The organism is Halorubrum trapanicum, from assembly GCF_017873555.1.
GTDB classification, from domain to species: domain Archaea; phylum Halobacteriota; class Halobacteria; order Halobacteriales; family Haloferacaceae; genus Halorubrum; species Halorubrum trapanicum.
In genome coordinates this window covers 169,104-217,432 of sequence record NZ_JAGGKE010000004.1, presented here as the reverse complement: position 1 = coordinate 217,432, position 48,329 = coordinate 169,104, and the positions used below count along the sequence as shown (strand labels likewise).

General features: G+C 67.1%; 47 protein-coding genes and 1 pseudogene (1 of these 48 only partly in view). 22 read left to right on the top strand and 26 right to left on the bottom strand.

Annotated features, from left to right (window positions below):
• From J2744_RS15585 to arsD, 5 genes and pseudogenes are all read right to left on the bottom strand, one after another.
• Positions 1–439: pseudogene (locus J2744_RS15585) on the bottom strand (hypothetical protein); the annotation flags it as partial.
• A 32-nt stretch (positions 440–471) separates the two neighbouring features.
• Positions 472–663: a halo-CC-star protein HcsS gene (gene hcsS, locus J2744_RS07050; RefSeq protein ID WP_209546071.1), complete on the bottom strand. Its 192-nt coding sequence runs from the start codon at positions 661–663 to the stop codon at positions 472–474.
• Positions 654–1,022: a halo-CC-star protein HcsL gene (gene hcsL, locus J2744_RS07045; protein WP_209546069.1), complete on the bottom strand. Its 369-nt coding sequence runs from the start codon at positions 1,020–1,022 to the stop codon at positions 654–656. The genes hcsS and hcsL overlap by 10 nt, the downstream gene beginning before the upstream one ends.
• Complete coding sequence (gene arsA / locus J2744_RS07040; RefSeq protein ID WP_209546067.1) at positions 1,019–2,950, bottom strand: arsenical pump-driving ATPase; 1,932 nt, start codon at positions 2,948–2,950, stop codon at positions 1,019–1,021. Before arsA ends, hcsL begins: the two co-directional genes overlap by 4 nt.
• 3 nt (positions 2,951–2,953) lie before the next feature.
• On the bottom strand, positions 2,954–3,283 hold the full coding sequence (arsD, locus tag J2744_RS07035) for an arsenite efflux transporter metallochaperone ArsD (RefSeq protein ID WP_209546056.1): 330 nt from the start codon (positions 3,281–3,283) through the stop codon (positions 2,954–2,956).
• A gap of 323 nt (positions 3,284–3,606) precedes the next feature.
• Between arsD and J2744_RS07030 the strand changes: the two genes are divergently transcribed.
• Positions 3,607–3,999: an ArsR/SmtB family transcription factor gene (locus tag J2744_RS07030; RefSeq protein ID WP_092562732.1), complete on the top strand. Its 393-nt coding sequence runs from the start codon at positions 3,607–3,609 to the stop codon at positions 3,997–3,999.
• Between the two features lie 353 nt (positions 4,000–4,352).
• Here the strand turns inward: J2744_RS07030 and J2744_RS07025 are convergent, their stop codons facing one another.
• The gene (locus J2744_RS07025; protein ID WP_209546052.1) at positions 4,353–5,522 is read right to left on the bottom strand and encodes an ISH3 family transposase; all 1,170 of its coding nucleotides are present in this window, start codon (positions 5,520–5,522) and stop codon (positions 4,353–4,355) included.
• Positions 5,523–5,580: 58 nt separating this feature from the next.
• Here J2744_RS07025 and J2744_RS07020 point away from each other — a divergent pair, with 58 nt between their 5' ends.
• Entirely contained in the window at positions 5,581–5,979 is a 399-nt protein-coding gene (locus J2744_RS07020; RefSeq protein ID WP_321169793.1) for a low molecular weight phosphatase family protein, read from the top strand.
• A gap of 82 nt (positions 5,980–6,061) precedes the next feature.
• Here the strand turns inward: J2744_RS07020 and J2744_RS07015 are convergent, their stop codons facing one another.
• Positions 6,062–6,907 (bottom strand): arsenite methyltransferase, encoded by an 846-nt coding sequence (locus J2744_RS07015; RefSeq protein WP_209546042.1) that lies wholly within the window; start codon positions 6,905–6,907, stop codon positions 6,062–6,064.
• The gene (locus tag J2744_RS07010) at positions 6,900–7,259 is read right to left on the bottom strand and encodes an ArsR/SmtB family transcription factor (protein ID WP_245203235.1); all 360 of its coding nucleotides are present in this window, start codon (positions 7,257–7,259) and stop codon (positions 6,900–6,902) included. Before J2744_RS07010 ends, J2744_RS07015 begins: the two co-directional genes overlap by 8 nt.
• A 374-nt stretch (positions 7,260–7,633) precedes the next feature.
• On the opposite strand from J2744_RS07010, the gene J2744_RS07005 reads away from it, so the two are divergent.
• The 4 genes from J2744_RS07005 to J2744_RS06990 all read left to right on the top strand — a co-directional run bounded on the left by J2744_RS07005 (position 7,634) and on the right by J2744_RS06990 (position 12,676).
• Positions 7,634–7,963 carry a DUF5783 family protein gene (locus J2744_RS07005; protein ID WP_209546040.1) on the top strand — a complete coding sequence of 110 codons (330 nt, stop codon included), beginning with the start codon at positions 7,634–7,636 and terminating at the stop codon, positions 7,961–7,963.
• Positions 7,964–8,036: 73 nt separating this feature from the next.
• Positions 8,037–8,414 carry a NifU family protein gene (locus tag J2744_RS07000; RefSeq protein WP_209546038.1) on the top strand — a complete coding sequence of 126 codons (378 nt, stop codon included), beginning with the start codon at positions 8,037–8,039 and terminating at the stop codon, positions 8,412–8,414.
• A gap of 235 nt (positions 8,415–8,649) precedes the next feature.
• Entirely contained in the window at positions 8,650–9,069 is a 420-nt protein-coding gene (locus J2744_RS06995; RefSeq protein WP_209546036.1) for a PPC domain-containing DNA-binding protein, read from the top strand.
• Between the two features lie 40 nt (positions 9,070–9,109).
• Positions 9,110–12,676, top strand: a complete 3,567-nt coding sequence (locus J2744_RS06990) for a DNA polymerase II large subunit (RefSeq protein WP_209546034.1) — start codon at positions 9,110–9,112, stop codon at positions 12,674–12,676.
• A 343-nt stretch (positions 12,677–13,019) separates the two neighbouring features.
• Here the strand turns inward: J2744_RS06990 and J2744_RS06985 are convergent, their stop codons facing one another.
• The 3 genes from J2744_RS06985 to J2744_RS06975 form a co-directional block, all read right to left on the bottom strand.
• Entirely contained in the window at positions 13,020–13,661 is a 642-nt protein-coding gene (locus tag J2744_RS06985; protein WP_209546026.1) for a hypothetical protein, read from the bottom strand.
• Positions 13,658–14,218 carry an NUDIX hydrolase gene (locus tag J2744_RS06980; protein ID WP_209546024.1) on the bottom strand — a complete coding sequence of 187 codons (561 nt, stop codon included), beginning with the start codon at positions 14,216–14,218 and terminating at the stop codon, positions 13,658–13,660. Before J2744_RS06980 ends, J2744_RS06985 begins: the two co-directional genes overlap by 4 nt.
• Positions 14,219–14,348: 130 nt before the next feature.
• Positions 14,349–14,990 carry a bifunctional 4-hydroxy-2-oxoglutarate aldolase/2-dehydro-3-deoxy-phosphogluconate aldolase gene (locus J2744_RS06975; RefSeq protein ID WP_209546022.1) on the bottom strand — a complete coding sequence of 214 codons (642 nt, stop codon included), beginning with the start codon at positions 14,988–14,990 and terminating at the stop codon, positions 14,349–14,351.
• 218 nt (positions 14,991–15,208) lie between these two features.
• Here J2744_RS06975 and J2744_RS06970 point away from each other — a divergent pair, with 218 nt between their 5' ends.
• A complete protein-coding gene (locus J2744_RS06970; protein WP_209546019.1) occupies positions 15,209–17,398 on the top strand; it encodes an elongation factor EF-2 in 2,190 nt (729 codons plus the stop codon).
• Between the two features lie 159 nt (positions 17,399–17,557).
• On the opposite strand, the gene J2744_RS06965 is transcribed toward J2744_RS06970, so the two are convergent.
• A complete protein-coding gene (locus J2744_RS06965; RefSeq protein ID WP_209546017.1) occupies positions 17,558–18,040 on the bottom strand; it encodes a DUF3592 domain-containing protein in 483 nt (160 codons plus the stop codon).
• A 920-nt stretch (positions 18,041–18,960) separates the two neighbouring features.
• On the opposite strand from J2744_RS06965, the gene J2744_RS06960 reads away from it, so the two are divergent.
• From J2744_RS06960 to rpsJ, 4 genes are all read left to right on the top strand, one after another.
• Positions 18,961–19,569, top strand: coding sequence for an amino acid-binding protein (locus J2744_RS06960; protein WP_209546015.1), 609 nt, complete (start codon positions 18,961–18,963; stop codon positions 19,567–19,569).
• Positions 19,566–20,576: a homoserine dehydrogenase gene (locus J2744_RS06955; RefSeq protein ID WP_209546013.1), complete on the top strand. Its 1,011-nt coding sequence runs from the start codon at positions 19,566–19,568 to the stop codon at positions 20,574–20,576. The genes J2744_RS06960 and J2744_RS06955 overlap by 4 nt, the downstream gene beginning before the upstream one ends.
• Before the next feature lie 184 nt (positions 20,577–20,760).
• Positions 20,761–22,026, top strand: a complete 1,266-nt coding sequence (gene tuf / locus J2744_RS06950; protein ID WP_209546010.1) for a translation elongation factor EF-1 subunit alpha — start codon at positions 20,761–20,763, stop codon at positions 22,024–22,026.
• 3 nt (positions 22,027–22,029) lie between these two features.
• Positions 22,030–22,338, top strand: a complete 309-nt coding sequence (rpsJ, locus tag J2744_RS06945) for a 30S ribosomal protein S10 (protein WP_004048854.1) — start codon at positions 22,030–22,032, stop codon at positions 22,336–22,338.
• A 93-nt stretch (positions 22,339–22,431) separates the two neighbouring features.
• Here rpsJ and J2744_RS06940 read toward each other — a convergent pair whose 3' ends face one another.
• Together J2744_RS06940 and J2744_RS06935 are read right to left on the bottom strand one after the other, a co-directional pair.
• On the bottom strand, positions 22,432–22,992 hold the full coding sequence (locus J2744_RS06940; protein WP_209546008.1) for a rhomboid family intramembrane serine protease: 561 nt from the start codon (positions 22,990–22,992) through the stop codon (positions 22,432–22,434).
• A gap of 99 nt (positions 22,993–23,091) precedes the next feature.
• Positions 23,092–23,394: a hypothetical protein gene (locus tag J2744_RS06935; RefSeq protein WP_209546006.1), complete on the bottom strand. Its 303-nt coding sequence runs from the start codon at positions 23,392–23,394 to the stop codon at positions 23,092–23,094.
• 116 nt (positions 23,395–23,510) lie between these two features.
• On the opposite strand from J2744_RS06935, the gene J2744_RS06930 reads away from it, so the two are divergent.
• The 4 genes from J2744_RS06930 to J2744_RS06915 are packed head-to-tail and all read left to right on the top strand — an operon-like array spanning position 23,511 to position 29,328.
• Positions 23,511–24,644: a lysylphosphatidylglycerol synthase transmembrane domain-containing protein gene (locus J2744_RS06930; protein WP_209546004.1), complete on the top strand. Its 1,134-nt coding sequence runs from the start codon at positions 23,511–23,513 to the stop codon at positions 24,642–24,644.
• A gap of 30 nt (positions 24,645–24,674) precedes the next feature.
• Positions 24,675–25,856, top strand: coding sequence for an alpha-1 4-glucan-protein synthase (locus J2744_RS06925; RefSeq protein ID WP_209546002.1), 1,182 nt, complete (start codon positions 24,675–24,677; stop codon positions 25,854–25,856).
• A gap of 39 nt (positions 25,857–25,895) precedes the next feature.
• On the top strand, positions 25,896–27,023 hold the full coding sequence (locus J2744_RS06920) for a substrate-binding domain-containing protein (protein ID WP_209546000.1): 1,128 nt from the start codon (positions 25,896–25,898) through the stop codon (positions 27,021–27,023).
• Positions 27,024–27,036: 13 nt separating this feature from the next.
• Positions 27,037–29,328: a DUF7846 domain-containing protein gene (locus J2744_RS06915; RefSeq protein ID WP_209545998.1), complete on the top strand. Its 2,292-nt coding sequence runs from the start codon at positions 27,037–27,039 to the stop codon at positions 29,326–29,328.
• A 496-nt stretch (positions 29,329–29,824) separates the two neighbouring features.
• Here J2744_RS06915 and J2744_RS06910 read toward each other — a convergent pair whose 3' ends face one another.
• The 3 genes from J2744_RS06910 to J2744_RS06900 form a co-directional block, all read right to left on the bottom strand.
• Entirely contained in the window at positions 29,825–30,478 is a 654-nt protein-coding gene (locus tag J2744_RS06910) for a dolichyl-phosphate hexose transferase (protein ID WP_245203249.1), read from the bottom strand.
• 212 nt (positions 30,479–30,690) lie between these two features.
• A complete protein-coding gene (locus J2744_RS06905) occupies positions 30,691–32,334 on the bottom strand; it encodes a GMC family oxidoreductase (protein WP_209545992.1) in 1,644 nt (547 codons plus the stop codon).
• Complete coding sequence (locus tag J2744_RS06900; RefSeq protein ID WP_209545990.1) at positions 32,331–32,891, bottom strand: gluconate 2-dehydrogenase subunit 3 family protein; 561 nt, start codon at positions 32,889–32,891, stop codon at positions 32,331–32,333. The genes J2744_RS06905 and J2744_RS06900 overlap by 4 nt, the downstream gene beginning before the upstream one ends.
• Before the next feature lie 173 nt (positions 32,892–33,064).
• Here J2744_RS06900 and J2744_RS06895 point away from each other — a divergent pair, with 173 nt between their 5' ends.
• Positions 33,065–34,675 (top strand): ABC transporter permease, encoded by a 1,611-nt coding sequence (locus J2744_RS06895; protein ID WP_209545988.1) that lies wholly within the window; start codon positions 33,065–33,067, stop codon positions 34,673–34,675.
• A gap of 163 nt (positions 34,676–34,838) precedes the next feature.
• Here the strand turns inward: J2744_RS06895 and J2744_RS06890 are convergent, their stop codons facing one another.
• The 6 genes from J2744_RS06890 to J2744_RS06865 form a co-directional block, all read right to left on the bottom strand.
• Positions 34,839–35,921, bottom strand: coding sequence for a sulfite exporter TauE/SafE family protein (locus J2744_RS06890; RefSeq protein WP_209545986.1), 1,083 nt, complete (start codon positions 35,919–35,921; stop codon positions 34,839–34,841).
• The gene (locus tag J2744_RS06885) at positions 35,911–36,075 is read right to left on the bottom strand and encodes a DUF7512 family protein (RefSeq protein ID WP_209545984.1); all 165 of its coding nucleotides are present in this window, start codon (positions 36,073–36,075) and stop codon (positions 35,911–35,913) included. Before J2744_RS06885 ends, J2744_RS06890 begins: the two co-directional genes overlap by 11 nt.
• A 634-nt stretch (positions 36,076–36,709) precedes the next feature.
• Positions 36,710–37,885, bottom strand: a complete 1,176-nt coding sequence (locus J2744_RS06880; RefSeq protein ID WP_209545982.1) for an inorganic phosphate transporter — start codon at positions 37,883–37,885, stop codon at positions 36,710–36,712.
• 12 nt (positions 37,886–37,897) lie between these two features.
• Positions 37,898–38,359 carry a YeeE/YedE family protein gene (locus J2744_RS06875; RefSeq protein WP_209545980.1) on the bottom strand — a complete coding sequence of 154 codons (462 nt, stop codon included), beginning with the start codon at positions 38,357–38,359 and terminating at the stop codon, positions 37,898–37,900.
• 130 nt (positions 38,360–38,489) lie between these two features.
• Positions 38,490–39,047, bottom strand: a complete 558-nt coding sequence (locus J2744_RS06870) for a YeeE/YedE family protein (RefSeq protein ID WP_209545977.1) — start codon at positions 39,045–39,047, stop codon at positions 38,490–38,492.
• An 8-nt stretch (positions 39,048–39,055) separates the two neighbouring features.
• Positions 39,056–40,249, bottom strand: a complete 1,194-nt coding sequence (locus J2744_RS06865) for an MBL fold metallo-hydrolase (protein WP_209545975.1) — start codon at positions 40,247–40,249, stop codon at positions 39,056–39,058.
• 237 nt (positions 40,250–40,486) lie between these two features.
• On the opposite strand from J2744_RS06865, the gene J2744_RS06860 reads away from it, so the two are divergent.
• From J2744_RS06860 to prf1, 6 genes are all read left to right on the top strand, one after another.
• Positions 40,487–40,732, top strand: coding sequence for a sulfurtransferase TusA family protein (locus J2744_RS06860; RefSeq protein ID WP_209545973.1), 246 nt, complete (start codon positions 40,487–40,489; stop codon positions 40,730–40,732).
• A gap of 2 nt (positions 40,733–40,734) precedes the next feature.
• Positions 40,735–41,364 carry a DsrE/DsrF/DrsH-like family protein gene (locus J2744_RS06855; protein WP_209545971.1) on the top strand — a complete coding sequence of 210 codons (630 nt, stop codon included), beginning with the start codon at positions 40,735–40,737 and terminating at the stop codon, positions 41,362–41,364.
• 136 nt (positions 41,365–41,500) lie between these two features.
• On the top strand, positions 41,501–42,436 hold the full coding sequence (locus tag J2744_RS06850; RefSeq protein WP_209545969.1) for an NAD-dependent epimerase/dehydratase family protein: 936 nt from the start codon (positions 41,501–41,503) through the stop codon (positions 42,434–42,436).
• A gap of 433 nt (positions 42,437–42,869) precedes the next feature.
• A complete protein-coding gene (gene argS / locus J2744_RS06845; RefSeq protein ID WP_209545968.1) occupies positions 42,870–44,678 on the top strand; it encodes an arginine--tRNA ligase in 1,809 nt (602 codons plus the stop codon).
• A gap of 82 nt (positions 44,679–44,760) precedes the next feature.
• On the top strand, positions 44,761–45,021 hold the full coding sequence (locus J2744_RS06840) for a glutathione S-transferase N-terminal domain-containing protein (RefSeq protein ID WP_209545966.1): 261 nt from the start codon (positions 44,761–44,763) through the stop codon (positions 45,019–45,021).
• Positions 45,022–45,139: 118 nt separating this feature from the next.
• Positions 45,140–46,390 carry a peptide chain release factor aRF-1 gene (prf1, locus tag J2744_RS06835; RefSeq protein ID WP_209545964.1) on the top strand — a complete coding sequence of 417 codons (1,251 nt, stop codon included), beginning with the start codon at positions 45,140–45,142 and terminating at the stop codon, positions 46,388–46,390.
• A 26-nt stretch (positions 46,391–46,416) separates the two neighbouring features.
• On the opposite strand, the gene J2744_RS06830 is transcribed toward prf1, so the two are convergent.
• The 3 genes from J2744_RS06830 to sufD form a co-directional block, all read right to left on the bottom strand.
• Positions 46,417–46,860, bottom strand: a complete 444-nt coding sequence (locus J2744_RS06830; protein WP_209545961.1) for a metal-dependent transcriptional regulator — start codon at positions 46,858–46,860, stop codon at positions 46,417–46,419.
• A 43-nt stretch (positions 46,861–46,903) separates the two neighbouring features.
• Positions 46,904–47,389, bottom strand: coding sequence for a ferritin-like domain-containing protein (locus tag J2744_RS06825; protein ID WP_209545959.1), 486 nt, complete (start codon positions 47,387–47,389; stop codon positions 46,904–46,906).
• Between the two features lie 137 nt (positions 47,390–47,526).
• Positions 47,527–48,329, bottom strand: partial view of a Fe-S cluster assembly protein SufD gene (gene sufD / locus J2744_RS06820; RefSeq protein ID WP_209545957.1) — the 3' portion only. It continues 427 nt past the right edge of the window; 803 of the gene's 1,230 nt are visible here — the last part of the coding sequence; the start codon falls outside the window, past its right edge; the stop codon is at positions 47,527–47,529.

The following is a 48,329-nucleotide window of genomic DNA, read 5'->3' as shown; positions in this document are numbered from 1 at the left end:
GAGCAAGGCGACTCCCATTACCGCTTTCTCGACCTCGTTTTCCTAAACTCATTACGGCGTGATCCCGTTGCTGTCTTCCATTTTCAATAGAGCAGTTATCTAGGTACTCGTATAGTGCTGTCTCGTGCTCCAACCCGTGGAGTTCCTTCAGGACGAACACCCGAAACAGGGAGTCCATCTCGTAGCATGTCGAGCGTGTATAGCGATCGTGAGCCTCGAAGCTGAAGTAGGCCAGTGGAAGTACGAGGACGAACTGCTCAACCGAATCATGGTTGGGATGCGTAAACCAGGTTTCTGAGACAATCCGAACGTCCGAGTGTAATCCGGCAAGTGAGGTACGATCATAGATCGGTGTCGAATCATATGTTGGCCACTCAACGTGCTCTCGTTGTGCGATTTGTCGGAAGATAGCGCGCCGGGACGCAGAGGTCGAAGCCATATAGAAATACTGAGAAAACACCAGAACTGGTGTTAGCAGCAGTCGCTTCCAGCGCCGCAGACCTCACCGTACTCGAGACCAATCCCGTCGTTGATCGCTTCGTTGCACTCGATCAGCAGCGACTCGAACTCGTCAGCCGTTACCTCCGATTGTGCCACATCGAGGTCTTCACCGAGCGCTTCAGCGGCGGTCAGAACTTCATTGTCGGAGGCGCTCAACAGCACCCACCCCCAAGAGACTGCGCGAACTCCTGCCTGATTTGTTCGCTGATGACGTCGTTCGTCTCCTCAAGGAGGGCGGCGAGTTCTTCTTGTGCTGCTCGGTGCTGTTGGATGGTGTCGTTGTTCGAGACCTCGGATTGTAGCTCCTGTAATTTGCTCATAATCGACGAATCGAACTCGTCCGCCTGCAACTCCTGCTGTTTTTCTTGGTACGCTTCGAGTAGGGACTTTGCCTCCTCGTCGGCCTCGAGTTGTTCGTTCGCGTCCACGAACTGTTGATAGGTCGCTGAGTCACGGAGCGTCTCGATGAACGTCTGAAGTGACTCCTCGACGGCTGTCGTTTCCGACACGGCTTCGCTCACGACGCCGTCACCTCCGGCTCAGTATCCTCGGTGATGTCATCCAAGCCGGTTATTTCCTCACCGAACGCGCGCAATGCGTCCAGTCCGACCGGCTCGTCCTGACGTAGCGGAGCGAGCATCATCGGCACGTCGAACCGATCACTGATCTCGCCGAGGTACTCCGCCTGCTGGGCGAGACGATTCTCGAAGAAGGCGTTATCGCCGTATTTCTCGGGGAGCAGGTAGTTTGCGACCACCAGCGAGGTCTCGATCCCGACTTGATCTTTGAGGTCTGCGGCGGCCCGGTAGGCTTCCATCATTGGGGTGTACTCGGGGTACATCACGAACGCGAACGTACTCTGTTCGGGGTCCTTCATCGTCTCGATGACCTCGTCGTACTGGTCGCCTTTCGCGGGCGCGGCACCCTTGGTCAGCGAACCCAAATCCATGAATCCCTTCCAGTCGGAGGGGAGTTCGAGCAGTCGGAGCGTGTGCCCCGTGGGGGCAGTGTCGAAGACGACGACGTCGTAGCCATCTTCGTCGAAGTAACTCACGAACTTCTCGAGGGCGGCCATCTCTTCGGCACACGGTGACTCCAGCTCCTCTTCGACGTTTGCGATCGCCGCGTCCACGTCGATCTGGGTGTCCTCTTTATCCTCGTACATCTCGGTGACGTGGTCGAGGACCTGTGTGCGGTACTCTTCGAGCGCTTTCTCTTGATCGATCCGTGCCGCGTCGAGGTCTGCTTGACCGACCGAGGTCGGCTCGTGGCCGACCCGTTCGCCGAATATGTCTTCGAGGTGGGCAGCCGGGTCAGTTGTGACGACGAGCGTTTCGTGGCCAGCTTCGGCGAGCTTCGTCGCCGCCGTCGAAGCGATCGTACTCTTGCCAACGCCACCCTTCCCGGTGAAGAAGAGATACCGCGTTTCATCGCCCGGTTGCAACTGTTCGGCGACCGCCTCGGTGTCAACCATCGACTCGAAGTCGACCGCAGTCTCGGCGTCTACGTCGGTCGCCGTCCCGACGTCGACGGTCGCCTCGTCACCGTCGTACAGGACGCCACCGACATCTGCGAGTAGGTCGAGCCCTGCGATCTCGCCCGGCTGAAGTGGGTACGTTGCCATCGCATCGGCGCCGAACTCCGTCCGTGCGCGTTCGATAACTGCCTGCTCGTCTTCCCGCTTCCCCTCGAAGAACGGATCCTCACACACCGACTCGGGGAGATAGCTGTTGATGATCAGCAGTTGGGACTCGATCCCAAGCTCGCCGAGGTCGCTTGCACTGCGCTCGATCTCGTCGACCGAAGAGTCCTCGGGCTTGCCGACGAACGCGAATGAAGTCCGCTCGTCGTCCTGAAGCGTGTCGATGGCACGCTCGTAGTTCTGTTTGCGCTCCTCCATCGAGGCTGCCGGCCCGATGCAGGTCGAGCCACCCTTCTCCAGTTCAGCGTTCCAGTCGGAGGGCAACTCCATCAGTCGGATGGTGTGTCCCGTGGGAGCAGTGTCGAAGACGACGACATCGTACTCCGGGCTATCCATGAAGTCGACGAAGTTATCGAAGGCGGCGATCTCTTCGACACACGGGCTGTTGAGTTGTTCCTCGACGGTTTCGAGTTGCTCGTCGTCGAGAAGCTGTCGCATCGGCTCAATCGTCTCTTGTCGATACTCTTCGGCCGCCGTGTCCGGGTCGATTTCGATGGCCGATAGGTTCTCGATGTCGTCGATAGCAGTGACTTCGTGGCCGATCTCCTGCCCGAAGATGTCCGAGAGGTTCGGCGCAGGGTCTGTCGTCACCAGCAGCGTCTCGTAGTCGTTGTCCGCGAGCCAGGTCGCTGTCGCGCAGCTCACGGTACTCTTACCGACGCCGCCTTTGCCGCTGAAAAAGACGAATTCGGTCTCCTCGCTTGTCGGCTCTACGACCGCTCGTGCGTCGGTGGGAGTTGTGCTCATGCGTTAGGCCTCCTGTGTCTGGGTGGTGGTTTCGAGTGCTGCCGCGAGTTCGTCGTACGAGAGGTACTCGGACTTGCCGACAATTTCGTCGTCAACGACAGTGATCGGCAAAATCGATGGACCGTGTTCCTCGACCAAGTCGGAGATGGACTCGGTCTCGAGGAACTGGTCGATGTTGTGCTGCATGTTCGCCCGCGAGACATCGACATCCTCAAATTCCGATTCGAGTTGGTCGAGGGCGGCACTGACTTCAACGAGTTCTTCGTCGGGGTCAGGACCACAGACGCCGGTGGAGCAACACATCGCCTCCTCGTACAGGGTGAGTTCAGTCATTGCTCGGGAAAGAGTATTTTATCAATTGTCCGGCTGGCAGTGCGGCGGTCACGGATCATATCGGTGGCCTTTTTCCATCGCATTCAATTGAGGGATTATTCAATCATATTCATAAGGCCTTTGACTCGCATAGACGTAGAAAGGACTCAAAATAGAAGAAATACGCTGATACAAGTATTTCTACGCGTTATATCGGTTCCGTGCTGTCGATAGAGTCTACAGTATATCTTATAGAGTCCTAAAGTGATGGAGTCAGAGTTGAGTACAAGAAGTGCGCGGGTCGGTCCAGAATACTTAATTCGTTATCTGCTCAATCGAAGTGTATGTCCTCAACCGAGCGGCTACAACGGTACCTCGCCGACGAACGAGGTGGATGTGGCGATGAGGAGGTATGCCAGCGTCTATCTGAACTCGAAGAGATCGACGCGGCCGCAGGTGGGCCTGCGCTGGACGAAGACGTTGGATTGCTATCGGCGCTCGCGAACGAGACCCGGTACAAGATCGTTCGTATCCTCCACATCGCTGGCGAGGAACTTTGCGTCTGTGAATTTGCGCCGTTGCTCGACGTCAGCGACAGCGCGATCAGCCATGCGCTGTCCCAACTCACTGACGCTGGACTCATCACTCGCCGAAAAGAGGGGAAGTGGCGGAAATATCGAGCGACAGCACGCGCCAACGCCGTCCTCATCGCCCTAGACGGATCGCGGGAGCTTTGATCGGAAACAAGAGTTATCGACATGGCCCATCGACGAAGTAACTCTCACTGGTCGGTAATAGCCAGCATTCGATACGATGGCTACTGAGCAATATATATTGAAAAGTAACACTCATAGGAGCGCTTAACACGGTATAAAAGAGGAGGTTATCTATGGATACAGCATCACCCGTTAAGTTTCAGTACCTCACAAAGCATCGCAAGTTAGCCGAATCTGAGTCACCTGTTGTGCCGTGATAAGTCGTCGATAGCAGTTGGACAGCACTGATCGAAGGCGGAGCTGTCGCTGTCGGCGGCGTTTAGCCGCCGACGCGACAGCGTTGCCACTTGCGAAGACGCTTGCTCGGTCAGTGACTACCGGTGGAACCGGTCATCAGGTGGCCGGTTCGCGGGGACGGCCCGACGCACCGCGAGGGCCGTCCACGCAGCCCGCCGAACCATATTGACGAACTCCTTGTATGGCCACCACCAGAGGCGACGCCCGCCTCGGCGAGGCGTCGCCACATATTCGTAGTGGAGATACCGCCACGCATTCTGCAACAGCAGGCTCACCACGACGTACAGCAGTCTCACCGTCTCGTCTCGTGTCGTTGTCGTCGCTATCGCTTGCTCGGACAAGCGATAGCTCGACTCGATACCGAAGCGTTTCGAGTAGTGGTATCGAGCGTCGCGTGGTGTCTCGATGAACGGCGCGTCAGCGGCGTAGCCGTGACGCGCCACGCCGTGGTCGTCGTACTTCCCGTTCAGGTACGTGCAGTCGATGTAGACGGGAAACTCGACGGTCCAGCTGTGACCGTCGAGTTTCCCTGTCAGGTCGTGTTGAATGACGCGACTCCAGCCTTCCGAGAGTTCCTGCTGAATCGCCTCACCCCACTGAATAATCGGGACCACGTAGGCGTAGTTGTGCGCCTGAAGCAGCGTGAGACACTTGCTATCGTAGAATCCACGATCAAGGTAGACGGCCTTGACCTCGGTGTCAAGGCCGTCGAGAACACCAAGGAACTCAGCAAGGACGCTGCTGGCGGTGTCGCCGTCTTCGAGACGGCGCACCGCCAGCGTGTAGCGTTTGTTCTTCACACGCGCGTAGAGTGTCGCGTAAGCGTGGAACGCGGTGGTTCCCCGCTTTGCTTCTGAGTGGTAGAGGCCGTCTGTGTCCTCTTCGTCACCGTAGTAGGGCCGCAGGTGGAGGTCTGCGCAGACCTCCACCTGCTCGGGGAGCAGTTCGACGATGTCTCGTCGAAGAAGCGTGTTAGCGACTCGTTCGAGCCGTTCCGGCTCGAACTTCGTCCGCAGATGGTAGAGGATCGTGTTTGCTGATGGTGAGTCTTCGCTGGAGTTGCACAGCGTAGAGATCGAGGTCCCGTCGGCGGTCGCGCCGACGAGGACCTCGTAGATGTCCTCAGCGTCGAGTTCAGCGTTGTTGGCGAGGTTCAGGGAAACTTCCTCGTCAAGCCGGTTGACGAGGAAGTTAAGGAGTTGGTCTTCGTGGAGTTCACTGTCTGCTTGCTGCTGTTTGCTAGGCACATTCGCAGCAAGCAGACGTCTCAACTAACCGGCTTTGTGAGGTACTGAGTTTGGATTTGTGTGTGTACAGAATGCGGGACGAAGCCAGATGTCAGCTGCGTTCGCCGAGCGGGAACGTGATCTCCGTGAATTAGGGGATACTCTCGAGATTCTCACCGGCGGTACACATCCCGCTGAACACGTCCACGAGGAAGTGATCACGGTCATGCAAGAACGAGACATCGACCTCTCTGACCGAACGCCTCGGAAGGTCTCGACTGACGAGCTCGAATCGTGCGATGTCGTCGCCACGATGGGCTGTTCGACGCTAGAACTGGACGCCGAGAACGTCGACGTTCGAGACTGGGCGTTAGACGATCCGCATGGGCAAGACCTTGACACTGTCCGCGAGATTCGTGACGACATAGAGCAACGCGTCAAGGCGCTGTTCGACGAGTTCTATCCGGACGAACCGTAGCATAGACGTAATCAGAGGATTCGTTCGTCCCTCCAATCGAAAAATTCTCCTCTGGACCAGTCTGTCAGTTACTTTCGGTGAGTCAGGGGTTCTGTGGCGGCTTCCGAGCCTCGATAGTGGCAGAGACGAGATATTCACCGAGATCGCGATCGGCGTCCCAATCGCTGATGAACTCGGTGCTCTCGCCCTTCGGCGCGATCTCGATCGCTTTGAAGCCGGCGCTATCGAGCATCGCTTCGAGATTCTCGATGGTCGACGCACCGGCGACGCAGCCAGTTAGCGAGTCCGGGTCCATCGCGACGTCATCGGGGAACGGCGCGGTTTGGACGACGTCTGAGATGGCGACGCGGCCGCCGGGCTTGAGAACGCGGTAGACATCGTCAAACACGAACTGTTTCTCCGGGGCGAGGTTGACGACGCAGTTCGAGATGACGACATCGATAGTCGCGTCTGCAACGGGGAGATGGCTGATCTCGCCGAGACGAAACTCGACGTTGTCAGCGTCGTTCTTCGCAACATTCTCCCTCGCTTTCGAGACCATCTCTGGTGTCATATCGACACCGATAACGTTGCCATCCGGGCTGACCTCCTCTGTAGCGAGGAAACAGTCGAAGCCCGCCCCTGAGCCGAGGTCAAGCACTGTCTCGCCGGGCATCATCTCGGCGAACGCCTTCGGATTTCCACACCCAAGGCCAAGATCTGCGCCCTCGGCGACAGACGAGACATCGTCGGCGTCATAGCCAAGGCGTTCGCTCCCGGACGCTCCTTCGGTGCCGTCACAGCATCCACCGTCGTCGGTGGTATCGATGCCGACGTCGCCACAGCAATTTTGACTGTCCGAAGCGATAGTTCCGTAGCGTTCGCGCACCATCTTACGGGTCTCTTCGGGGTCGCGGTCACCGGCCACCGTATTAGTATCGTTACTCATGGGAACCCCGCAGATCGTCGAGGGTGTCAAGGAGGGCCGTGGTCGTTTCAGTCGGTTCGTAGTACCGCCAGGATCCCTCTTTGCGGCGCGTGACAAGTCCTGCGGTGTACAATCGCGAGAGCGCTTGGCTGACGGCGCTCTGACTAACACCGACCGCGGCTTCGAGGTCGCAGACGCAGACGCCGTCATCGGCGTTCGAAATTCGGCGAAGCAGTTCGTATCGTGTGTCATTCCCCATCGCGGTCAGTACTCGGAGGTCTGTCGCCATCGCATCCGAGTCGACATCTTCGAGCGGTGTACAGCATGTCTCCGTATCTTTCGTGGTTCCGTCAGTGATCGCATCTCCCACCATATTAGCAGTAGCTTATACAAGAGAGCACTAATATGTTTCTCTCGGCAACGCCCTCGAAACTCTGGAATCAAGTCGAACCTTGGGTACAGCAGTACCATCACCTATCTGAATCAGAATCGGTGCGGTAGAAAGGCGATACGCCGGTGAAGTTCCCGAAGGTGAAAACAACGTTCGAGATGGTGTGGGCTGAACACATATGCATTGAGAGTACCAGTCTCAACTTCCAGACCAGTAGATTCTATATAGCGAAATACAATTTATTTCTGCCGCGCCGCTCAAACCTTCTCTCAGACCTACGGCGCGAGCGCTCCACCGATTTCGGCGTCTCGGCGGCGATCGACCGCCTTTTTTCCCGCCGGACCCTCGCTCGCGACATGGCCGACGAGTTCGACCCGGAGAAGTTCGAGGACAAGTACGCCAACTACTTCAACGAACTCCAGCGGGCGTACAAGAACGCGTTCAACCAGATGAACGACCGGTACGACTCGGAGCTGATCCACGGGATCGACCAGACCGTGCTCAACGAGTCGGAGCCGTTCTACGAGGACGGCGAGTTCCGCGTCGAACTCCCCGAGAACCCCCGCGAGCGCATCCGCGGCGCCGTCGCGGTCGACGATGAGACGTTCGAGGAGACGCTGGAGGAGTACGTCGAGCGGATCGAGTCCGAGCTGTACCGGACCCTCGGCGCCGATCGTCCGGAGTGAGAGACGGGGGCGCTAGCCCGTCCGGATCCGCCCGAACCAAAGGCATAAGCCCGCCGACCGCCAACTCGCAGGTATGAGCACGGACACGACTGACGCGGACAACGACCTCCGCGAGCGGATCACGAACTTCCTGCGGCGCAACTTCCCGCAGATCCAGATGCACGGCGGGAGCGCCGCCATCGCCCACCTCGACCGCGAGAAGGGCGAGGTCACGGTCCAGCTCGGGGGCGCCTGTTCCGGCTGCGGTATCTCGCCGATGACGATCCAGGCGATCAAATCTCGGATGGTCAAGGAGATCCCCGAGATCGAGACGGTCCACGCCGACACCGGCGCGGCCGCCGGCGCCGACGGCGACCTCGGCGGCACCAGCAGCGGCGGGATGTCCCCCTCCTTCCCCGGCGAGACGAGCGACGACGGCGGCGACGACGAAGGCCCGCAGGCCCCGTTCTGAGACGGCTCGAATCCGACGCGCTTCTCCTCTCTTTCCGTTCCGCGAGTCGCATCGCTATTTGCCGATAATGGGGCGTTTTAGCGGTTCAGACGCGTTATAACGGCTCTTCGGTCGATTCTCTCGTGCCTCCCTCTCGCCGCTGGTTAAATCGTATGTCGCTATACAAAATTCTATCCGCCGGTCTCGCTCGGTCCGACTGAAGCCTTTTTCTCCCCGGCCGCCGTGGGACATGGCTATGTACCATCGCGAGGTCGAACCCACCGCGGAGTACGTCGCGCGGTTCGAGACGGGCGCCGACTGGCGCGAGGAGATAGAGAGCCTCGCCCGCACGGAGGACGTCGAGGCCGGCTGGTTCACGGCGCTCGGCGCGGTCCAGGACGCGGACGTCTGGTTCTACGACCAGGAGGAGACCGAGTACCGCTCGGTCACCTTCGACGAGCCGCTGGAGGTGGCCGCCTGCGTGGGCAACGTCTCGCTGCTGGAAGGAGACGTGTTCGCGCACACCCACGTCGTGCTCTCGCGGCCGAGCGGACAGGCGCTCGCGGGCCACCTCGACTCGGCGACCGTCTGGGCCGGCGAGTGTCACCTGCGCGCGTTCGCGGAGCCGCTGGAGCGCTCGCACGACGAGGCCACAGACCTGGACCTGTGGCTGTGACCCGACGCGCGCACCGCGCACCGTCTGCGACCGAGGCGCGATGAGGCCGGACGACGAACGCTACTTCGCGCGGATCGAGGAGCGACTCGACGAGGCGTGGGACGTGGCGGAGACGGCCAAAGAGCAGGGCCGCGATCCGGAGCCGAAGATCGAGATCCCGGTCGCCCGCGACATGGCCGACCGCGTCGAGAACATCCTCGGGATCGACGGGGTCGCGGAGCGGGTCCGCGACCTGGAGGGCGAGATGTCCCGCGAGGAGGCGGCCCTGGAGCTGGTCACCGACTTCGTCGACGGCAACGTCGGCGACTACGACTCCCGCGAGGGGAAAATCGAGGGAGCGGTCCGGACCGCGGTCGCGCTGCTGACCGAGGGGGTCGTCGCCGCGCCGATCGAGGGGATCGACCGCGTCGAGCTGCTGGAGAACGACGACGGCACCGAGTTCGTCAACGTCTACTACGCCGGTCCGATCCGCTCGGCGGGCGGGACTGCGCAGGCGCTGTCGGTGCTCGTCGCCGACTACGCCCGGTCGCTGCTCGACGTCGACGAGTACAAGCCCCGCGACGTCGAAGTCGAGCGCTACGCCGAGGAGATCGCCCTCTACGACAAGGAGACGGGCCTCCAGTACACGCCGAAGGACAAGGAGTCGAAGTTCATCGCCAAGCACATCCCGGTCATGCTCGACGGGGAGGCGACGAGCGACGAGGAGGTCTCGGGGTTCCGCGACCTCGAACGCGTCGACACCAACTCCGCGCGCGGCGGGATGTGCCTCGTCGCCGCCGAGGGGATCGCGCTGAAGGCCCCGAAGATCCAGCGGTACACCCGCGATCTCGAGGAGGTCGACTGGCCGTGGCTCCAGGACCTGATCGACGGGACGATCGGGAAGGACGGCGCGGGCGACGGGGACGCCGCCGGCGACGGATCGGACTCGGAAGCCGACGACGAAGGGAGCGACGACGCCGAAAGCGACGCGGAAGCGAACGAGGCCGCCGGCGACGGCTCGACCGAAGACGAAGCGGCCGGACCGCTCCGGGCCGACTCCTCACAGAAGTTCCTCCGGGACCTCATCGCGGGGCGGCCGGTGTTCACCCACCCGAGCGAAGCGGGCGGGTTCCGGCTCCGGTACGGTCGCGCGCGTAACCACGGGTTCGCGACCGGCGGCGTCCACCCCGCGACGATGCACATCGTCGACGACTTCCTCGCGGCCGGGACGCAGATCAAGACGGAGCGGCCGGGGAAGGCCCACGGCGTCGTCCCCGTCGACTCCATCGAGGGGCCGACGGTCAGACTGGCGAACGGCGAGGTCCGGCGGATCGACGACCCGGAGGAGGCGAAGGAGATCCGCAACGGGATCGAGAAGGTGCTCGATCTGGGCGAGTACCTCGTCAACTACGGGGAGTTCGTCGAGAACAACCACCCGCTCGCGCCCGCGTCGTACGCGCCCGAGTGGTGGGTCCAGGAGTTCGAGGCGGCCGGCGCCGACGTCCGCGCGCTGCGCGACGACCCGCACGTCGACCTCGAACACCCCGCCGTCGACGAGGCGCTCGCGTGGGCGCGAGAGTACGACTGCCCGCTTCACCCCGAGTACACCTACCTCTGGCACGACATTTCTGTCGACGCGTTCGAGGCGCTCGCCGACGCGGTCGCCGCCGGCGACGTGGTCGAGGGCGTCCTCGCGGTCGAGCGCACCGAGCCGGTTCGGGACGCGCTGGAGTCGCTGCTGATCGAACACGCGGCGACCCCGGACGCGCTCCGGATTCCGACGTGGCGCCCGCTCGCCCGCTCGCTCGGCATCGACGACGGCCTCCGGAAGGGGTGGCACGCGGACGACCTCTCGGCCGCGGCCCGGGGCTACGCCGACGGCGAGAACGCGGTCCGCGCGGTCAACGAGGTCGCCCCGTTCGAGGTGCGCGAGCGCGCCCCGACCCGGATCGGCAACCGGATGGGCCGCCCCGAGAAGTCGGAGAGCCGCGATTTGTCCCCCGCGGTCCACACCCTCTTCCCGATCAACGAGGCGGGCGGCCCGCAGCGCGACGTCGCCGAGGCGGCGAACGTGATGGACGACACCGGCCATCGGGGACGGCACGAGCTTCAGGTCTCCGACCGGGTCTGCCCGGACTGCGGCGAGCACACCTACGCCGCCCTGTGTCCCGACTGCGAGACGCACACGGAGCCGCACTACGAGTGTAACGACTGCGGCACCGTCTGCGAGCCGGACGAGGCCGGCCGCGTCGAGTGCCCGAACTGCGAGTGGGAGGTGACCGCCGCGAGCTACCAGGAGGTCGACGTGAACGACGCGTACCGCTCCGCGTTAGAGACCGTCGGCGAGCGCGAGTCCGCCTTCGAGATCCTGAAGGGGGTTCAGGGGTTGACCTCGCGGAACAAGACGCCCGAGCCGATCGAGAAGGGCGTCCTCCGCGCGAAGAACGGCGTCACGTCGTTCAAGGACGGCACGGTCCGGTACGACATGACCGATCTCCCCGTCACCGCGGTCCGGCCCGAGGAGCTCGACGTCACCGCGGACCACTTCCGCGAACTGGGGTACGAGACCGACATCGACGATGAGCCGCTGCGCCACGACGACCAGGTGGTCGAACTCCGCGTCCAGGACATCGTCCTCTCGGACGGCGCGGCCGAGCACATGCTCAAGACCGCGGACTTCGTCGACGACCTGCTCGAACAGTTCTACGGACTCGACCGCTTCTACGAGGTGAACGAGCGCGACGACCTCGTCGGCGAGCTCGTCTTCGGGATGGCGCCCCACACGAGCGCCGCGACTGTCGGGAGAGTGATAGGATTTACTTCGGCGGCAGTCGGATACGCTCATCCGTACTTTCACGCCGCGAAGCGTCGGAACTGCGACGGTGACGAGGATTGCGTGATGCTTCTCATGGACGGACTTCTCAACTTCTCGAAAGAATTTCTGCCGGACCAGCGCGGCGGGCGGATGGACGCCCCGCTGGTGATGTCCTCGCGGATCGACCCCTCGGAGATCGACGACGAGGCGCACAACGTCGACATCGTGCGGGAGTACCCGCTGGAGCTGTACGAGGCGTCGCGCGAGCTGGCCGACCCGGAGGAGGTCGAGGAGCTGATCCAGATCGGCGAGGACACGCTCGGCACCGACGACGAGTACCACGGGTTCGACCACACCCATGACACGACGGACATCGCGATGGGGCCGGATCTCTCGGCGTACAAGACGCTCGGCGACATGATGGAGAAGATGGACGCCCAGCTGGAGCTGGCCCGGAAGCTGCGCGCGGTCGACGAGACCGACGTGGCCGAGCGCGTGATCGAGTACCACTTCCTGCCCGACATCATCGGGAACCTCCGGGCGTTCTCGCGGCAGGAGACGCGCTGTCTCGACTGCGGCGAGAAGTACCGCCGGATGCCCCTGACCGGCGAGTGCCGCGAGTGCGGCGGCCGCGTGAACCTCACGGTCCACGAAGGGTCGGTGAGCAAGTACGTCGACACCGCCATCGAGGTGGCGGAGCGGTTCGACTGCCGGCCCTACACGAAACAGCGGCTGAAGGTGTTAGACCAGTCGTTGGAGTCGATCTTCGAGGACGACACCAACAAGCAGTCCGGCATCGCCGACTTCATGTAATTGTCGTGGACGACCCCCGTGCCGCCGCGGTCTGCCCCGCGGCGCCGGGGTCGATCTCCCCGGCAGGGAAAGTGACGGTGAGCGACTGGTAGTTGGGTACTGATAGCGTTTCGGGGTGACTTCCAGACAGGTGTGCCTCTCTTTGACGGACTGGAAGTCACCCTCAGTTGTGGTCTCAGACGCTTGTATATATGGTATAGTGTGTCATGGCATTAAAGCGGGGAACGCCATGGTGGGGTCGACGCGCTTGGCGGCGTCGCATGCGCCGGCGGGACCGCGCGCGTCTCGACGGACATCTCCGTGGACACTCGGCGTGTCGACGACCACGTGACCGCTGTGTCTGTCACGGTAGTCCGACTCCGACGCTTCGAACGAGGAGGGAGACGGCGGCGAGGAATCCGAGAACACACAGGAGAATGGAAAACTGGAAAAACCGCGGAACCCACTTGCTCGCCGACACCCCGGCGAAGTACGATTTCTCTGTACCGTATTCGTAGCTGCCGAACGAGAGGGAGTCCGTGATGCTCCTGTTCGTCTCCAGCACGGCCGGATACCTCGAACGCACGTACGATTCGATCTCGTCTCGCCTCGCCCAGGCGCTGTCGCGACTGTGTCGAAAGCTATCCGCGAACACGAGTAGCAGGAAGAAACTGACCGCCCCGAGACCGCAGATCAACGCGAGAGCGAAGTACCTCCCGCTCGGTGTCACCGAGAGGTCGGAGAATATCGTGATCGCCCCGTTGAGGAGTAACCCTCCGACCACGAACGCGAGGTAAAACGTCTGGGTTATCAGGCGGTCGCGGTACCGGGCCTCCTCCGAAGCGGTCTGGTAGTCGACGAGAAGCGCGTCCATCACTCGCTCTTCTTGGTCGTTTCCCTCGTCTGCGGCCCGCTGAAGCGGATCGCAGCGACGCAGTTTGACTCGGTGTTCGCCTTCGGAGTCAGAGCCGTCGTCCGGGGATTCGTCCTTCGAGCTGTCGGTCATCGTTGGGGTTCGTCCAGGTCGATCAGTCCCTCCCGCCACGCCAGCACCAGCGGTGAGACGCTCCAACTCGGGGTCGGCTCCGTTAGTATCCGTTCGAACACCTCAGACGGCGACACCTCTATCACCGACCGCACTTCCGACTCGCTCTCCTCCCACTCGCCCTCCGGCGGTTCCGTCTCGCCCAGCCACACCACGTGCTGTTCTGCGCTGTTCCACGGGCTGTGATAAAACGAGTCCAGATACTCCGCGCCGTCCGCTTCGTAGCCGGTCTCTTCCGTGAACTCCCGGACTGCTGCCGTCTTCGGATCCTCTCCCTCGTCTATCCCGCCACCGGGAAACTCCACGAACGACGCTCCGAGACGCGGCCGATACAGCTCTACCAGCACGAGCCGGCCGTCGTGCGTTCCGACGGCGATCGCGCCCTCGCTTTCGATTCGAATCCGATAGTAGTCGTTCGGGCGACCGGTCGGCAGCCTGACGTTCAACCGCTCGACGCTGAAGTACGGGTTCTCGTGTTCGATGGCCGAATCGAGAATCGGCCAACCGTCGGTATCCATGCCCCACCCACGGAGTCGATTCAAAAAACCCCTGTCATTGGCGGGGTCTCGCGCGCGTGACAGGGACTTTTGCGAAGTGTGCGGTGGCTGCCCGCGTCGTGTTGCCGATCGAACCGAGGTCACCCCGGTTCTAATCGTCGCGCGCCTCCTCGACGACGCGGGTGAACTCGCGGGCGGTCTCCGTGATGGACTCGTAGTCGCCGCGCTCGGCGGCGTCGTAGTCGACGAGCGCGCCGCCGGCGCCGACCGCGAACGCGCCCGCGTCGATGTAGTCCGCGGCGTTGTCCGGGCCGACGCCCCCGGTCGGCATCATCGGGATCTGCCCGAGCGGTCCCTTCATCGCGCCGAGGTGGTCCGGGCCGACGGTCTTCGCGGGGAACACCTTCACGAAGTCGGCGCCGGCCTCGTAGCCGCGGATCGCCTCGGTCGGGGTCATCACGCCGGGCGCGGTGACGGCGCCGTAGCGGTTACACGTCTCGATGACGTCCTCGTGGAGGCTCGGCGAGACGACGAACTCCGCGCCCGCCATCAGGGTCGTTCTCGCCGTCTCGCTGTCGAGGACCGTCCCGGTGCCGACCACGACCTCGTCGCCGAAGGAGCCGGCGACCTCGCCGAGCTTCTCGGCCACGTTCGGCGTGTCGGCGGTGATCTCCACGGCGGTGACGCCGCCTTCGCGCAGCGCCTCCGCGATCTCGATGAGCTGGTCGGCCGGCACCCCGCGCAGCACCGCGACCACGCCGCTGTCGACGAGCCGTGAGAGCGTCTCGTTCATGCCTCACGTTTCCCGAGTCAGAACTTAAAACCGCGCCGATGCTCGCGGGCGGTTCCGCCGGTCGCGGGTCGCGTCGACGACCGCGAGACCGACCGCTTCGCCTCTCGTTCCGTGACACCAGTCGACACGAAATCGCCGGGGATCGGGGGTGATCCCCCGCGAAACGGCCGCGACGAAACACTACCCTTTTGACCCTCCTTTCGGTAACACTCGGTATAATGGGCCGACGCAAGAAGATCGTTCAGGAATGTGAGCGGCTGATGGACAACCCGGAGCACATCCGGAACATCGCCATCGCCGCCCACGTCGACCACGGGAAGACGACGCTCTCCGACAACCTGCTGGCGGGCGCCGGCATGATCTCCGAGGACACCGCGGGCGAGCAGCTCGCGATGGACACGAAGGAGGACGAGCAGGAGCGCGGGATCACCATCGACGCGGCGAACGTCTCGATGACCCACGAGTACGAGGACACCAACCACCTCATCAACCTCATCGACACCCCGGGCCACGTGGACTTCGGGGGCGACGTCACCCGCGCGATGCGCGCGGTCGACGGCGCGCTGGTGGTCGTCGACGCCGTCGAGGGCGCGATGCCCCAGACGGAGACGGTGCTCCGGCAGGCGCTCCGCGAGGGCGTGAAGCCGACCCTGTTCATCAACAAGGTCGACCGCCTCATCTCGGAGCTTCAGGAAGGCCCACAGGAGATGCAAGAGCGGCTCCTCTCCGTCATCGCCGACGTCAACGAGCTCATCCGCGGGATGGCCGAGAACATGGACGACATCCCCGAGGACTGGACCGTCTCCGTCGAGGACGGCACGGTCGGGTTCGGCTCCGCGCTGTACAAGTGGGGCGTCTCGATGCCCTCGATGCAGCGGACCGGCATGGACTTCGCCGACATCATGGAGCTGGAACAGAACGACAAGCGGCAGGAGCTCCACGAGCGGACGCCGCTTTCGGACGTCGTGCTCGACATGGTCTGCGAGCACTTCCCGAACCCGGTCGACGCCCAGCCCCGCCGCGTTCCGCGCATCTGGCGCGGCGACCCCGAGTCCGACCTGGCCGACACGATGCGGCTGGTCGACGAGGACGGCGAGGTCGTCTTCATGGTCACCGACATCTCGATGGACCCGCACGCGGGCGAGATCGCCACGGGCCGCGTCTTCTCCGGAACGCTGGAGAAGGGCCAGGAGCTGTACGTCTCCGGGACCGCGGGCAAGAACCGCATCCAGAGCGTCGGGCTGTTCATGGGGTCCGAGCGCGAGGAGGTGGACCGCGTCCCGGCCGGGAACATCGCGTCGGTCACCGGCCTCCGCGACGCCATCGCCGGCTCCACCGTCTCCTCCGTGGAGATGACGCCGTTCGAGTCGATCGAACACATCTCCGAGCCGGTCATCACGAAGTCCGTCGAGGCCCAGAACATGGACGACCTGCCGAAGCTCATCGAGACGCTCCAGCAGGTCGCCAAGGAGGACCCGACGATCCAGATCGAGATCAACGAGGACACCGGCGAGCACCTCATCAGCGGACAGGGTGAGCTTCACCTCGAAGTGATCACCCAGCGGATCCGCGACAACCAGGGCATCCCGGTCATCACCGGCGAACCGATCGTCGTGTTCCGCGAGCAGCCCCAGGAGGCCTCCCGCGAGGTCGAGGGGCAGTCGCCGAACCGCCACAACAAGTTCTACATCACCGTCGAGCCGATGGATCAGGAGATCGTCGACGCCATCCAGCTCGGCGAGGTCTCGATGGACATGCCCGAGCTTGAGCGCCGCGAGGCGCTGCAGGACGCCGGCATGGACAAGGACACCTCCCAGAACGTCGAGGACATCCACCGGACCAACATCCTCATCGACGACACGAAGGGGATCCAGCACCTCAACGAGACGATGGAGCTCGTCTTGGAGGGGCTTCAGGAAGCGCTCGACGACGGCCCGCTGGCCGCCGAGCCGGTCCAGGGGTCGCTGTTCCGCCTCCACGACGCGAAGCTCCACGAGGACACCATCCACCGCGGTCCCGCGCAGGTCATCCCGGCGGTCCGCGACGCGGTCCACCGCGCGCTGATCGACGGCGAGGTCCGCCTGCTGGAGCCGATTCAGGACGTCCGGATCGACGTGCCCTCGGAGCACATGGGCGCCGCGTCCGGCGAGATCCAGGGCCGCCGCGGCCGCGTCGACGACATGTACCAGGAGGGCGACCTCATGGTCGTCGAGGGCATCGCGCCCGTCGAGGAGATGATCGGCTTCTCCTCCGACATCCGCTCGGCAACCGAGGGCCGCGCCTCGTGGAACACCGAGAACGCGGGCTTCCGCGTGCTCGTCGACAACCTCCAGCGCGAGAAGATCATGGAGATCCGCGAGCGCAAGGGGATGAAGCTGGAACTGCCGCAGTCGATCGACTACTTCTAAGTCGACGACGCGGTCCGCGGTTTGCGATTCGCGGCGGTCTGAGACTTTCTGCAGTCTCTCTCGGTTCTTTCGGCGCTCAACCGGCACGACGGCTCTACCGAATGGTAGCGACAGATCTACCGAATAGTAGCGACGGATCTATCGGATGGTAGAACGGATCTACCGGATCGCCGACCGCCCGCCGACGAGTGCGAAGATCAGTCCGACCGCGACCGCGACGAGCGGGGCGTTCGACGTCTGTGATCTCAGGAACGCCCCGTTCGGGTCGGACGGATCGACGTACGCGGTCGCGGACTCGTCGACGGCGTACGCCTCGATCACCGACCGCGCCGCCGACTCGGTGCCGTAGTTCGGCGAGATCGCCGACGGGAAGACGTTCGTGCTCTCGTAGGTCGTTCCGTCGTGCTCGTAGGTGAACCGCACCGTCGGACGGTAGCTCACGTCGGTACTGCTTCCGGTCGAGGTCGATTCCACGTCCAGTTCGGTTATCGTCGCGTCGACCTCGACGGCGTCGTCCACGGCGTTCGACTGCTGGGTGTAGTCGTACGCGCCGTAGCCGGTCGCCGCGAGACCGACGATCAGCATGATGACCGCGCCGCGCGTCGTCTTCGGCCCGCTAACGCTCAGTCCGTCGTCCCCCATCGCTACCTCACCTCGGGGCGACGGCGGCCGATGCGGTGCGAGCGAGCGCGTCGCGGCTGTCGACGAACGGCGGGGAGGGAGTTCACATCCTCGCGACAGCCTCCCGTCACTTGACATCCTCCTCCGCGTGAACGCGGAGGAATCCCGAGCGGTGGGAGTTTCAGGTTTACAGTCCAGTCAGTTGACTACCAGACCTTTCTGGCACGGGTAGTCCCATAGTGTCGGACTGGTGGACTGCTGGCCATGCCAACTGGCCGTTACCCCTATCCTCGACCGTGTACGGCGTCCCAGTGTTGTTTTTGCCAGGGGGACGCCGGCAAGCATCAACGAACTTGGGGGTATCGTCTGGTTTGCTTTGAGCAGTCGGCACAGACACACCCTTCGAGGATGTAGCGTTCACCAACTGGCCTTTCAGATACTGCCTCGTTACGCGGGCGGACAGGCCGCCTCCGAAGGACGGTTCGGAATCCGCTCCGTTCCGACCGATTCCTAGCTCCGTATAGAGCGGCCTGTCGGTTAAATCTCCGTATGTGAAACTCGGGAGAGACATTCGACTAGTGGACTGCTTCCCATCATGTCGGCTTCATCACCTGCCTGAAGGCGGGTGTATTCGCCTCCTAGTCTCTATAACTGTGGTCGTCTCGACGCGCATCTATTCCCCACGGTCGGCCGATCCTTGCTTCCTCGACCTCGGACTCCCCCGTCACCGTGTGCCGCGTTGGCAGACGAGAGAGCGAGGCAACGCCTGCCCCCGCCGAAGGCTTATACCGGATCGTCCGACTCCGTTCGGGTATGCAGACGGGCACGACTCCCCCCCGGTGTACCGCGACGGAGCAACCGAACCATCGCTCCACGTCGGGGACAGGACCGTGCCGGCGTCCGTCCCGCTTCGACGGTCGCGCGCCGCCGGAGGTGGCGGCGTGAGCGATCGTCGGGACGGGGCGCCTGAGAACGCGGTCGACGACTTCGATCCGGCCGACTCGGGACCGTCTCCCGACGGCGGCCGCGCCTCGGCGACGCCCTCGACCCACACGGTGCGGCTGGAACTCGTCGACGAGCCGGGACAGCTGCTCGCCGCGCTCCACCCGATCGCGGACAACGGCGGGAACCTCCTGTCGATCTACCACGAGCGCGGGAACAAGACGCCTCGCGGGCGGATCCCGGTCGAGGTCGACTTCGAGGCGACGCCGGACCGGTTCGAGGAGATCGTCGACGCGCTCCGCAGCGAGGGCGTGAACGTGATGCAGGCGGGGACGGAGCGCTACGCGGAGGAGGTGACGATCCTCCTCTTCGGCCACCTCATCGACACCGACCTCTCCGACACGCTCTCGCGGATCGAGACCTGCGAGTCGGCGTCGGTCGCCGACGTGTCGCTCGCGGCGCCGCAGGGGACCGAGGAGGCGTCGAGCGCGCGGCTCCGGCTCGAAGCCCGCGCGGGCGAGACGGACGCGGCGCTCGCGGCGGTCCGCGAGCTCGCCGCCGAGAAGGAGCTCCGCGTCGTCGAGCCGCTCACGGGGGTGGACGCGTGAGACTCGCCGTGATCGGCGCGGGCGCGGTCGGGCGCTCGGTCGTCGAACTGGCCGGCGAGTACGGCCACGAGGTCGTCGCGGTCGCGGACTCGTCGAGCGCGGTCGTCGCGGACGGGACGGGCGGCCGGGGCAGTGGCGCCGGCGGAGACGACGCGGTCGGCGTCGACCCCGACGCCGTCGTCGCGCGGAAAGCGGAACGCGGGATCGTCGGCGACGACGACCCGGAAGACGCGCTGGCGGCCGACTACGAGGCCCTCGTGGAGGCGACGCCGACGACGCTGGGCGACGCCGAGCCGGGCTTCTCGCACGTGCGAACCGCGTTGGAGCGCGACCGCCACGCGGTCCTCGCGAACAAGGGACCGGTCGCGGAGCGGTTCGGCGACCTGCGGGCGGCCGTCGACGACAGCGACGGCGGGATCCGGTTCGAGGCGACGGTGGGCGGCGCGATCCCGGCGGTGTCGACCGTCGAGGACATCGAACCCGGCCACGTCACCGCGGTCCGCGGCGTGCTCAACGGGACGGCGAACTTCATCCTGACGCGGATGGCGGCCGAGGGCCTCGACTACGACCACGTGCTCGCGGAGGCGCAGGACCTCGGCGTCGCGGAGGCGGACCCCTCCTTCGACGTGGACGGGACCGACGCGGCGCTCAAGTGCGTGATCCTCGCGAACGTCCTCTCGTTCGGCGCGGTCGACGACCCGGCGGACGCCCGGGAGTTCACCCTCGACGACGCCGACGTCGAGGGCATCCGCGACGTGCCCGGCTCCGCGCTCCGGCTCGCGGCCGAGGACGGGCGGACGGTGCGGCTGATCGGTGAGGCGACGGGCGAGACGGTCCGGGTCGCGCCGCGGCTCGTCCCCGAGAACGGGACGCTCGCGGTCTCCGGCACGCAGAACATCGTCCAGATCGAGACCTCCCACGCCGGCCGGCTCAACATCTCCGGCCGCGGCGCGGGCGGTCCCGAGACGGCCAGCGCGGTCCTCGGCGACGTGGGGCGACTGGAGTAGTCGGACTCGTCGTTCGAGACCCCCTGTCGGCCCGGCCACAGTCGCCTCCGTGCGGCGGCGTGGCGTGCTCCGCGTTGTCGAGAATCGCTTGACGGCGGCGCGATACTCTGTAAGCCGTATCGAAACCGTTTTAGTGGAATCAACCGAAACTTACTCACAGAGCGCCTTAGCGCGTGATTACCCCATGAGTGACAAACCGCATCAGAATCTGGCCATCATCGGCCACGTCGACCACGGCAAGAGTACGCTCGTGGGTCGCCTCCTCTACGAGACGGGGAGCGTCCCCGAGCACGTAATCGAGCAGCACCGCGAGGAAGCCGAAGAGAAGGGCAAGGGCGGCTTCGAGTTCGCCTACGTGATGGACAACCTCGCCGAGGAGCGCGAGCGCGGCGTCACGATCGACATCGCCCACCAGGAGTTCGACACCGACGAGTACTACTTCACCATCGTCGACTGTCCGGGTCACCGTGACTTCGTGAAGAACATGATCACGGGCGCCTCGCAGGCCGACAACGCGGTGCTCGTCGTCGCGGCCGACGACGGCGTCGCGCCCCAGACCCGCGAGCACGTGTTCCTGGCCCGCACGCTCGGGATCAACGAGCTCATCATCGGCGTCAACAAGATGGACCTGGTCGACTACCAGGAGTCCTCCTACAAGGAGGTCGTCAGCGAGGTCGAGGACCTGCTCAACCAGGTCCGCTTCGCGACCGACGACACCACGTTCGTGCCGATCTCGGCGTTCGAGGGCGACAACGTCGCCGAGACGTCCGAGAACACCGACTGGTTCGACGGGCCGACTCTGCTGGAGTCGCTCAACGACCTGCCGGAGGCCGAGCCGCCGACGGACGCGCCGCTCCGCCTGCCGATCCAGGACGTCTACACCATCTCCGGTATCGGGACCGTCCCCGTGGGACGCGTCGAGACCGGGATTCTCAACACCGGCGACAACGTCTCCTTCCAGCCGTCCGACGTGGGCGGCGAGGTGAAGACGGTCGAGATGCACCACGAGGAGGTGCCCAAGGCCGAGCCGGGCGACAACGTCGGGTTCAACGTCCGCGGCATCGGCAAGGACGACATCCGTCGCGGCGACGTCTGTGGCCCCGCCGACGACCCGCCGAGCGTCGCCGAGACGTTCCAGGCGCAGGTCGTCGTCATGCAGCACCCGTCGGTCATCACGGCCGGCTACACCCCGGTCTTCCACGCCCACACGGCGCAGGTCGCCTGTACGATCGAGTCGATCGATCAGAAGATCGACCCGTCCTCGGGCGAGGTCGCCGAGGAGAACCCGGACTTCATCAAGTCCGGCGACGCCGCGGTCGTCACCGTGCGACCCCAGAAACCGCTCAGCATCGAGCCGTCCGGCGAGATCCCGGAGCTCGGCAGCTTCGCCATCCGCGACATGGGGCAGACCATCGCGGCCGGCAAGGTGCTCGAAGTCAACGAGCGATAATCGATGCAGCAGGCACGCGTCCGCCTCGCCGGCACGAGCCCCGAGGACCTCGACGACATCTGCGACGACGTCCGCGAGATCGCGGACTCGACGGGGGTCGCCCTGTCGGGCCCGATCCCGCTGCCGACGAAGACGCTCGAGATCCCGTCGCGCAAGTCCCCGGACGGTGAGGGGACGGCGACGTGGGAGCACTGGGAGATGCGCGTCCACAAGCGTCTGATCGACATCGACGCCGACGAACGCGCGCTCCGTCAGCTCATGCGCGTCCAAGTGCCGAACGACGTCAGCATCGAGATCGTTCTCGAAGACTGAGCGCTAGGGCGTTTCTCTTTCACCCCTTCCGTTTTTCGACGCGGCCAGCGGTGGCGTCGTCGATTTCCTCCGTCCGGTGCGTCCGCCTCCCGCTTACCGCACGTCGAGCAGCCCGACGCGACCGGCGACGAGACCGCAGAACGCGCCGGTGGCGTGCGCGACGAGCGCGACGCCCGGCGCGGCCGTCGTCGCGGTGAGGACGACGGCGACGAGACCGAACAGGAGCAGCTGGAGCCGCGGGGAGAGCCGCAGCCGGTCGAACAGCGTCGCGCTCACGACGTTGCCCGCGAGCAGGTAGCCGCCGAGCGCGAACACTGCGCCGCTGATCCCCAACACGGCGGCCGGGGGACCGAGCAGGCTCCCGACGGTCACCTGTGCGACGCCCGCGAGCACGCCGGTGGTGACGACGAACGCGTGGAAGCGGCCGCGGGTCGTCCGGCGCTCGACGAGGGGACCGACGAGCAGCAGCGCGAGGGCGTTCGCCAGCAGGTGGCCGACGGACCCGTGCGCGTACACGCTGGTGACGAGGGTCCACGGGGCGACGGAGAGGGGCGCCGACAGCGCGAACAGTCCCGCGAGACCGACGACGCCGAGGACGGCCTGGGCGGCGCCGACGAGGAGGGCGATTCCGAGCGTTTCGAGGGTGGCTCGCATCGGGCGAGCGTTGGGACCGCGCGCCCAAAAGGATGTGCTGGTCCGAACCGCTCGCGAGTCCGACCCGGACGCGACCCGCGAGGCCGCTCGGGACGCGACTCAGATCACGTCGTCGGGGTCGTGGGCGCGGGCCATCCGCGTCGCTTCGGCGGCGTACCGCTCGCGGTCGGCGGGGTCGTCGACGCTCCCGACGTTCGCCGGGTCGGCGTCGACGGCGGCGGTCGTGTCGCGCACGTCGGCGAAGGAGGTGAGCGCGCGCTCCTTCCGGAAGTAGCGCTCGCCGTCGGGCGTCGCGTACGTGAGGATCACCATGTTTTGCTCGTCGTCGGAGTAGGTGCGCTCGACGAGCCACATCCGCACGTCGTCTCCCGCGGCGTCGGCGTCCGCCTCGTTCGCGCTCATGCGTGGTATTTCGCGGTTCACGAACAAACGTGTTGCGCCGGGCCGGGTCCGTACCCCTCCGTTTCGCCTCCGCGAACCGCCAGCGTTTTATTCTTTAGGGCGGCCTAAACGAATGGATGAACCCACGCGTCGCCGTCGCTCGGCTCCGCGAGCGCCTCCGTCGCCTCCGCGAGCGTCTCCCTCGGGGATCGCTCGCGGTCGCGGGGACGGTTCTCGTCCTCGCCGTCGGCGGCGCGGTGCTGACGCGGACCCTCGACGTCGAGGCCGTCGTCGGGGCGGCCGTCGCCGCGGACCCGTCGCTCCTCCTCGCGGCGCTCGCCGTCTACCTCGCCTCGTGGCCGGTCCGCGGGCGGCGGTACGGCGACGTGCTCGCGCCGATGGGGTACCGGTGTCGCACGGCGTTCCTCACGGCGACGGTGTTCGCGAGCCAGACCGCGAACCTGATCGTCCCCGCGCGCGCCGGAGACGGCGTTCGCGCGTACCTGCTGAACGACCGGCGCGGCGTCCCCTACCCGACCGGAATCGCGTCGCTGGCGGTCGAGCGCGCCTTCGACCTGGTCGCGCTCGGCGCGCTCGGCGGCGCCGCGCTCGCGGCCCTGCTCGTCGACGGCCGGACCGTGGCGCCGGATGGGTCCGGGCGGGCGGTCGCGGCCGCCGCGGGGACCGCCCTCGCGGCCGCGCTGTTCTCCGCGGGCGCCGTCGCGGTCGCGCGGAGCGACCGTCGGTTCGGCCCGGCCCTCCGCGACCGCGTCGAGGGGTCCCGGCTCTCGCGGGTCGTCGACGCCGCGGTCCGGTTCGGCGCCGCCGTCCGCGTCGTCGCCGCCGACGGGGGCGCGGTCGTCCGGGTGTTCCTCGCGAGCGGCGTCGTGTGGGCGGTAGACGCCGTGACCGCCGTCCTCGTCCTCGCGGCGCTCGTGGGCGGATTCGGGGGGAGCGTCGACCCCGGAACGCTGCTCGTCGTCGGGACCCTCGCCGTCTCGGCCGGGAACCTCGCGAAGGTGCTGCCGCTCTCGCAGGGCGGGATCGGGCTGTACGAGGCGGCGTTCACCGGTATCGTCGTCGCGACCACGCCGATCCCGGCCGAGACCGCGCTCGCCGCGGCGGCGCTCGACCACGCGCTGAAAAACGCCGTCACGCTCGCGGGCGGCGGCTTCGTCGCGGGCGCGTTCGACTTCTCGGTGACGGGCGCGCCCGACGAGTCGGAGCGGGAGCCGGACGCGGCCGCGACGCGGCCGTCTCCGGACCGCTAAATTTTTAGGCAACCCTAAAAACAACCGAGTATGAACCCGACCGCCTCGGACCGCGACGGCTCGGACATCTGCGTGATCGTCCCGACGATTCGGGAGTACGAGTGCGTTCGGGCGTACGTCGAGAACGCCCGCGACCACGGCTTCGACGTCTCGCGGCTCCACTTCGTGCTCGTCACCGAGGAGTTCTGCGAGGTCGACGAGATGCGCGCGATGCTCGACGAGTTGGGCGTCTCCGGCGAGGTGTTCGACGGCGCCCGCCGCGAGGAGTGGTACGAGGCGAACGGGGTCGCGGAGTACGGCCACGTCGTCCCGGCCGCGAGCCACGCCGAGACGAGCTTCGGGCTGCTGTACATGTGGGCCGACGACTCCTTCGAGTACGGGATCTTCATCGACGACGACACGCTCCCGCACGACGACGCCGACTACTTCGGCCGCCACACCGAGAACCTCGCGTTCGAGGGTTCGATCGAGCGGGTCAGTTCGGACGAGGACTGGGTGAACGTCCTTTACCGGAACGCCGACGAGCACGGACTCTACCCGCGCGGGTATCCCTACTCCGCGATGGACGAGACGGTCGAGACGGACGCGGTCGCGGTCGAGTCCGGCGAGGTCGTCGCCTCGCAGGGGCTGTGGACCAACGTTCCCGACCTCGACGCGGTCCGGATCCTGATGGACGGCGACCTGGAGGGACAGGCCCAGACGCGCACGACCGCCGACGACTTCGGGAACGACTTCGTCGCCGAGCGCGGCAACTACCTCACCGTCTGCTCGATGAACCTCGCGTTCCGCCGCGAGGTGATCCCCGCGTTCTACCAGCTGCCGATGGACGACAACGAGTGGGACGTGGGTCGCTTCGACGACATCTGGTCGGGCCTGTTCCTCAAGCGAGCCTGCGACGTGCTCGGCAAGCGGATCTACAACGGCGGCCCGCTGTGTGAGCACAACAAGGCCCCGCGGTCGACGTTCGACGACCTCGCGAACGAGGTGGCGGGGCTAGAGCTAAACGAGCACGTCTGGGAGGTGATCGACGGAGCGGGAGGAGACGCCGACTCGTACGCGGCGGTCTTCGACGCGATGGCCGACGCGCTCGCCGAGGGCGACTTCGCCGAGTGGAACAACGGCGCGTTCCTCAACCACTGCGGCGAGTACATGCGCGACTGGCTCGACTGTCTCGACGCGATCCGCCGGACGCCGGCGGTCGCGGACGACTGAACCGACACGACTAAGAGGATTTAGGGAGGCCTAAAACACATGACGACTCACGATCACACCGAGACGAAGGTGAACCGGAGACGGTTCCTCGCGAGTTCAGCCGCGGTCGGCGCGGTCGGACTCGCGGGTTGTACGGGCGAGGAAACGGACGACGGCGGCGCGGAGTCGTCGATCGGCCAGATCGGTTCCGGCCGCGAGGGTCGCGGGCTGCCGGGCGGCACGCCGATCGCCGAGATGCCCGACCTCTCGGGCGAGCTGACGGTGTACTCCGGCCGCAACGAGTTCCTCGTCGGCCCGCTCGTCGAGTACATCGACGAGGAGTACCCCGACCTCGACTTGGAGGTCCGGTACGCCTCCTCCACCGACCATGTGAACGCGATCATCAACGAGGGCGAGGGGTCGCCGGCGGACGTGTTCTACTCGGTGAACGCGGGGTCGCTCGGCGCCCTCGCGAGCGAGGGACGCACGCAGGCGATCCCGAGCGACGTCGCCGACCTGGTCCGCGAGGAGTTCCGGACCGACCAGTGGATCGGCACCTCCGGCCGCGCCCGGACGGTCCCGTACGACAGCGGCGAGTACGACGCCTCGGACGTCCCCAGCGACATCATGGCGTTCCCCGAGGGGTTCGACGGCGACCTCGCGTGGGCGCCCTCCTACGGCTCCTGTCAGGCGTTCGTCACCGCGATGCGGATCCTCGAAGGCGACGAGACCACCCGCGAGTGGCTCGAAGCCGTCGTCGACTCGGGGGCGACCACGTACAACAACGAGTTCCGCGTCTGCGAGGAGATCGCGGACGGGACCGTCGACGCCGGATTCACGAACCACTACTACATCCAGCGCGTCCTCGACGGGAACCCGGAGGCGACCATCGACACCGCCTTCACCGAGGGCGACGCCGGCGCGGTGTTCAACGTCGCGGGCGCCGCGATCGTCGACACCGCCACGGACACCGAGCTCGCCGGGAACTTCGTTCGGCACCTGCTGTCCGCGGAGGCGCAGGACTACTTCGCGCGCTCGACGTTCGAGTACCCGCTCATCCCCGACGTGGACCCGATCGGCGACCTCCCGACGATCGACGAGCTCGACGTGCCGGACATCGACCTGACGGAGCTGTCCGACTTGGAGGCGACCGTCGACCTCATGCGCGAGGCCGGCGTCAACATCTGACGCGTCTCGTTCCGTGTCGTCCCGCTCCGACTCGTCGCTTTTCGCGCGGCTCGCGGCCCGGTTTCGGCAGCGGCTCGCTCGCGCGGACCGGACGACCGCGGCCGCGGTCTGCGTCTCGCTGACCGCGGGGGTCCTGACGTTCGCGGTCGCCGCGACGCTGTTCTCGCACCACTCCGCGAACCACGACGAGGGCGTCTACCTCACGCAGGCCGCGCTCCTCCTCGGCGGCCAACTGGAGTTCCACGCCGGCGCGCTCGCCGACGCCGTCCACCCGTGGTTCTTCGTCGAGGACGGCGGGCGTCTCTACCCGAAGTACAGCCCCGTTCCGGCGGCGACGTACGCGATATCGATGGCCCTCTTCGACGAACCGCGGGTGACGCTCGCGGCGGTCGCCGCGGGCAACGCCGCGCTCGTCTACCTGCTCGGCGCGATGGCCGTCGGTCGGCGGGCGGGAGTCGCCGCGGCCGTCCTGTTCGCTGCGTCGCCGATGGCGATACTCACGGGCGCGACGTTCCTCTCGTACGCGCCAACGACGTTCTTCAACCTCCTGTTCGCGGTCGCGTACCTCCGGAGCGTCCGCGACGGGTCGACCGCGGCCGCCGGAGTCGCGGGCGCCGCGATCGGGATCGCCTTCTTCGCGCGCCCGTTCACCGCGGTGCTTTTCGCGGCGCCGTTCATCTGCCACGCGCTGTGGCGGGTCGGGTCGGCGACTGCGGCCGAGGGACTGGATCTCTCCGCGCTCCCGAGTCCCGTCCGCAGACACGGGCTGACGGCGCTGTTCGGGACGCTGTTCGTCGGCGTGACGCTCGCGTACAACCTCCGGATCACGGGATCGCCGCTCACCTTCCCGTACCAGGCGTTCGCGCCGATGGACGGTCCCGGCTTCGGCGAGCGGCGCATTCTGGGCCACTCGGTGGAGTACACGCTGCCGCTGGCGCTCGAATCGAACGGCTACGCGCTGCGAGAGCTGGCGACGCGGTGGGTCGCGGCCGGGCCGCTCGGGACGCTGCTCGCGCTCGTCGGCGGCGCGGTCGCGGTCCGGCGGTGGCGCGCGGGTGTCGACCTCGCAGGGGCGGACCTCGCGGGCGCGGTCGACCCGGACGCGTCGAGCGGGAACGGCGACCCACCCGGCATCCCGTCGTTCCGGCGGACCGCGGCGCTGCTTCTCGCCGGCGTGGCCGTCTCGGTCGTGGTCGGGAACCTGTTCTTCTGGGGGACGCATAACGCGCTCGCCGACCTCTCGGACCCGACCGACGGGCTGGCGTCGCTGTTCGGCCCGTTCTACCACTTCGACCTGCTCGTGCCGCTGTCGGTGTTCGGCGGTCTCGGCGTCGCGGCCGCGGCGCGCGCGCTGCCACGCCTCCGGGACGCGCTCGCCGCGCGGACCGGTTCGGAGCGGGGCGCGCGGGCCGGGGTCGCGGTCGTCGTCGCCGTCGCGCTCGTCGTCGCGTCCGGCGCAGCGGTCGCGGCCGCGAGCGACCCGGTCGAGCGCAACGCGGCGATCGACGCCAAACACGAGGCCGCGTACGCGCCGTTCGAGGAGACGGAGTTCTCGGACGCGCTGGTGTTCGTCCCGACGCCGTACGGCGAGTGGCTCGCGCATCCGTTCCAGGAGCTCCGGAACGGCCCGGGACTCGACGGCGACGCGGTGTACGCGCTCGACCGCGACCCGGAGGAGGACTTCGCGGTCCTCGACGCCTACCCGAACCGAACGATCTACCGGTACGGCTACCGCGGCGTGTGGACCGCGGACCCCGACGACCGAGTCACGCCGAAGCTGGAGCCGATCGAGGTGCGCTCGGGGTCGCGGGTCGACGCCGAGACGACCGTCGGGGTTCCCGAGCGCGTCGACAGCGCGCGGGTCCGGGTCGAGACGCGGCGCGGCGAGGGGCGGGCGGTGTACACCGTGGCCGACCCCGAGGCCGGCGACCCGCTCTCGGTCGGGTGGTCGGTCGGGAGCGACGGGGTTCGGCTCGCGGGTGCGCCCAACGAATCGGTCTCGGTCGATCCCGCGGGCGACGTGGCGTTCCTCACGGTGACGCTGTTCGCGCCCGACGGCTCGACGTTCACCTACCGGCAGGAGGCGACGGTGCGGATGGCCGACGACGAGGCGGTGGGAGGCGAAGCGGTGGGAGGCGAAGCGGTGGGAAGCGGAGAGGGCGACGTCGAGGTCGTCTGGCCCCCCGAGCGGTCGGTGTGTCGGCTCGTCACCGACTGCGGGAGCGAGGGGACGTACCTCCCCGACCAACCCGCCAAACACTCGGAGTGGGTCGTCTTCGAAACGCGGGCCGAGGCGAGCGACTAATACGACGACAGTTTATAATCGACTGCCAGCGGATCGGCTGTGAGTACTTCTAAATCCGCAACAGCTCTCTTATAAATGATTGACCAGCGATCAGCGGTGAACACCGCCAAAGCCCCAGCCGTGAGGTGGGCGCACGCTCGCTGCGGTCCTCAGTCGGTCGCTACCGCTCCCTCCTTGTGGTCCTTGCGTCACCTGCGCCCACCTCACGGCTGCCCCTTTGAGTCCCGCCCCGAACCGCCACCGCACAGCACCTCACGCCTCCCCAGCCTCGTCGGGCGCCTCCTTCGGGCTCCCTTCGGTCGCCCTCGTCGCGCCCGACTCCCTCGCGCGTGCTGCTCGGCCGCGAAGCGGCCTCGCAGGCACGCGCCACCGCCGCGTCTATTTATAAACAATCAGCGCCGTCGCTCACGAGTGTAAAAACGTCGCCGGCGGCCTACTGTGCCCACAGTATCTGTCCGGACCGCCGTCCGACGGCCGCGTCGGGGAACGAGGTGCCTCAGAACCGCCGCAGCTGCTCTTCGAGGCAGACGGTGACGATCGACTTCGCGATGGCGGCGCCGCCGCCGATCGGGTCGAGCTTCGTCTCGCCGAGGCGCTCGGCGTACCGGATCGGGCACTCGCGCACGTCGTAGCCCCGCATCAGCGGGCGGATCAGCAGTTCGGCGGAGAGCCCGGTGTTCTCGGTCCAGCCGATCTCCTCGACCACGTCGCGGCGGTACGCGCGCATCCCGGTCGTGGTGTCGTGGACGCGCTCGCCCATCAGGAGGGAAGCGAGCGCGGCGAACGCGTGGTTACCGAAGCGGTTGAACGCGGGCATCGCCTCGGCGCCGTGGTAGAGCCGGTCGCCGCTCACCACGTCCGCGCCGTCGTTGATCTCGGCGAGGAACTCCGGGAGCGCCTCCATCGGGTAGGTGTCGTCGCAGTCCGTGGTGACGACCACGGGGCGGTCGGGGGTCAGTATCGCCTCGCGGACCGCGACCCCGTACCCCTGCGGCTCCTGCTCGATCACGCGCGCGCCGTGTTCGCGGGCGATCTCGGCGGTCTGGTCCGAGGAGCCGTCGACGCAGACGACCTCCGCCTTGCCATCCGTGACCCGCTCGACGTCTTCGAGCACCGTCGCGATGGCCCCTTCTTCGTTGTACGTCCCCATCACGACGCTGAGGTCGTCGAAGGTGTACGGCTCGCCGCCGTCGGCGGTCGCGCCCGCCGCGTCGGCTTCGACCCCTGCCTCGTCCGCTCCGCCGCCGCTTTCGACCGCGGTCGCGGACCCGTTCGTCGCGTGCGCTGAGTCGCTCATTACCCGCACCTCCGCTCGCAGGCACTTGAGTTTTTAGGTTTACCTAAAATAGTAGTGTCCGTCTGTCAGGACTCGTCTGCGAGCCACCCGGCCACGTCGTCGCCGACGCGAAGCGCGAGCGCGGCGATGGTGAGCGTCGGGTTCATCGCGCCGCTCGTGGGGAAGACGGAGCTGGAGGCGATCCAGCAGTTTTCGAGGTCGTGGGTCCGGCAGTCGGCGTCGACGACGCCCCGATCCGGGTCGTCGCTCATCCGCGTCGTCCCCATGTGGTGGTAGGCCGGTCCCGTCGCGTCCGGGCCGGCGACCCACTCGACGTCGGCGCCGAGCTCCTCCAGCACCTCGACTTGGATCGCGTTGGCCCGCTCGATCGTGTCGAGCGCGCGGTCGCCGACCGTCCACTCGATCCGCGGCACCGGGTTCCCGCGGTCGTCGGTGCGGTCGTCCGCGAGCGTCACGCGGCTGTCGGCGTCGGGGAGCTGCTCGACGAGCGCGCCCATCGCGACGTGGTTCCCGTACTCGTCCCGCAGGCGGTCGCGGAGCGCGTCGCCCCAGTCGTCGCCCGTGAGCGCCGACTCCACGGGAGACGGGCCGGCGTAGTTGAAGAACTCCAGCTTGAACGGGGCCTGACTCTCGTCGGCCTCGTCGTAGAACTGGTCGCAGGCGCTGGTGTAGAAGCCGACGTGGTTCTGTCTCGTCTCCTCGTCGAGCGTGCCGCCCGCGCCCGCGAACAGGTGGTCCATGAAGAACTCGCCGACGTGGCCGCTCCCGTTCGCGAGCCCGTCGGGGTAGCGGTCGGACGCCGAGAGGAGCAGGAGCCGCGGCGTCTCCACGCCTCCGGCGGCGACGACGAACGCGTCCGCCTCCTGCCGGTGCCGCTCCCCGTCGGGCGTCGCGTAGACGGCCGCGGCCACCCGGTCGTCGCCGTCGTGCTCCAGCCGCTCGACCGGCGCGCGGTCGATCACGGTCGCGCCCGCCGCCTCGGCGCGCTCGACGTGGACCGTCGCGTCGTACTTCGCCCCGCTCGGGCAGACGGGCTGGCAGGTGCCGTAGCCGACGCAGGGCGACCGGTCGTCGTACGGCTCGGAGTTGCGCGCGTTCGGCACCGAGTGCATGTCGATCCCCAGCGACTCGCAGGCCTCCGCGAACAGCGAGTCGCTGTAGGAGGGCTGGAACGCCGGCATCGGGTGCGGCTCCTCGCGGGGCGGCGCGTAGGGGTTGTCCGACGCGCCCGCGACGCCCAGCTCGCGCTCCGCCTCGGCGTAGTACGGCCGCAGATCGGCGTAGTCGACCGGCCAGTCGGCGCCGACGCCGCGCTCACTCGCGGAGTCGAAGTCGTCCTCGTGGAGCCGCATCACCATCCCCTGCCAGTGGAGCGTCGACCCGCCGACGCCCTTCACGCGGGCGTGGTTCAGGGGGTACGAGCGGTCGCCGGCGTTCTCGTGGGCGTCGCGCTCGCCGCCCACGCCCCAGACGTCCGGTCGGTCGTAGAACGGGCGGATCGCCCGCTCCTGTCTGGCGAGCCGGTCTTCGGGATCGAACCGCGGCCCGGCGTCGAGCACGACGACTTCGCGCTCGCCCGCGAGCCGGTCGGCGACGAGCGCCCCCGCGGGGCCGGCGCCGACGACGCAGACGTCCGCGTCGGTGACGGGCGTGCGGTCGACCCCGTCGGGCGCCGACCGCTCGTCGCCGACGCTCTCGGCGCCGCTCATTGCGGCCCCCGCTGATAGCTCTCCGCGCCGCCCGGGTGGCCCTGCGGGTTCTCGATACCAACCAGCTCCCCGCCGGTCGGGGAGGCGTACAGCGCGAGCAGCAGCTCGTTGACGACGTAGTACCGGACCCGCTCTGCGGTCGTCCCGCCGGGGTCCTCCTCGGCGGTGTCGGCGCCGACCTCTCGGAGGAGCCGGTCGCGGTCCGCGGAATCGAGGTCGGCGACCGGCGCGCCGTGCCACGTGTTCGCGAGGTGGTTCAGCTCCGCGACGGTCTCGCGGACCCCCGTCGCGTGCGCGGAGCCGTCGAGCCGCCCGGCGAGGAACCCCTCGACGAACTCGCTCACGCCGGCGACCTCGGAGGGGTAGACGACCGACGCGACGGCGGTCAGGGTCTCGCGGACCGCCTCGTCGTCGGCCGGGACGTCGTCGCCGTCGCGACTCCCGTCTTCCTCAGGGCGCTCTCCGCGGTCCGCGGCGAACCGCGCGCCGAGCGCGACCCCGCCGCTCGCGCCGAGCGCGGCCAGCGCCGCCGCCGCGTCGCGCCGCGTCAGTTCCATGTGTTTTTTAGGCAACCCTAAATTAATATATCCGTCGGAGCGCGGTCGGTTGCGGCGGGCTACGGCCGGACGCGGTCGGTCGCGTTCGGGGGGAGCGCCGCCGCGCCTCCGCGGCGGGATCGGAACCCCTAACGGCGGTTGCGTCCATCCTCCGACCGACCGCTTCTCGGACCATGTGCCCGATAACCCGGATCCGCGACCGGCTGACCGACGGGGAGGACCGACTACCGCTGGGGTTGACGCTGCTTTGCGCCGCCATCGCGGCGACGCTCGTCTTCCCGCTCGCGTGGCTCGTGATCGAGGCGGTCACCGTCGACCCCGCGCGCGCCGCGGACCTCACCCTCAGCCTCCGCACCGCGGACACCGTCCTCAACAGCCTGCTGTTGATGGTCGGCGTGACTGCGTTCTCGATCGCGATCGGCGTCCCGCTCGCGTACCTCACCGCTCGGACCGACCTCCCGTTCCGGCGGTTCTGGGCAGTCGCGGCCGCACTCCCGCTCGTCGTGCCGAGCTACGTCGGCGCGTTCTCGTTCGTCTCCGCGTTCGGGCCGCGCGGCGAGTTCCACGAGGTCCTCGCGCCGCTCGGGATCGAGCGGATTCCGGAGATATACGGCCTTCACGGGTCCATACTCGTCATCACGCTGTACACATATCCGTACGTCTACCTGACGACGCGGGCCGCGCTGCTGTCGTTCGACACGACGCTGCTGGAGGCGGCGCGGACGCTGAACCACGGCCGACTGGCGTCGTTCCGCCGCGTGACGCTGCCCGCGATCCGCCCTGCGGTCGCCGCCGGCTCGCTGCTCGCGGCGCTGTACGCGGTCTCCGACTTCGGGACGCCCTCGATCATGCGGCTGTCGGTGTTCACCCGACAGATCTACGTCGAGTACAACTCCTTCGGGAGCGACTACGCCGCGCTGCTCTCCCTACAGCTGCTCGTCGTCGTGCTGTTCGTGCTCGCCTTGGAGTGGCTCGTCCGCTCGGACGCCTCCTCGCACGGGGACGACGCCGGCCGGACGGAGGACCGCGTGTCGCTGGGGCGGCTTCGGTGGCCCGCGACGCTGCTGCCCGCCGGCGTCTCCGCCGTCGCGCTGCTCGTGCCGCTGTGGATCCTCGGGCTGTGGCTGGTCCGGTCGGAGTCGGGTCGCCGCCCCTCGTTGGCCTTCGACCCGATCCAGGTGCTCAACTCCGTCTCGGTCTCCGCGGCCGCGGCGGTCGTCGCCGCGCTCGCGGCGATCCCCATCGCCTACTTCGCGGCCAACCACGACTCCCGCCTCGCGACGCTGTTTGAGCGCGCGACGTACGTCGGCTTCGCGGTGCCCGGCATCGTGCTCGCGCTCGCGCTCGTCTACTTCGGCTCCGGCTACCTGCCATGGATCTACCAGACGCTGCCGCTACTGATCTTCGCGTACGTCGTGCGCTTCCTCCCGCAGGCGGTCGGGTCGAGCCGGACGTCGATCCTCCAGGTCGATCCGCGGCTCGTGGAGGCCGGCCGGACCCTCGGCGAGTCCTCGCTGGGCGCGTTCCGGCGGGTCACGTTCCCGCTCACGCGGTCGGGGATCGTCGCCGGCGCCGCGCTCGTGTTCCTCACGACGATGAAGGAACTGCCAGTCACGCTGATCCTCCGTCCCTCCGGGTTCGAGACGATCGTCACCCAGATCTGGCGCGCGCAGGAGTCGGCGCTGTACCAGTACGCGGTGGTGCCGACGCTCATCCTCCTCCTCATCTCCGGGCTCTCGATGGTCGTCCTCCTCGCACAGGAGGGCGGGCAAGAGGGGCTGTGAGCGGGGAGACTCTTCGCCGGCTCCCCGCTCGGCTGTACGCGTCGGCGTCGAACGCCGGACTCGATCTCCGTCGTCTCCGGCAGGACACAGAGACCGGAGTCATGCTGCGGTTATGACATAAACACGCAACACAGGTGCCGCGGATCGACGGCGAAAGCGCGGGTCAGTCCGCGGCGGACGTCCGCTGCTGGCGCGTCACGCGGAGCGAGGTGACCGTCGTGTAGAGGACCGCGAACGCGACGACGACCGCCGCGCCGACCACGAGCACCAGTCCGAGCAGTTCGAGCGTCGGGTTGCCGAGGTAGGAGCCGACCTCGCCGATACCCACGGCGATGGAGCCGACCAGCAGCATCCCGCCGAAGTACACCTTGATCTCGTCGGCGTCGACGACGGCGGTCGCGGCGGAGCCGACGCGCGCGCCGAGCGCGCTCCCGAACAGGAGCGGCGCGACGATGCCGAGGTTCACGCCGCCGCCCTGCCCGTAGAGGTAGCTCCCGAGTCCGCCGGAGAAGACGATCTCGAAGAGGTCCGTCCCGACCGCGACGGGCACCGGGACGCCGATCGCGTAGATCATCGCGGGCATTCGGATGAAGCCGCCGCCGACGCCGAGGAAGCCGGACAGGACGCCGGTCGCGAACGCGACGGCCGTGATCACCCACGCGGAGACGCGGACGTCGCCGCGGAGCGTCACCATCGGCGGGATCCGGACGGTCCGTTGGATCGTCTCCGCGATCTCGGGTATCTCGTACTCGTCGAGCTCCCTGTCGGCCGCCTCGTGGTCGACGCCGCCGTCCCCGCCGTCCCCGCCGCCGCCCCAGCCACCGCCCGTCAGGGCGTCGCGGGTGACCATCGCGCCGACGCCGCCGAGCAGGACGACGTACGCGACGCTGATGACCCCGCTCGCGAGACCCAGCGATTCGAGGTAGTAGACGCTCGCGCGCCCGGCCTCGATGCCGACGGTCGTGCCGGTGATCATGATCGCGCCGAGCTTGTAGTCCACCTGCCCGAGGTCATGGTGTTTCAGCGTCGCGATGACGGCCGTCCCGAAGACGAACGCCATCCCGCTCCCGACCGCGACGGGCGCCGAGTAGTCCAGCATGAGCAGCGCGGGGGTGACGAGGAACGACCCGCCCATCCCGAAGAACCCGAACAGGACCCCGACGACGAGACCGAACCCGACGAACAGCGCCAGCATCTCGGGGCTCGTGCCGAGGAGGCCGCCCCCGCCCACGAGACTACTGAGCACTCGATTCACCCCCGACGAGGAGGTCCATGAGATACGGCCCGAAGAGCCGTTCGAGACCCCCGTAGCCCGCGTACAACGCGACCGCTTCCAGGAGGATCACCCCGATGAGCAGGGCCGTCTCCGGGTCCCACGTCGGGACCGCTAACCCTGGCATCGGTCTCCCCTCCTCTTCTCGACGACGGTAATTCGCTGTTGGCACATTTCTGCTCGATTCCCCCTATCCGGTTCGTGCGTATAACGGTTTTGGGTCTATCGTACAATACTATATTCGGGTAACCTCGGCCGGAGTACCGATAACTTACAGAGACGTTTTCGCGGTCAGAGACTTCCATGGAACGTCGGTAGGCGTTGCGGTCGCCGAACTCCAGAAGCTCCTGCCGCTCACTTGTCTATCGTTGACTGCGGATCGACTACGGACACCTCCAACGCCCCAGCCGGGAGGACGACGGACGCTCGTTGCGCTCCTCGTCACTCGCTTCGCTCGTTCCTGCGGTGTCGCCGGCGACTGCCCCTTTGAGACCCACCCGACCGCGACAGCACAGCACCTCACGCCTCCCCAGCCTCGTCGGTCGCCGTCGCTTCGCTCGGCGACCGACTCCCTCGCGCGTGCTGTCGCCGGCGCTTCGCGCCGGCTTCCAGAGGGACCTTCGGTCCCTCGCGGCTCGGCCGCGGAGCGGCCTCGCAGGCACGCAGGGAGGCGCGACGCGCCTCTTGCAGCCGGCGGCAGGCCGCCGGCGACGCCACCGCCTCGTTTCTTTATAAGCAACTGACGCCGCGGCGTACTCCGTTTATAAAACGAGCGCCGCGGCGGCGTACGCGAGCGCGAACGAGAGGGCGAACGACCCCGCCCACGCCCCGACCGTCACGAGGATCTTCCGGGCGTCCACCGCGTCGCGGCCGCCGACGGCCGCACCGCTCCCGATGATCGCGCTGACGACGATCTCGTTGAACGAGACGGGTACGCCGAGGAGGACGGCCAGCTGCGCGATCAGAAACGACGGGACGAGCGCGGAGATGGAGCGCCGCGGCCCGAGCGAGGAGTAGTCTTGCGCGAGCGACTTGATCATCCGGGGCGCGCCCGTCCACGAGCCGACCAGCATCCCCAGCCCGCCGCCGACGAGGACGGCGGTCGTCGAGATCATCCCCACCTCGTCGAGCAGCGGGAGTAGCGGTCCGACGGCGAGTCCGACCTGACTCCCGCCCGCGGAGAAGGCGACGAGCGACCCGAGCGCGAGCAGCACGCGCCGCAGGCCTCCCTCCTCGTCGCGAGCGATGTCCCACCGGACGACGACCCCGACCGCCAGCGCGGCGAGACCGGTGATCGCGACCGCCGACGCGAGTCCGTCGACCCCCAGCGCGCGCTGTCCGAGGCCGCGGAGGGTGCCCGACGCGGCCCCCTCGCCGAGGAAGCTGAACTGAACGTTCACGAGGACGGCGCCGACGAGGCCGGCGAGGGCGGCGACGCTGTACCGCTCGGGAACGCCGGACCGCGGGAGGACGCCGGCGATCCCGAACGCGATGCCGCCGCCGACGAGCGGCGTCAGCGCCCAGACGGCGCCGATCTGCCCGTACTTCGACGGGACCGGCGTCCCGCCGAGCGCCAGGCCGACGCCGATGACGGCGCCGGTGACGGTGAACGCGGTCGCGATCGGAATCCCGGTCGCGATACCGAGCGCCATCAGCCCGGCGCCGAGGACGAGCACGAGGATGACGCCGGCGACGGGCAGGCTGATCCCGCCGACGAGACCGCTGCCGACGGCCTCCGAGACGCTGCCGCCCTGGGTGACGGCGCCGGCGAAGCCGAAGACGCCGACCAGGAGAGCGGCGCGCATCGTCCCGACGGCGTTCGCGCCGACCGCGGGGGCGAACGGGGTCGCGCCGCTCGACCCGGCGCCGATGACCCACGCCATGAACAGGCTGGCGAGCGCTGCGCCGACGAAGAGGGCGATGAAAACGGGGTCCATCGGGCTGGTGTGTCAGTCCGCGCCCGCCGCGGCGCCGTCGCGGGCCCCGCTCCGGCTCCGCCAGTACCCCTGCGCGTACGCGCCGACGAACATCCCGGCGAGCGCCCAGAGGATGGCGACGTTGCCGACCCCGAGGCTGGCGTACGCGGCGCCCGGACAGATACCGGACAGCCCCCAGCCGACGCCGAAGACGGCGCCGCCGACGAGGACGTTCCGGTCGAACGGTTTCAGGCGCCGCTCGTAGGGGTCGCCCGTGAGGGGCGCGGCGTCCCGGAGCCGGGGCAGCAGCGCGAACGCGATCCCGGAGACGATCGCGGCCCCGAACATCACGAACGGGAGCCCCAGATCGTCGAACTGGAGGAAGTTCAACACGACCTCCGGCCGGGCCATGTGACTGAACCCGAGCCCGAACCCGAAGATCAGCCCGCCGACGAACACCAGCGGCTTGAACAGCGGATGGCGGTCGTCGCTCACGTGTCGCTCCCTCCGGTCGCTTCCGTTCGCGCGGTTCGAGACGCTCGCTGCTCACGGCTCACGTCCGTTCGCCGTTCGCCCTGCGAGGCGCTCACTCCGCTCGCGCCTCGCCTCGCTCGCGTCTCGCACATCACGGACTCACCCCCAGCGCGGCGACGACCTGTGCCGTCCCGATCGCCACGGTCAGGAACGTCGCGACGCCGATCAGCGACGTCCTCGACGCCGAGCCGACGCCGCAGACGCCGTGTCCGGACGTACACCCCTTACCGATCCGGGTCCCGATCCCGACCAGGATCCCGCCGAAGAACAGCCGCCACGGCTGGACGTCGGTCGCCCACAGCGTCACGCCGGCGACCTCGTACAGCTGCCCGGTCGTCCCGGGCTCGTACAGCGAGCTGGTGACCAGCCCGGACTGGAACGTCGCGGCGAACGCGAGTCCGCCGAGGACGATCCCGGCCGTGAACACGAGCCGCCAGTCCCGCGAGGCGACGTACCGCTGGAACCGCGACCGGTCTGAGACGTACGACAGCGTCGACTCGAGGAACGTGCTCGCCCCGGCCGGGATCCCCGTCCCGGCGTAGATCAGGACGGTCCCGAGCCCGACGAACAGCCCGCCGACGGCGTAGCGGCCGATCCCGTTGGGGAACAGGTCGACCACCGCCTGAAGTAGTAGTGGGTCAGCGACCATTTGCGTCGTCAGTCACCCGCGAGCGAGTCTCGGCTGGCGGCGCAGTTGTTCGGGCCGAGTTCGAGGGTGAACGCCTCCTCGTCGTCGACGGCGTTCTGCCCGAGGTTCGTCGCGATGATGTCCTCGTAGTTGGCCGGCCGCGGGGGCATATCCGAGAGGATCAGGTCGACGAACTCGTCTTCGTCGGTCGTGAGCGCGTCCATCTCCGCGACGAGTTCGCCGATCGGCGCCGTGTAGGTACCGTCGTCGGCCGGCTCGGCGGTATCGCTGAAGTGTGCGCCGCCGACGAGCGTGTCGTCGGGCAGCGAGAGGACGCGCTCCCGGAGCGACTCGTAGAGGGTGCGCGCGGCGTCGGGCGCCCCCTCGTCGCCCTCCTCGAGGTCCGGACGGGCGACGCTCTCGACGAACAGCCCGTCGCCGGTCGCGAGCAGGCTCTCGTCGACGAGGTAGGAGGTCATCCCGGTCGTGTGACCGGGCGTGTGGACGGTCTCGATCGTCCCGTCGCCGACCGCGAAGGTGTCGCCGTCCTCGGCCGTGGTCAGTTCGTCGGCGTACGTGACGCCGCGGTCGACCGCGGCCTCGGGGATGACGCCCTCGACGCCCTCGTCGTCGAGGTCGCGCACTCCGGAGATGTGGTCGGCGTGGACGTGGGTGTCGAGCGCGTACGTCAGGTCGACGCCGAGGTCGTCGGCGTCGTCGAGGTAGCGGTCGGTAAAGGCCCGAAGCGGGTCGATGATCGCGGCTTCCCCGTCGTCGTAGAGGAGGTAGCCGAGACAGCCCGACGAGGGGCGCTGGTACTGGAGGAGCGTGCCGGCGCCGTCGTAGCGCTCGACCTCGACGGTCTCGTAGACCCTCGCCCACCCGTTCATCCCGTCTTCGAGGTGGTCGACGTCGTAGCCGCGCTCCGCGAGCGTGCCCGCGACGTACTCGCTGGCGCCGCCCTTCGCGCAGAGGACGGTCACCTCGCGGTCGTCGGGGATCCGATCGAGGGCGTTGTCGTCGACCTCGTCGTCGAGGAACTCGAAGTACGGGACGTTGATCGAGGTGACGTTCTCGCCGTCGATGCGCCACTCCTCGTAGTCGGCGCTCATCCGCGCGTCGAGGAGCGTAACGTCTTCGCCCGCGTCGATTCGATCTTTCAGTTCGTTCGGTGCGACCGTTTCCACTTCGACGTCCGGCGTCGGGAAGTCATCGGCGTCCATCTTGTACACCCCGTCCTACCAGTTGGGTGTAAAAAAGCGTTCGGATAGTAGTTCAAAGACTATACAATACAGAGTATCGTAAAACGAGATATACAGAGCTGAACACGCATTTATGTCGCTCGTAGCTGTATTCAGGTAAGATAGTCGTTCGTAATACACCCAAGAAACAACATTCTTTTAACTGTCGCAAGAATATTGTGCGGTAGCTCCAATACAAGTCAACGGAGCAGATACCATATGAGTGCCGAATACGACATCGCGGAGACGCTCGACGTGAAAGGCGCATCGTGTCCCATGCCGGTCGTGAAGACGAAGGGGGCGATCGACGACCTGGCCGAAGGAGCGGTCCTCGAAGTGCTGGCGACCGACCCCGGAAGCATGAGCGACATCGACGGTTGGGCGGCCGGTACCGAGGGCGTCGAACTCCTCGACCAGACGGAAGGAGACGACGTGTACAAACACTACGTCCGCAGGACGGCGTGACGATGAACACGGACACACTCGACGGGTCGGCCGAGGACGTTCCGGCCGAGGACGTGCCGGCCGACGAGGCGCCGGCCGAGGACGTTCCGGCCGGCGAGGCGCCCTCGCGCGCGGAGCTGGCCGCGCGCGTCGACGAGCTCGAGGCCGCGCTCGCCGAGACCACCGACGACGGCGGCAAGAAGATGAGCATCATCGCCACGAAGGGGACGCTGGACATGGCGTACCCGCCGCTCATCCTCGCCAGCACCGCGGCCGCGTTCGGCTACGAGGTGACCGTCTTCCACACGTTCTGGGGGCTCGAGATCCTCCACGAGGAGCGCTCGAAGAACCTCAAGCTCAGCTCCGTCGGCAACCCCAACATGCCCGTCCCGAACGCCGTCGCCGCGCTTCCCGGTATGGACCGCGTGACGACGAAGATGATGGAAAAGAAGATCGCGGACAACGACACCGCCACGATCGAGGAACTCCTCGAGACGAGCCTCGACATGGGCGTCGAGTTTCAGGCGTGTCAGATGACCATCGATCTGATGGGGTACGACGAGGACGACTTCTACGACGGCGTCACCACGGGCGTCGGCGCCGCGACGGCGCTTCGGGACATGGCCGAGGCGGACATCCAACTCCTCGTCTGACCTCCGACGGCCGAACCTCTCCGCGAACCGTCGAGACCGTCGCCGAGCGAGAGACGCCGAACCCCCCGTCCCCTCCGCCGAATATCGCTTCGACCCGATCCCGTACGTACTTATCCGCGACGGCCGACAGGCCGGTATGAACCTCACCGATTCGCGCGTCCTCGTGACCGGGGGCGCCGGTCTCGTCGGGAGCCACCTCGCCGCGAGCCTGCTCGACCGCGGCGCGACAGTCCGCGTCGCCGACGACCTCTCGAAGGGGACCCGCGACCGCGTCCCCGACGGGGCCGAGTTCGTCGAGGCGGACCTGACCGACCCCGACGACGTCGCCCGCGCGGTCACCGACGAACTCGACGTCGTCTTCCACTTCGCGGCGTACACCGACACGAACTACGACGACGACCGCGCGCTGTTCGAGGATAACACCGCGATGACGTACAACGTCCTCGAACGAATGCGCGAGGTCGGCGTCGACAGGTTCGCGTTCACCTCCTCGTCGACGGTGTACGGCGAGGCGCCGCGGCCGACGCCCGAGGACTACGCCCCGCTCGCGCCCATCTCCGTGTACGGCTCCGCGAAGCTCGCGGACGAGGCGCTGATATCGACGTTCGCGCACTCCTACGGCGTTCAGTCGTGGGTGTTCCGCTTCGCGAACATCGTCGGCCCGCGCCAGCGCGGCAACGTGATCCCCGACTTCATCGAGAAGCTCGACGCCGACCCGACGGAACTGGAGATCCTCGGCGACGGCCGCCAGGAGAAGTCGTACATGCACGTCTCCGAGTGCGTCGACGCGATTCAGCACGTCGTCGAGCAGGCGGACGACGCGTACAACGTCTACAACCTCGGGACGCGGACGACGACCTCTGTGACCCGGATCGCCGACATCGTGAGCGACGAACTCGGCGTCGACCCCGAGTACAACTACACCGGCGGCGACCGCGGCTGGACCGGCGACGTGCCGAAGATGCGGCTGTCGATCGAGAAGCTCGCGGGCCTCGGCTGGGAGCCGTCTATCGAGAGCGACGCGGCCGTCCGGCGGAGCGCGCGAGAGCTGATCGAGGAGATCGTCTCATAGGAATACGCTCACGCTGTCGGCTTTTTCCCGGGATATTCTTCCGGAGTCTCGATCGCTCATTTATAAATGATTGACCAGAGAGCAGCGGAGAGCACCTCCAAAGCCCCAGGCGCGAGGACTCGCGCCTGCCCCTTTGAGTCCCACCCCGCACCGCACAGCCCCGCGCCTCACACCTCCCCAGCCTCGTCGGGCGCGTCCTTCGGGCTCCCTCCGGTCGCCCTCGGAGCGCCCGACTCCCTCGCGCGTGCTGTCGCCGGCGCTTCGCGCCGGCTTCCAGAGGGACCTTCGGTCCCTCGCGGCTCGGCCGCACGGCGGCCTCGCAGGCACGCGCCACCGCAGTCCCGAGTGTCTCACTTCTGTCCCGTTCGATCCCCCGCCTCGCCCGCCGAGCCGCTTCGGAAGGGCCTTTTAACCCGCCCGTCGAACGGACGGTATGTTCAGGCAGTTCCGGTCGGAGGTCGAGGCGGCGCTCGCGGACGCGCTCGACGCGCTCGACCTCCCGACCGACGACCTCGGCATCGAACGCCCGCCCGACGACATGGACGCGACGCTCGCCTCCAGCGTCGCGTTCCGGCTCGCGGGCGAGGTCGGCGACGCGCCGCCCAACGTCGCGGCGACGGTCGCCGAGGCGGTGTCGGTCGCGGGCGCCGACTACGTCGCGAGCGTCGACACCGTCGGGCCGTACGTCAACTTCCACGCGAACGAGCGCTACCTCTCGGACACGCTCGATTCGGCCGCCGTCGACGCCGACTACGGCGCGCTCCCCGACCGAGACACGAGCGTGGTCGTCGAGCACACCAGCGCGAACCCGACCGGGCCGATCCACGTCGGCCGCGCGCGCAACCCCATCGTCGGCGACGCCGTGGCGAACCTCTTGGAGTACGCGGGCTACGACGTGGACCGCCACTACTACGTCAACGACGCCGGCCGGCAGATGGCGGTGTTCACGTGGGCGTACGAGCGGTTCGACGAGGACGACCTCGACGCCGAGCCCGCGCGCGACCGCGCGGAGTACGACCTCGTGCGCTACTACCGCAAGGGGAACGCCTTCCTGGAGGAGGCCGACGCCGACGCCGTCGAGACCGCGGAAGCAGAGATTCAGTCGATCCTCCAGGGGCTGGAGGCGGGCGACGAGGAGACGTACGAGCGCGTCGGCGAGGTCGTCGACACCGTCCTCGGCGGGATGAAGGAGTGTCTCGGCCGCCTCCCCGCCGAGTTCGACGAGTTCGTCAAGGAGACGCGGTTCATGCGCGACGACTCGACCGACGAGGTCGCCGCGCGGCTCAAGGAGACAGATCAGGCCGTCTACGAGGAGGACGCGTGGCAGCTCGAACTCGACGCGTGGGGGATCGACAAGAACCTCGTCTTCCTGCGCTCGGACGACACCAGCCTCTACACCACCCGCGACCTGGCCCACCACGAGTGGAAGTTCGCCAACTACGACCGCGCCGTCACCGTCCTCGGCGAGGACCACAAGCTACAGGCCGACCAGCTCGACGCGACCCTCGAACTGCTCGGCAACGACGCCGACCGCCTCGGCCACGTCATCTACTCGTACGTCAACCTCCCCGACGGGAAGATGTCGACCCGGAAGGGGACGGGCGTGATGCTCGACGACCTCCTCGACGAGGCCATCGACCGCGCCCGCGAGGCGGTCGAGTCCCGGATGGACGACCGCATCCGCGACGACGACCTCACCGACGAGGACGTCGAGCGCATCGCCCATCAGGTCGGGATCGGCGCGGTCCGGTACGACATCGTCTCGAAACAGCCCGCGAAGGCGATCACCTTCGAGTGGGAGGACGCGCTCGACTTCGAGGCGCAGTCGGCCCCGTTCGTCCAGTACGTCCACGCGCGCTGCGCCGGCATCCTCGGCGAGGCCGCGGCCGCCGGCATCGACGTGCCGGGCGTGACGGAAGACGCCGACGGCGACGTCGACCTCGACGCGCTCGACGTGGACGCGGGGGCCTTAGAGACCGAGGCGGCCCGCGACCTCCTGCGCGAGGTCGCCCGCTTCCCCGCGGCGATCGAGGCCGCCGCGGACGACTTGGAGCCGCACACGATCGCGACGTTCACCCGCGAGTTCGCCGACGCGTACAACGCCTTCTACCGCGAGTGCCCGGTCGTGACCGCCGAGACCGACGAGCTGCGCGACGCCCGGATCGCGGTCGTCGCGGCCGCGAAACACACGATGGCGAACGCGCTCGACGTGCTGGGCGTCGAGGCGCCGGAGTCGATGTAGCGCCGGGATCGACGGTCTCGCTCCGGCGCTCGCTTCGCACCGCCCGCAAACGGTTTTGTGCCGCGTCCCGTACCGTCGGTCGATGCTCGAACTCTACCAGTCGGAAGGCTGTCCGCACTGCGCGAAGGTCCGCGAGACGCTCTCCGAGCTCGGGGTCTCGTACGTCGCGCACAACCCGCGGCTCCCGGGGAACGCCGGCGGCGACGTGACCAACGAGGTGACCCACGACGAGCTCACCGCGGGCGGCGAAGACCAGATCCCGTACCTCGTCGACACCGATCGCGGCGTCACGATGTACGAGAGCGACGACATCGTCGAGTACCTCGAAGCGCACTACGCGTAGCGACCCCAGGCGATACGGTCCCCACTGACGCGGGTCCTCGCCGCCGACACGGGGCGTCTCGCCGGCCACAGCCCCGAGGTCAAAGCTTACTTACCCGCACGGGGGCGAACTGTAGGTAATGAGCAGCGACGCACAGGAGGCGAACGAGGACCGCCGGAAGTACGAGTTCCGCAAGGTCATCGAGGAGCTCAAAGAGTACGAGGGCTCCGGCACCCAGCTCGTCACCATCTACATCCCCGAAGACAGGCAGATCTCCGACGTGGTGGCCCACGTCACCCAGGAACACAGCGAGGCGTCGAACATCAAGTCCAAGCAGACGCGGACGGCCGTCCAAGACGCGCTCACGTCGATCAAGGACCGTCTGCGCTACTACGACACCTTCCCGCCCGACAACGGCATCGTGATCTTCTCGGGCGCCATCGACGCCGGCGGCGGCCAGACCGACATGGTCACCCGGACGCTGGAGTCGCCCCCGCAGCCGGTGGAGTCGTTCCGCTACCACTGCGACTCGGAGTTCCTCACCGAGCCGCTCGAACACATGCTCGAAGACTCCGGGCTGTTCGGGCTCATCGTCCTCGACCGCCGCGAGGCGAACGTCGGCTGGCTGAAGGGGAAACGCGTCGAGCCGGTCAAGTCCGCCTCCTCGCTCGTCCCCGGCAAACAGCGGAAAGGCGGGCAGTCCGCACAGCGGTTCGCCCGCCTGCGTCTCGAAGCCATCGACAACTTCTATCAGGAGGTCGCGGGGATGGCCGACGACCTGTTCGTCGACAAGCGTCACGAGCTGGACGGGATCTTGGTCGGCGGCCCGTCGCCGACGAAAGACGAGTTCCTCGACGGCGACTACCTCCACCACGAGCTCCAGGACAAGGTCCTCGGCAAGTTCGACGTGGCGTACACCGACGAGTCCGGCCTGAAGGACCTCGTCGACAACGCCAGCGAGGCGCTCGCCGACCAGGAGATCGTCGAAGACAAACGCAACATGGAGGAGTTCTTCGAGAAGCTCAACACCGGCGAGGAGGCGACCTACGGGTTCGAACAGACTCGCCGGAACCTGATCATGGGGTCGGTCGACCGCCTGCTCATCTCCGAGGACCTCCGCTCCGACGTCGTCGTCTACGAGTGTCCGAACGACCACGAGGAGTACGAGGTGATCGACTCGCGACACTCGACGCCCGACCACGAGTGTAGCGAGTGCGGCGAGGAGGCCGCGGTCGACGAGCGCGAGGACGTCATCGAACACCTGATGGCCATCGCGGAACAGCGCGGGACGGACACGAAGTTCATCTCGACGGACTTCGAGAAGGGCGAACAGCTGCTCGACGCGTTCGGCGGCATCGCGGGCATTCTGCGCTACTCGACGGGCGTCTAAGCCCTCGAAAACGGTCCCTACGACTTCTACTGCTGTTCCGGCTCGACCGGCGCCGGCGCGATCTCTAGGCACGCGCAGGCGTCCGTCTCCGGGTCGAAGCAGTCCGGACACTCCGGCTGGCGGTCGATGATCGTGTCGAGCCGCTCCGCGACCGTGTCGTCGATGACGGCCTCCAGCTCGCGGGCCTCGGACTGGAAGTCCTCGACTGCGAGGACGTTCGCGAGGAACCGTTCGATGATACAGTAGGTCTGGAGGGCGTCTCTCGCCCGGACGATACCGTCGTCGGTGAGCTTGACGCCCTTGTACTTCTCGTGTTCCGCGAGCCCGCGCTCTTCGAGCTTCCCGATCATCTCGTTGGCGCTGGCCGGGCTGACGCCGAGCGCGTCGGCTATCGACCCGGTCGACGCGGGGCCGTCTTCGCTGTCCTGTACGACGTATATCGTCTTGAGGTACTGATCTGCGGTGTTCACGGCTGTCCTCCGTCGGCGCTCGTCGGCGACTCGTCTGTCCGGTTCATCGGCGCTCCATGACCTCCGTGACCTCGCGCACTCCCTCGGCCTCCTCGTCGCGGATCGTCGTCAGGGTCGCGAGCAGCTCCTCGCGGTCGATCGAGAACGTCACGTCCGAGTCCTCGATCGCTTCGATGAGGTCGTCGTAGAACTTGTAGGCCGTCTCCTCGTTACACAGCTGGTCGTACAACACGTCGTCGAAGTCCTCCGGTCGCGTCCGCCCGTAGCGGGCGTCGACCAGCGACTCGATCTCGCCGAACGGGACGCTGTCGACGCCCAACCCCTCGATGAGGGCCTCCAGCCGTTCGCGGTGGTCGGCCGACTCCTCGGCCGCGTCCGCGAGCAGCGTCTCCACCTCCTCGTCGAGTTCGGCGTCCAGCTGTTGGTAGTGGCGGTGCGTTCGCGCTTCGACGACCTCTTCGAGCACGATTCCGATCTGGAGCAGCCGCGCGAGTTGGTCGTCGGAGGCGACCCGCTGGCTCACGCTCACCGCGACCACCCGAGACGGCGCGATACACGGGTTCGCATACCTCCGTCTCGGGCGCCGTCGCTCTTAAGCCGTTCCCCTCGCGGACCGGTCGCTGCGAGGTGAGGCGGGGTCGAAAAAATCCGCTCGGCGCCGACGGCCTACTGGAGACGCTCCAAGACGAGCTCCTCGACGTCGTCGCGGAACTCGTCGACCGCGATCTCCTCTAAGACGGGCACGAAGAAGCCCTCGACGAGCATGTTCCGGGCCGTTCGCGAGTCGATCGAGCGGCTCTCCAAGTAGAACAGGTCCTCGGCGTCGACCTGTCCGACCGTCGCGGAGTGAGAGGCCTCGGTGTCGTGGTTGTGGATGATCAGCTTCGGCGACGCGTCGGCCTCGGCGTCGTCCGACAGCATCAGCGTGTTCTCACGCTGGTAGCTGGAGGTGTTCCACGCGTCCTCGCCGACGTCCTGAACCCCCTCGTAGACGGAGCGGGCGACGTCGTCGAGCACGCCGCGCGTGACGAGGTCGGCGGTCGTCTGCTCCGCCTGGTGCCACACGCGGGCGTTGATGTCGAAGTGCTGGTCGTCCGTGCCGAAGAACGTCCCGACGATCTGGCTCTCGGAGCCGTCGCCGTTGAGCTCGGTCTCGATGTCCGAGCGGGTGAGCTTCGAACCGAAGTTGCTCTCGATCCAGTCGACCGTCGCGTACGTGTCGGTCACGCCGCGCTTCAGCGAGTAGGTGTACGAGTCGTCGTCGAGGTTCTGGAGCGAGCCGAACTGGACGTTCGCGTTCTCGCCCGCGACGACCTCGACGAGGTTCGAGAAGTACCGGTCGTCGCCTCCCCCCGAGGCGGCGGCCTCCCCGTCACCGGTCTCGATCGACTCGAGGATCGTCACCGACGACGACTCCTCGGCGACGACGAGCGTCTGGCTGAAAAGCGAGCGAGAGTTCATCTCCGCGC

Coding starts and splice junctions, on each gene's coding strand:
- arsA (WP_209546067.1), bottom strand. CDS start 2,950: ATGAGCACAACTCCCACCGACGCACGAGCGGTCGTAGAGCCGACAAGC.
- arsD (WP_209546056.1), bottom strand. CDS start 3,283: ATGACTGAACTCACCCTGTACGAGGAGGCGATGTGTTGCTCCACCGGC.
- J2744_RS07030 (WP_092562732.1), top strand. CDS start 3,607: ATGTCCTCAACCGAGCGGCTACAACGGTACCTCGCCGACGAACGAGGT.
- J2744_RS07015 (WP_209546042.1), bottom strand. CDS start 6,907: ATGAGTAACGATACTAATACGGTGGCCGGTGACCGCGACCCCGAAGAG.
- J2744_RS07010 (WP_245203235.1), bottom strand. CDS start 7,259: ATGGTGGGAGATGCGATCACTGACGGAACCACGAAAGATACGGAGACA.
- J2744_RS07005 (WP_209546040.1), top strand. CDS start 7,634: ATGGCCGACGAGTTCGACCCGGAGAAGTTCGAGGACAAGTACGCCAAC.
- J2744_RS07000 (WP_209546038.1), top strand. CDS start 8,037: ATGAGCACGGACACGACTGACGCGGACAACGACCTCCGCGAGCGGATC.
- J2744_RS06995 (WP_209546036.1), top strand. CDS start 8,650: ATGTACCATCGCGAGGTCGAACCCACCGCGGAGTACGTCGCGCGGTTC.
- J2744_RS06990 (WP_209546034.1), top strand. CDS start 9,110: ATGAGGCCGGACGACGAACGCTACTTCGCGCGGATCGAGGAGCGACTC.
- J2744_RS06985 (WP_209546026.1), bottom strand. CDS start 13,661: ATGACCGACAGCTCGAAGGACGAATCCCCGGACGACGGCTCTGACTCC.
- J2744_RS06980 (WP_209546024.1), bottom strand. CDS start 14,218: ATGGATACCGACGGTTGGCCGATTCTCGATTCGGCCATCGAACACGAG.
- J2744_RS06975 (WP_209546022.1), bottom strand. CDS start 14,990: ATGAACGAGACGCTCTCACGGCTCGTCGACAGCGGCGTGGTCGCGGTG.
- J2744_RS06970 (WP_209546019.1), top strand. CDS start 15,209: ATGGGCCGACGCAAGAAGATCGTTCAGGAATGTGAGCGGCTGATGGAC.
- J2744_RS06965 (WP_209546017.1), bottom strand. CDS start 18,040: ATGGGGGACGACGGACTGAGCGTTAGCGGGCCGAAGACGACGCGCGGC.
- tuf (WP_209546010.1), top strand. CDS start 20,761: ATGAGTGACAAACCGCATCAGAATCTGGCCATCATCGGCCACGTCGAC.
- rpsJ (WP_004048854.1), top strand. CDS start 22,030: ATGCAGCAGGCACGCGTCCGCCTCGCCGGCACGAGCCCCGAGGACCTC.
- J2744_RS06940 (WP_209546008.1), bottom strand. CDS start 22,992: ATGCGAGCCACCCTCGAAACGCTCGGAATCGCCCTCCTCGTCGGCGCC.
- J2744_RS06935 (WP_209546006.1), bottom strand. CDS start 23,394: ATGAGCGCGAACGAGGCGGACGCCGACGCCGCGGGAGACGACGTGCGG.
- J2744_RS06930 (WP_209546004.1), top strand. CDS start 23,511: ATGAACCCACGCGTCGCCGTCGCTCGGCTCCGCGAGCGCCTCCGTCGC.
- J2744_RS06925 (WP_209546002.1), top strand. CDS start 24,675: ATGAACCCGACCGCCTCGGACCGCGACGGCTCGGACATCTGCGTGATC.
- J2744_RS06920 (WP_209546000.1), top strand. CDS start 25,896: ATGACGACTCACGATCACACCGAGACGAAGGTGAACCGGAGACGGTTC.
- J2744_RS06910 (WP_245203249.1), bottom strand. CDS start 30,478: ATGGGGACGTACAACGAAGAAGGGGCCATCGCGACGGTGCTCGAAGAC.
- J2744_RS06905 (WP_209545992.1), bottom strand. CDS start 32,334: ATGAGCGGCGCCGAGAGCGTCGGCGACGAGCGGTCGGCGCCCGACGGG.
- J2744_RS06900 (WP_209545990.1), bottom strand. CDS start 32,891: ATGGAACTGACGCGGCGCGACGCGGCGGCGGCGCTGGCCGCGCTCGGC.
- J2744_RS06895 (WP_209545988.1), top strand. CDS start 33,065: ATGTGCCCGATAACCCGGATCCGCGACCGGCTGACCGACGGGGAGGAC.
- J2744_RS06885 (WP_209545984.1), bottom strand. CDS start 36,075: ATGCCAGGGTTAGCGGTCCCGACGTGGGACCCGGAGACGGCCCTGCTC.
- J2744_RS06880 (WP_209545982.1), bottom strand. CDS start 37,885: ATGGACCCCGTTTTCATCGCCCTCTTCGTCGGCGCAGCGCTCGCCAGC.
- J2744_RS06870 (WP_209545977.1), bottom strand. CDS start 39,047: ATGGTCGCTGACCCACTACTACTTCAGGCGGTGGTCGACCTGTTCCCC.
- J2744_RS06865 (WP_209545975.1), bottom strand. CDS start 40,249: ATGGACGCCGATGACTTCCCGACGCCGGACGTCGAAGTGGAAACGGTC.
- J2744_RS06860 (WP_209545973.1), top strand. CDS start 40,487: ATGAGTGCCGAATACGACATCGCGGAGACGCTCGACGTGAAAGGCGCA.
- J2744_RS06855 (WP_209545971.1), top strand. CDS start 40,735: ATGAACACGGACACACTCGACGGGTCGGCCGAGGACGTTCCGGCCGAG.
- J2744_RS06850 (WP_209545969.1), top strand. CDS start 41,501: ATGAACCTCACCGATTCGCGCGTCCTCGTGACCGGGGGCGCCGGTCTC.
- argS (WP_209545968.1), top strand. CDS start 42,870: ATGTTCAGGCAGTTCCGGTCGGAGGTCGAGGCGGCGCTCGCGGACGCG.
- J2744_RS06840 (WP_209545966.1), top strand. CDS start 44,761: ATGCTCGAACTCTACCAGTCGGAAGGCTGTCCGCACTGCGCGAAGGTC.
- prf1 (WP_209545964.1), top strand. CDS start 45,140: ATGAGCAGCGACGCACAGGAGGCGAACGAGGACCGCCGGAAGTACGAG.